The sequence below is a fragment of the Agriterribacter sp. genome, from assembly GCF_035445465.1.
Classification (GTDB): Bacteria; Bacteroidota; Bacteroidia; order Chitinophagales; family Chitinophagaceae; genus Agriterribacter.
Genome location: NZ_DAOMQT010000024.1, coordinates 1 through 57,671, shown reverse-complemented (window position 1 = coordinate 57,671; position 57,671 = coordinate 1). Strand labels below are relative to the sequence as shown.

General features: G+C 40.0%; 54 protein-coding genes (1 of these 54 running past the window's edge). 30 read left to right on the top strand and 24 right to left on the bottom strand.

Annotation, left to right across the window (positions count from 1 at the left end; all coding sequences use genetic code 11):
- The 3 genes from mobB to mobC form a co-directional block, all read left to right on the top strand.
- Window positions 1–916: the 3' portion of a conjugal transfer protein MobB gene (mobB, locus tag PLE34_RS12975; RefSeq protein ID WP_324557640.1), read on the top strand. The gene continues 401 nt to the left of window position 1, outside the view; only the last 916 of its 1,317 coding nucleotides appear in the window; the start codon falls outside the window, past its left edge; it ends in the stop codon at window positions 914–916.
- Between the two features lie 264 nt (window positions 917–1,180).
- Window positions 1,181–1,612: a hypothetical protein gene (locus tag PLE34_RS12970; protein ID WP_324557639.1), complete on the top strand. Its 432-nt coding sequence runs from the start codon at window positions 1,181–1,183 to the stop codon at window positions 1,610–1,612.
- Between the two features lie 186 nt (window positions 1,613–1,798).
- Window positions 1,799–3,799 carry a conjugal transfer protein MobC gene (gene mobC / locus PLE34_RS12965; protein ID WP_502875876.1) on the top strand — a complete coding sequence of 667 codons (2,001 nt, stop codon included), beginning with the start codon at window positions 1,799–1,801 and terminating at the stop codon, window positions 3,797–3,799.
- 83 nt (window positions 3,800–3,882) lie between these two features.
- Here mobC and PLE34_RS12960 read toward each other — a convergent pair whose 3' ends face one another.
- The 5 genes from PLE34_RS12960 to PLE34_RS12940 are packed head-to-tail and all read right to left on the bottom strand — an operon-like array spanning window position 3,883 to window position 6,867.
- Entirely contained in the window at window positions 3,883–4,554 is a 672-nt protein-coding gene (locus tag PLE34_RS12960; protein ID WP_324557638.1) for a hypothetical protein, read from the bottom strand.
- Window positions 4,523–5,548, bottom strand: coding sequence for an adenylate/guanylate cyclase domain-containing protein (locus tag PLE34_RS12955; RefSeq protein WP_324557636.1), 1,026 nt, complete (start codon window positions 5,546–5,548; stop codon window positions 4,523–4,525). The genes PLE34_RS12960 and PLE34_RS12955 overlap by 32 nt, the downstream gene beginning before the upstream one ends.
- 4 nt (window positions 5,549–5,552) lie before the next feature.
- Window positions 5,553–6,083 (bottom strand): Pycsar system effector family protein, encoded by a 531-nt coding sequence (locus tag PLE34_RS12950; RefSeq protein ID WP_324557634.1) that lies wholly within the window; start codon window positions 6,081–6,083, stop codon window positions 5,553–5,555.
- A 9-nt stretch (window positions 6,084–6,092) separates the two neighbouring features.
- Complete coding sequence (locus tag PLE34_RS12945; protein ID WP_324557632.1) at window positions 6,093–6,509, bottom strand: lecithin retinol acyltransferase family protein; 417 nt, start codon at window positions 6,507–6,509, stop codon at window positions 6,093–6,095.
- Between the two features lie 31 nt (window positions 6,510–6,540).
- The gene (locus PLE34_RS12940; RefSeq protein ID WP_324557631.1) at window positions 6,541–6,867 is read right to left on the bottom strand and encodes a YegP family protein; all 327 of its coding nucleotides are present in this window, start codon (window positions 6,865–6,867) and stop codon (window positions 6,541–6,543) included.
- 246 nt (window positions 6,868–7,113) lie between these two features.
- Between PLE34_RS12940 and PLE34_RS12935 the strand changes: the two genes are divergently transcribed.
- Window positions 7,114–8,178, top strand: coding sequence for an ImmA/IrrE family metallo-endopeptidase (locus PLE34_RS12935; protein ID WP_324557629.1), 1,065 nt, complete (start codon window positions 7,114–7,116; stop codon window positions 8,176–8,178).
- Between the two features lie 36 nt (window positions 8,179–8,214).
- Window positions 8,215–8,727 carry a PIN domain-containing protein gene (locus PLE34_RS12930; RefSeq protein ID WP_324557627.1) on the top strand — a complete coding sequence of 171 codons (513 nt, stop codon included), beginning with the start codon at window positions 8,215–8,217 and terminating at the stop codon, window positions 8,725–8,727.
- Between the two features lie 41 nt (window positions 8,728–8,768).
- Here PLE34_RS12930 and PLE34_RS12925 read toward each other — a convergent pair whose 3' ends face one another.
- The 7 genes from PLE34_RS12925 to PLE34_RS12895 all read right to left on the bottom strand — a co-directional run bounded on the left by PLE34_RS12925 (window position 8,769) and on the right by PLE34_RS12895 (window position 20,739).
- Window positions 8,769–14,171, bottom strand: coding sequence for a helicase-like domain-containing protein (locus tag PLE34_RS12925; protein WP_324557625.1), 5,403 nt, complete (start codon window positions 14,169–14,171; stop codon window positions 8,769–8,771).
- Entirely contained in the window at window positions 14,161–14,592 is a 432-nt protein-coding gene (locus PLE34_RS12920; RefSeq protein ID WP_324557624.1) for a DUF1896 domain-containing protein, read from the bottom strand. The genes PLE34_RS12925 and PLE34_RS12920 overlap by 11 nt, the downstream gene beginning before the upstream one ends.
- 64 nt (window positions 14,593–14,656) lie before the next feature.
- Window positions 14,657–15,535 (bottom strand): ORF6N domain-containing protein, encoded by an 879-nt coding sequence (locus tag PLE34_RS12915; RefSeq protein WP_324557623.1) that lies wholly within the window; start codon window positions 15,533–15,535, stop codon window positions 14,657–14,659.
- The gene (locus tag PLE34_RS12910; RefSeq protein ID WP_324557621.1) at window positions 15,535–17,616 is read right to left on the bottom strand and encodes a type IA DNA topoisomerase; all 2,082 of its coding nucleotides are present in this window, start codon (window positions 17,614–17,616) and stop codon (window positions 15,535–15,537) included. The genes PLE34_RS12915 and PLE34_RS12910 overlap by 1 nt, the downstream gene beginning before the upstream one ends.
- An 18-nt stretch (window positions 17,617–17,634) precedes the next feature.
- Window positions 17,635–19,089, bottom strand: coding sequence for a DUF3945 domain-containing protein (locus PLE34_RS12905; RefSeq protein WP_324557620.1), 1,455 nt, complete (start codon window positions 19,087–19,089; stop codon window positions 17,635–17,637).
- Between the two features lie 81 nt (window positions 19,090–19,170).
- Window positions 19,171–19,479 carry a helix-turn-helix domain-containing protein gene (locus PLE34_RS12900; protein ID WP_324556691.1) on the bottom strand — a complete coding sequence of 103 codons (309 nt, stop codon included), beginning with the start codon at window positions 19,477–19,479 and terminating at the stop codon, window positions 19,171–19,173.
- 414 nt (window positions 19,480–19,893) lie between these two features.
- Entirely contained in the window at window positions 19,894–20,739 is an 846-nt protein-coding gene (locus tag PLE34_RS12895; protein ID WP_324557618.1) for an RteC domain-containing protein, read from the bottom strand.
- Between the two features lie 254 nt (window positions 20,740–20,993).
- On the opposite strand from PLE34_RS12895, the gene PLE34_RS12890 reads away from it, so the two are divergent.
- The 3 genes from PLE34_RS12890 to PLE34_RS12880 all read left to right on the top strand — a co-directional run bounded on the left by PLE34_RS12890 (window position 20,994) and on the right by PLE34_RS12880 (window position 22,961).
- Window positions 20,994–21,923, top strand: coding sequence for a helix-turn-helix transcriptional regulator (locus PLE34_RS12890; protein ID WP_324557617.1), 930 nt, complete (start codon window positions 20,994–20,996; stop codon window positions 21,921–21,923).
- Between the two features lie 185 nt (window positions 21,924–22,108).
- On the top strand, window positions 22,109–22,552 hold the full coding sequence (locus PLE34_RS12885; protein ID WP_324557616.1) for a MauE/DoxX family redox-associated membrane protein: 444 nt from the start codon (window positions 22,109–22,111) through the stop codon (window positions 22,550–22,552).
- Between the two features lie 82 nt (window positions 22,553–22,634).
- Entirely contained in the window at window positions 22,635–22,961 is a 327-nt protein-coding gene (locus tag PLE34_RS12880) for a hypothetical protein (RefSeq protein WP_324557614.1), read from the top strand.
- A gap of 33 nt (window positions 22,962–22,994) precedes the next feature.
- Here the strand turns inward: PLE34_RS12880 and PLE34_RS12875 are convergent, their stop codons facing one another.
- The 5 genes from PLE34_RS12875 to PLE34_RS12855 all read right to left on the bottom strand — a co-directional run bounded on the left by PLE34_RS12875 (window position 22,995) and on the right by PLE34_RS12855 (window position 31,328).
- The gene (locus PLE34_RS12875; protein ID WP_324557613.1) at window positions 22,995–24,323 is read right to left on the bottom strand and encodes a TlpA family protein disulfide reductase; all 1,329 of its coding nucleotides are present in this window, start codon (window positions 24,321–24,323) and stop codon (window positions 22,995–22,997) included.
- Window positions 24,324–24,344: 21 nt separating this feature from the next.
- Window positions 24,345–25,739, bottom strand: a complete 1,395-nt coding sequence (locus PLE34_RS12870; RefSeq protein WP_324557611.1) for a RagB/SusD family nutrient uptake outer membrane protein — start codon at window positions 25,737–25,739, stop codon at window positions 24,345–24,347.
- A gap of 10 nt (window positions 25,740–25,749) precedes the next feature.
- Window positions 25,750–29,067, bottom strand: coding sequence for a SusC/RagA family TonB-linked outer membrane protein (locus tag PLE34_RS12865; protein WP_324557609.1), 3,318 nt, complete (start codon window positions 29,065–29,067; stop codon window positions 25,750–25,752).
- 228 nt (window positions 29,068–29,295) lie between these two features.
- Window positions 29,296–30,558 carry a FecR family protein gene (locus PLE34_RS12860; RefSeq protein ID WP_324557608.1) on the bottom strand — a complete coding sequence of 421 codons (1,263 nt, stop codon included), beginning with the start codon at window positions 30,556–30,558 and terminating at the stop codon, window positions 29,296–29,298.
- Window positions 30,559–30,740: 182 nt separating this feature from the next.
- Window positions 30,741–31,328, bottom strand: coding sequence for an RNA polymerase sigma factor (locus PLE34_RS12855; RefSeq protein ID WP_324557607.1), 588 nt, complete (start codon window positions 31,326–31,328; stop codon window positions 30,741–30,743).
- 104 nt (window positions 31,329–31,432) lie between these two features.
- On the opposite strand from PLE34_RS12855, the gene PLE34_RS12850 reads away from it, so the two are divergent.
- From PLE34_RS12850 to PLE34_RS12810, 10 genes are all read left to right on the top strand, one after another.
- Window positions 31,433–31,837 carry a helix-turn-helix domain-containing protein gene (locus tag PLE34_RS12850; RefSeq protein WP_324557606.1) on the top strand — a complete coding sequence of 135 codons (405 nt, stop codon included), beginning with the start codon at window positions 31,433–31,435 and terminating at the stop codon, window positions 31,835–31,837.
- A gap of 30 nt (window positions 31,838–31,867) precedes the next feature.
- Window positions 31,868–32,266, top strand: a complete 399-nt coding sequence (locus tag PLE34_RS12845; protein ID WP_324557605.1) for a helix-turn-helix domain-containing protein — start codon at window positions 31,868–31,870, stop codon at window positions 32,264–32,266.
- A gap of 64 nt (window positions 32,267–32,330) precedes the next feature.
- Complete coding sequence (locus tag PLE34_RS12840; protein WP_324557603.1) at window positions 32,331–32,516, top strand: helix-turn-helix transcriptional regulator; 186 nt, start codon at window positions 32,331–32,333, stop codon at window positions 32,514–32,516.
- A 104-nt stretch (window positions 32,517–32,620) separates the two neighbouring features.
- Entirely contained in the window at window positions 32,621–32,785 is a 165-nt protein-coding gene (locus tag PLE34_RS12835) for a hypothetical protein (RefSeq protein WP_324557601.1), read from the top strand.
- 303 nt (window positions 32,786–33,088) lie between these two features.
- Complete coding sequence (locus tag PLE34_RS21880; RefSeq protein ID WP_502875877.1) at window positions 33,089–33,223, top strand: helix-turn-helix domain-containing protein; 135 nt, start codon at window positions 33,089–33,091, stop codon at window positions 33,221–33,223.
- A gap of 126 nt (window positions 33,224–33,349) precedes the next feature.
- Complete coding sequence (locus tag PLE34_RS12830; protein WP_324557662.1) at window positions 33,350–33,772, top strand: DoxX family protein; 423 nt, start codon at window positions 33,350–33,352, stop codon at window positions 33,770–33,772.
- On the top strand, window positions 33,744–34,475 hold the full coding sequence (locus PLE34_RS12825) for a hemerythrin domain-containing protein (RefSeq protein WP_324557600.1): 732 nt from the start codon (window positions 33,744–33,746) through the stop codon (window positions 34,473–34,475). The genes PLE34_RS12830 and PLE34_RS12825 overlap by 29 nt, the downstream gene beginning before the upstream one ends.
- 42 nt (window positions 34,476–34,517) lie before the next feature.
- On the top strand, window positions 34,518–34,730 hold the full coding sequence (locus PLE34_RS12820; protein ID WP_324557598.1) for a hypothetical protein: 213 nt from the start codon (window positions 34,518–34,520) through the stop codon (window positions 34,728–34,730).
- Window positions 34,731–34,735: 5 nt separating this feature from the next.
- Window positions 34,736–35,863, top strand: coding sequence for a chromate efflux transporter (chrA, locus tag PLE34_RS12815; protein WP_324557596.1), 1,128 nt, complete (start codon window positions 34,736–34,738; stop codon window positions 35,861–35,863).
- 368 nt (window positions 35,864–36,231) lie between these two features.
- Window positions 36,232–36,702, top strand: a complete 471-nt coding sequence (locus PLE34_RS12810; protein ID WP_324557595.1) for a JAB domain-containing protein — start codon at window positions 36,232–36,234, stop codon at window positions 36,700–36,702.
- A gap of 45 nt (window positions 36,703–36,747) precedes the next feature.
- Here PLE34_RS12810 and PLE34_RS12805 read toward each other — a convergent pair whose 3' ends face one another.
- Genes PLE34_RS12805 through PLE34_RS12790 form a run of 4 tightly spaced genes read right to left on the bottom strand, consistent with a single transcriptional unit; the run spans window position 36,748 to window position 38,441 of the window.
- A complete protein-coding gene (locus tag PLE34_RS12805) occupies window positions 36,748–37,161 on the bottom strand; it encodes a bleomycin resistance protein (protein ID WP_324557594.1) in 414 nt (137 codons plus the stop codon).
- Window position 37,162: 1 nt separating this feature from the next.
- Window positions 37,163–37,378, bottom strand: coding sequence for a GDCCVxC domain-containing (seleno)protein (locus PLE34_RS12800; protein WP_324557592.1), 216 nt, complete (start codon window positions 37,376–37,378; stop codon window positions 37,163–37,165).
- Between the two features lie 56 nt (window positions 37,379–37,434).
- The gene (merTP, locus tag PLE34_RS12795; RefSeq protein ID WP_324557591.1) at window positions 37,435–38,067 is read right to left on the bottom strand and encodes a mercuric transport protein MerTP; all 633 of its coding nucleotides are present in this window, start codon (window positions 38,065–38,067) and stop codon (window positions 37,435–37,437) included.
- On the bottom strand, window positions 38,064–38,441 hold the full coding sequence (locus tag PLE34_RS12790; RefSeq protein ID WP_324557589.1) for an ArsR/SmtB family transcription factor: 378 nt from the start codon (window positions 38,439–38,441) through the stop codon (window positions 38,064–38,066). Before PLE34_RS12790 ends, merTP begins: the two co-directional genes overlap by 4 nt.
- Window positions 38,442–38,572: 131 nt before the next feature.
- Between PLE34_RS12790 and PLE34_RS12785 the strand changes: the two genes are divergently transcribed.
- On the top strand, window positions 38,573–39,061 hold the full coding sequence (locus PLE34_RS12785) for an FAD-dependent oxidoreductase (protein ID WP_324557588.1): 489 nt from the start codon (window positions 38,573–38,575) through the stop codon (window positions 39,059–39,061).
- A gap of 321 nt (window positions 39,062–39,382) precedes the next feature.
- Here PLE34_RS12785 and PLE34_RS12780 read toward each other — a convergent pair whose 3' ends face one another.
- Window positions 39,383–41,539 (bottom strand): TonB-dependent receptor, encoded by a 2,157-nt coding sequence (locus PLE34_RS12780; RefSeq protein WP_324557586.1) that lies wholly within the window; start codon window positions 41,537–41,539, stop codon window positions 39,383–39,385.
- 48 nt (window positions 41,540–41,587) lie between these two features.
- The gene (locus PLE34_RS21875) at window positions 41,588–41,893 is read right to left on the bottom strand and encodes a DUF6660 family protein (protein ID WP_502875875.1); all 306 of its coding nucleotides are present in this window, start codon (window positions 41,891–41,893) and stop codon (window positions 41,588–41,590) included.
- Between the two features lie 241 nt (window positions 41,894–42,134).
- On the opposite strand from PLE34_RS21875, the gene PLE34_RS21870 reads away from it, so the two are divergent.
- From PLE34_RS21870 to PLE34_RS12755, 6 genes are all read left to right on the top strand, one after another.
- The gene (locus PLE34_RS21870; protein ID WP_502875874.1) at window positions 42,135–42,455 is read left to right on the top strand and encodes a DUF6660 family protein; all 321 of its coding nucleotides are present in this window, start codon (window positions 42,135–42,137) and stop codon (window positions 42,453–42,455) included.
- 259 nt (window positions 42,456–42,714) lie between these two features.
- Entirely contained in the window at window positions 42,715–47,046 is a 4,332-nt protein-coding gene (locus PLE34_RS12775; protein ID WP_324557584.1) for a CusA/CzcA family heavy metal efflux RND transporter, read from the top strand.
- Window positions 47,047–47,060: 14 nt separating this feature from the next.
- A complete protein-coding gene (locus tag PLE34_RS12770; RefSeq protein WP_324557583.1) occupies window positions 47,061–48,332 on the top strand; it encodes an efflux RND transporter periplasmic adaptor subunit in 1,272 nt (423 codons plus the stop codon).
- 11 nt (window positions 48,333–48,343) lie between these two features.
- The gene (locus PLE34_RS12765) at window positions 48,344–48,946 is read left to right on the top strand and encodes a methyltransferase family protein (protein ID WP_324557581.1); all 603 of its coding nucleotides are present in this window, start codon (window positions 48,344–48,346) and stop codon (window positions 48,944–48,946) included.
- The gene (locus tag PLE34_RS12760) at window positions 48,943–49,557 is read left to right on the top strand and encodes an MntP/YtaF family protein (protein WP_324557579.1); all 615 of its coding nucleotides are present in this window, start codon (window positions 48,943–48,945) and stop codon (window positions 49,555–49,557) included. The genes PLE34_RS12765 and PLE34_RS12760 overlap by 4 nt, the downstream gene beginning before the upstream one ends.
- Before the next feature lie 6 nt (window positions 49,558–49,563).
- A complete protein-coding gene (locus tag PLE34_RS12755) occupies window positions 49,564–52,011 on the top strand; it encodes a heavy metal translocating P-type ATPase (RefSeq protein ID WP_324557577.1) in 2,448 nt (815 codons plus the stop codon).
- A gap of 17 nt (window positions 52,012–52,028) precedes the next feature.
- Here the strand turns inward: PLE34_RS12755 and PLE34_RS12750 are convergent, their stop codons facing one another.
- Window positions 52,029–52,703 carry a metal-dependent transcriptional regulator gene (locus tag PLE34_RS12750; RefSeq protein WP_324557576.1) on the bottom strand — a complete coding sequence of 225 codons (675 nt, stop codon included), beginning with the start codon at window positions 52,701–52,703 and terminating at the stop codon, window positions 52,029–52,031.
- Window positions 52,704–52,808: 105 nt separating this feature from the next.
- Here PLE34_RS12750 and PLE34_RS12745 point away from each other — a divergent pair, with 105 nt between their 5' ends.
- The 5 genes from PLE34_RS12745 to PLE34_RS12725 form a co-directional block, all read left to right on the top strand.
- Window positions 52,809–54,011 (top strand): di-heme oxidoredictase family protein, encoded by a 1,203-nt coding sequence (locus PLE34_RS12745; RefSeq protein WP_324557574.1) that lies wholly within the window; start codon window positions 52,809–52,811, stop codon window positions 54,009–54,011.
- Between the two features lie 14 nt (window positions 54,012–54,025).
- The gene (locus PLE34_RS12740; RefSeq protein ID WP_324557572.1) at window positions 54,026–54,475 is read left to right on the top strand and encodes a Rieske (2Fe-2S) protein; all 450 of its coding nucleotides are present in this window, start codon (window positions 54,026–54,028) and stop codon (window positions 54,473–54,475) included.
- Window positions 54,472–55,698: a hypothetical protein gene (locus PLE34_RS12735; RefSeq protein WP_324557571.1), complete on the top strand. Its 1,227-nt coding sequence runs from the start codon at window positions 54,472–54,474 to the stop codon at window positions 55,696–55,698. The genes PLE34_RS12740 and PLE34_RS12735 overlap by 4 nt, the downstream gene beginning before the upstream one ends.
- A 238-nt stretch (window positions 55,699–55,936) precedes the next feature.
- Window positions 55,937–56,995, top strand: a complete 1,059-nt coding sequence (locus tag PLE34_RS12730; protein ID WP_324557569.1) for a hypothetical protein — start codon at window positions 55,937–55,939, stop codon at window positions 56,993–56,995.
- A gap of 426 nt (window positions 56,996–57,421) precedes the next feature.
- A partial coding sequence (locus tag PLE34_RS12725; protein ID WP_324557567.1) for a heavy-metal-associated domain-containing protein occupies window positions 57,422–57,671 on the top strand: 250 nt, incomplete at its 3' end.

Below are 57,671 nucleotides of genomic sequence, written 5' to 3'. Positions count from 1 at the left end.
GCGAAAGCGATCAATGAATGTATGCCGCTCATTGGAACAACAGCATAATCTTATAGCGGCCACAGAAAAGACCCGTGAAAATGATAACCGGATATTTCAGCCGGTGAATTATAAAACAGGCGATATTAAAAGCCAGATGGCCGCCGTGGTCAGATACCTGCCCAAATACTACCAGTTTCAAACTCTTGGGGCATATAACGCCTTACTTTCCTTGTTCAACATTACCGCCGAAGAAGTTAAAGGCGAGCTGAACGGGCAACCTAAACATGGTTTAGTTTATATTGCTTTGAATGAACAGGGAGAAAAGGCAAGTAACCCGTTTAAGTCTTCACTATTTGGAAATTCTGCTGGTATAGTCTGGCTCCAAAAGCATTTTGAAAACGCTAAGGAGCAGATGAAGGTGGCCCCGGTAAAAGCTACACTTAAAAACAGCATTGAGATGGCAATACACATGACTACAAACGAAGCCGATTTTAAGAAGCAACTGATTGAGCAGGGTATCAATACCGTTATCAGGCGTAGCAATGAAGGGCGAATTTTCGGTATGACTTTCATAGATCATGAAAGCCACACTGTTTGGAATGGCTCACACTTGGATAAAAGTCTTTCAGCTAATGTTTTTAATGAACGTTGGCAACAAGAAATTGTAGAAAACGATAAAAATGGATTATCGAATAATATCGCGTGTACAAACGTGCCGAATAAAGTAAAAGATAATGACCCGAGCGAAGATGTTCATGAGCTTTTCGATTTTCTGTACAAAGAGCAACCCAGCAGTTCCAATGTAGAATATGGATTAATCGAAAGTCTCGGCGGACTTTTGCCGCAGGCGCACAGTGAGGATTATGAAGAACTGGCATTTGAAAATAGAATGAAGAAAGGGAAAAGAAAAACTAATAAAAAAACACAACGTTAACAGTGATAAGTTGTGTCTGTCTCCAGGCAAACGCTGATTACTAAATGACGGAGTTTATTCGTATCTTAAGTAATGAAACCAAAGATCAGTGGCAGACAAGTCGGAACTGGAAATGTATTTCCAAAATAATACAGTTTCTTTTGCTCTTCCCGTCTATTTCTTATATGTTTTTTACAATAAAAACAGCTACAATGGATAACCTGGCGGTGAAGGTGATTCAATACATAAAAAAGCAGAAATAATAGCTTTAAAAATGCTCAGGGAATGGAAATTGACCTCACTCCTGAAAATAAGTTGTGGACTTGCCTTCATTCATCCAGCATGTTGACTGAATCAATGGCTACCAGTATAAGCACCGAAGAAGATGCTATTAGTGATTTTACACGTTTATTCAACCTGAGGTCCGTGGAAGATATCGAAGAACTTGGGTACAATCAAGCCTGGATTCGATATCTTAACGGGAGTGCCAGCATTGATGTGGTGCCATTAGAACTGGACGGAGCAACGATTACATTTCGGATATATAAAAGCAAAACGATTGTATACAGCACAGACCTATATTACTACGATGAAGTCTATAAGCATCTAACCCTACCTGAAGATCTTGACGAATACGTTACAAAATATGCGAATAGACTTTTAATAGCCTGGGAGACCAGCTTAAAAATAGTCATTGATAAAATGGGGCTTGCTTAAAGAAGATAAATGTGCGACAAATAAAGCCCGGGATCATGCACTCATTACTTGATCACTTTCACGCTTCACTTTCTATGTCTATTATAGATCCATAGAGCTTAGCCACTCCACTCCAACTGAAGCCAACTAACGCCATGTACGGGAGGCCGCTTGATGTAGTGAATAATTTTCCCAAAACAATTGATTGTGCAGGGAGAAGACGATTTGAGAGGGCTGGCCAAGATCATGGCCTTCATGCGTGCCGTAAGCATCATCATGGTGCTGATGCACTTCTATTGGTTCTGTTACGGGTTCTTTGCCCAGCGTGGCTGGACCCTGGAGGTTATCAATAAAGTGTTGGGCAACTTCCACAGAACAGCAGGACTTTTTTCAAATACACTTTACACTAAAATATTTGCATTGGTACTACTGGCATTAAGCTGTCTCGGTACTAAAGGGGTTAAGAATGAGAAGATAACCTGGCCGAGGATTTATTCAACCTTAGCCATCGGGTTTATATTGTTCTTTTTCAGCACAACGCTATTAAAATTATCGGCTAGCATAGCAGCATCTTCATACATCCTCACGACCTCAACTGGGTACATCGCTTTAATGGTTGCAGGAATATGGATGAGCCGCCTGTTACGTAACAACCTAATGAGCGATGTATTCAATAATGAGAATGAAAGCTTCCAGCAGGAAACCAAACTCATGAGTAATGAGTACTCTGTAAACCTTCCCACTAAATTTTATTACAAAAGCAAATGGAATCAGGGATGGATTAACGTAGTAAACCCATTCAGAGCAACAATAGTGTTGGGTACGCCTGGTTCAGGTAAAAGCTATGCCATCATAAATAATTATATCAAACAGCATATTGAAAAGGGATTTTCAATGTACATCTACGATTTTAAGTTTGATGATCTTTCTACTATTGCTTACAATCATTTACTGAAACACACCGGTAAGTACAGCGTAAAACCAAAATTCTATGTGATCAACTTTGATGATCCGCGAAGAAGCCACCGCTGCAATCCGCTTAATCCTGAATTTATGACCGATATTTCCGATGCTTATGAAGCAGCTTATACCATCATGCTGAACCTGAACAGAACCTGGATACAGAAACAGGGCGACTTCTTTGTAGAAAGCCCGATCATTCTTCTGGCAGCTATCATCTGGTTTTTGAAAATTTATGATAACGGCAGGCACTGCACTTTTCCTCATGCCATTGAGCTATTGAACAAAAAGTATGCAGATGTATTTACCATCCTTACTTCATACCCAGAACTGGAAAACTATTTATCTCCTTTCATGGATGCCTGGCAGAGCGGAGCGCAAGACCAGCTACAGGGACAAATTGCATCGGCTAAAATTCCGCTTTCCAGAATGATCTCTCCGCAACTCTATTGGGTAATGACCGGCGATGATTTTTCTTTGGATATTAATAATCCGAAAGCGCCTAAAATACTTTGTGTAGGCAATAATCCTGACCGTCAAAACATTTATTCCGCAGCTTTAGGTTTATACAATTCAAGGATTGTAAAACTCATTAATAAGAAGGGACAATTGAAAAGTTCTGTGATCATTGATGAGTTCCCAACCATTTACTTCAGGGGCCTGGACAATCTCATTGCAACCGCCCGTAGTAATAAAGTAGCTGTTTGCCTGGGCTTCCAGGATTTTTCTCAATTAACCCGTGATTATGGCGACAAGGAAAGCAAGGTGATTCAAAATACAGTGGGTAATATTTTCAGTGGTCAGGTAGTTGGCGAAACTGCTAAACACTTATCCGACCGCTTTGGTAAAGTGTTACAAAAAAGACAGAGTTTAACGATCAACCGCAATGATAAATCCACCTCCATATCTACTCAAATGGATATATTGATACCAGCTTCCAAAATTTCTACGCTTACTCAGGGTATGTTTGTGGGTGCCGTATCAGATAATTTTGATGAACGCATTGAGCAGAAAATATTTCACGGCGAGATTGTAGTGGACAATGACAAGGTTACTTCGGAGACAAAAGAATATCAGAAAATCCCTCAGATATTATCTTTTGATGAAGCGGGAGAAGATAAAATGAAACAGGAAATTGAAGCAAATTACCGGCAGATCAAGCAGGATATTATTGGCATCGTTGAAACCGAAATGGAGCGGATAAAAAATGACCCTGAATTGCAGTATTTGGTGCAGAAGGAGAAATAGTATAAATAATAAGGTGGAATGCGATAAGATAATCTAAATTGCACAGTCGGATTTTGAAGAAAAGAAAACGGTTCTTGGATGTTCTAACTAAACAGCGCTATATCTTTTTCGATAATCTTTTTGGAAGTTGATTTGAGAAAAAGAGCCGCTTCCCGGTGACACTGCTTTAGTTTCCTGCCATTACCACAATAGCACTTATCATTCCTCCTGATTTTTACAGCACTAAGATAACGTTCTAAAAATTGTTTAATCATCCCCTTATCTGAAGTGTCCAATAAAGTTTCATAGACTTGGATTGTGCCTTTATCCCGATGTCCCCATTCCTGCAAATTCTCTGTTATTCCGTTTTGTTTTAATAAAACCCAGGAAAAATATCTTGGCAGGTAGTAGTTGATAAAGTCATATAAACGTAAACTCGCATTTGCTAATTTATTCGCAACATAAGTGTGTTCCACACAAATTTCCCCGTCCTTACTGATATGGAACTCATCTGTTTTTTCAATTTTATTATTTACAGAAACCACGACAGGAAAAGCATTGGGATACATCTTCGGGATAAGGATTATAATTCCAAAACTTTCTATCAGTTCTCCGTTCGGGTTGGTGAGGTAAAAATTGCCGCTAAACCTCGAGATCTTGTCTATTTTCCCATCATACCTCAATCCGGGGTTAGCCTCAAGGGTGGCAGCTTTATCCTCCTGAAAATTTCTTATCTTAAATCGCCTATTTGAGATAAGGTTTATATCCGGTAACATTTTGCTGTAAGTAATTAATATTTTGTTGAACACCTATGTTCGGAATGATGGAAGGTCCGATAAAAACCAGATTCCCTTCTTCATCCTCCTGGATCTGAGGATGATTTTTCAAGTATTTTTCCCAACTGAAATCGTGTTGTTTGTACCGGAAACCCTCGTCAGGTATTTCATATACATATGGCTGTTCGTCACCGTTCTTCTTATACTTCTTGTAGACGAAGTAATCCTTGTGGGTTGATTTATAGGATAAAATATTATCTCCAACAACTACCCCATTACTTTCCGCCTGTGCCTGCATTTTGCAAGCTAAACTCGTATGTAAACTGGTCGTAGTGACTTCACTGCATTCCCCAATTCCTGCATTGTGCCAAAGGGTGTCTTTGTCGTCACCAAAATCTATTCCTATTCTTGTATAAATCCGGTTCACGCCCTGTTCCTCAAACAGGTTCCTTAAGTCGTTTTTTACAAAGTAACTAATGAACGATGCTGCCATCAGCGCATTATCAACGGCTTTTTGTTTCGTTGTGCCTTTGCCACCGAAGTACACCATCAGTCCATCTCCTTGTAAACGATGCACATACCCGTCAAAGTACCAACAGGTATGAATTGCCGCAAGCTGAATGGTTCTGCAGATATTTGCTACCACGTCCGGATCATACTTTTTGAATAGACCGGTAGAGTTCCTAACATCTGCGAACATCGAAACGATGTAATGGTATTCACTGCCATTGGTGGTTTTTAAATGGCTGAAGCCTGGATGCGCGCCGAGCTTTTCTTCATACTTTGCATTGAGACCGGTTACGGTATTCAAAGCACCGAGACTCCTGAAATTTGCCTCGTTTTTGGTTTTATCTGACCAAAGCATTTTAGGATGCGATGCCAGTTTCTCATTGAGTTGTCCATACCCAAATCCTTTTTCGAGGTTATCTTTTTTACCCTGCCTTAAATAATGGGCAATGTCGTCCACGTAATTCTTGTAAAGTTTTTCTTTCATATTTCTATATTAAAATTTTAATCCCAATGATAATAATGCAAACGAAACACGCAGCCAATAAATAGGTAGCCGTTTTTAATCTGCTGAATTTCCTTTGAAGCCCCTGAGCCAGTAAGTACACTTGCTGAACGTAGTCTTCGTATCTTTTTTCATCTGTAGCATTTGCATACATGTTTTTAAAGCTTTCAAGTGGGATATTTGATACGTTGCCAAAATTGATAACGGATCCATTCACGCTATTAGCCTGTTTGTTCAGATAAGGTAATATTGCCCATAAAGTAAATCCCAGACTTAATAAGCAGGAGATTAAAGCAATCCATACAAAAAATGTCACAACGCAGCCGTCTGAAATGGTGTCTTTAATGCTGTAATAACCTGTGATTATTCCACCTAGTAAAAAGGTATTCAGTGTTAAGAATAGGTTCCCTTTGTTATTAATACTGTCGTAGTAATGATCATACCTGTCCATCGTGTGTTTCAATGTGTCAATCTTGTCTGGCAAAGATGTAGTGCCTAAAGTATTTGTTCCGTCCATATGTAACTTTTATCTGGTAAAACCGATACTTAACACCAAGGCGATAAGACCTGCAACCAGCCCAATATTTACCTGTTTGCTATAGCTTTTATTGTGCTGTACAGTATTGGCATAATGTTCACAGTTGAAATTGACCAGATCGTACGGTTTCCCGATTAACTGCATTGCCCGCTTTATAGCTTCATTACGTTGAAAAATATCACCCACAAAGGGCTCAATTCTTGTTACGTAGTGCCCGTCTCTGAAAAGGCGCTTTTCGTTTACCAACTGGACCCCTTTGCCTGCAAAATTTTCGATGTACGACCTGTTGCCGTTAGCATCAGTGCCAATGTATATAACGTGATGTTGAATTAAGTCCCATTCACTTTTGGGTAATACCAGCCTGTCTCCGGGTCTCAGGTTGTTTAAATTGAATACATTGTTCATAAGCTTTGTTTTGAAATTTTTTATTTATTAATTAGGTTAGATCTTCAATGGTTGCTGTAGGGGCATTACTTTTAACACTTGCAATTCCGACATCTCTTGTCGTGGTAGAAGAATACATTTCACTGGTTCCTAAAACCTGGTAGTTGTTCGCCACCTGGTTGAAGTAGGGCTGTCCTGCGACCGACGTCTTCTTATCGAAGTTTTTATCCGCAACAGATATTTTGCTGCTTGCTATCCCTGCCAGGCAATTTTGCTTGGTCGTATAGGTTTCACTGGTCAATAGCTTTTCGCCATTAGAAGCTTTTAACGTCCACCGAAACTGTTCATTTCTTGTTCTTGTTATCTGATATTTCCCCATTGCTATAAATTTTAAGTATAAAAATAGTTGGAATGTAAGTTACAAATTGTAGTCCAAAACATAAATATGTCAACCAAATAATGTAAATATGCCAAAATTTTGTTAAAAACGACAAAATGGCTTATTTTGACATGGTTATTGAATATGAATATTTGTCATAGTTACGTTCGATAATATAACGGATGACACTTTTTCACTATTTTGTCAACTGAAATATCATACCTTTGCACCCGAAAGAATTTTACAATGGAAATAAAACAAGTTTTTGCGGAACGATTCAGGTCAGCCCGTTTAATGAATGGTTTTTCATTGCAAGATTTGGCTGACGCGCTGGAGGGCAATTTGTCCCGCCAGGCATTACATCGTTATGAAAAGGGAGAAGTGATCCCGGATGCAGAGAAGATCAATATGCTTGCTAAAGCGCTTAAAGTAAGCCCTGATTATTTCTTCAGAACTACTACCGTTGAATTGAGTAATATTGAATACAGGAAGTTGAGCAAGATGCCTCAAAAGGAAGTGGGCATCATCAATGAAACCACTAAGGAATATCTTTCACGCTATTTAGAGTTAGAAGAAATCATTGGGCTTTCCAATGACTTTGAGAACCCGCTGGAAGATTTTGGTATCGTTACCACTTATGAGCAGGTAAATAAAGCCGCTAAATTATTACGGGAAAAATGGTCATTAGGAACCGGTCCTATATTCAATATTGTAGAGCTTTTGGAAGACAAAAATATAAAAGTTGTAAAGCTGAATGTTGATGAGGATTTTGATGGTTTGCAGACTTATGTAAATGGTAACATTGCGGTTATAGCATATAATGAGCGAAAGGCAAATAAACCCGACAGGATAAGATTTACTTTACTTCACGAACTGGCCCACTTATTATTAAAGTTTGGCGACATCACCGACCGGCAAAAGGAAACCTTATGTCATCAGTTTGCCGGAGCAATGTTATTGTCAGAAGAAGCAATCAAAGCCGAACTGGGAAATCATCGCAATAAACTTTCTACTTTAGAATTGGGTAATATTAAAAAGCAGTACGGTATTTCAATGCAGGCGATTGTAATGAGAGCGAAAGTATGTGGTATCATAAACGACCATTACACCAAGCAATTCTTCTTCCTGATCAAACAATTGAACTGGAAAGTAGATGAGCCTGTGGAATACCAGGGTATTGAAGAAAGTAATCGTTTTGAGCAGCTACTATTCCGAGCATTAATAGAAGACCAGATATCCATGTCCAAAGCAGCGTCATTATCTAATATGTCTTTGGCAGCATTTAAAAAGGAACATCAGCCGATGTATTAACGCTAATTCAAGACATGCAAAATACCTGCCTGGATAATGAAACTAAAAATAGCTGTCACCGATGCTTGTATCTTTATAGACCTGTATGATTTAGGTCTTGTAGCTTCATTTTTCAAACTTGAAATTGAGATACATACCACATCATCCGTTTATTTTGAATTATACGCGGAACAGCAGCAGGTTTTAAAAGCCTACCAGTCCGTTGACAGGCTTATTATTCATAACCTTAAAGAAGAAAATTTTCTTCAAATTCATTCAGCATCTTACCCCAAATCCTTATCCGAAACGGATAAGTCTGTTTTACATATAGCCAATAAACTAGGCGCTTGTGTGTTGAGCAGCGATAAAACCGTTCGTAATTGGGCTAAAAACAAAGACATCGAATATCATGGTATGATCTGGATTTTCGACAGACTTATTGAAGCAGATATTCTTACAAAAAAGGAAGCAGCAACAAAATTGAAAGAGCTTATTGCCACAAATTTCATTTTTCAAAACAATCAATCCCTGGTTACTGAGATTCAAAAGCGGTTGAAACTTTGGACTTAATGTGCCAAGTTAGCAAGAAAAGCCCTGTTGGCATAGTAAGTTCAATATCTCCCGACAGAAGATTTAATGGAAACGCTTTGTTTTATTTCATCGGGCTGAAAATGATCAGTTTGATCGTCTTTATGCTGTTCTGAACTAATAGACAATAGTATTTTCCTGTCCAATCCCGCAAGTTTATTTTTTAAATCTGTGAGTTGGTTTTCTTTCGTCCAGGTTCCGTTTACCACTTCCTGCAAAACAGGCAAATCCTTTTTCATGCCGGCAATTTTCTTTTCTTCCTGTTCCATCAGTCCAGGTAGTTTTTCCAGAGCGTTCAGGAAGTTCATGGAAGCAAGCTTTGGATCGGATGCCACCTGCCCGTTATTGTAGGTGTATTTGATATTACCTTCACCCATTACAAAGAAGCGATTATCCTTTATATCTATTCCATCTTTTTTTGATACTTCAGTTTTTACCAACAGCATAAATCCATACAAACTGCCGATCTCCAGGTATTCTCCTTCGGTTCTGGATTTGGCGGATAGATCATTTAGCTTAGTGCCAATTTGTTTCACATCGGCAGTAAGAGGTAGATCAGTTAACCGTATGGGATTGGCAATTGTACCATCCTGTCTTTTCTGTATGCGTTTTTGAAGATTATCCCAATCTGTTTTCATACGCTCCAAGCGTGAACTTGCAGCTTCCATTGATGCTGTTATATCTTCCAGCTTATATTTAGAACTGAGCTTAGAGCGGTTGAATGCCTGGCGTTCACTCTGCAGACCTGCAATTTGCTTTTCCATTTTTGCTTTTTCCAGTAGCTCGGTGTTGCCTGAAAGTATAGCTACATACTCCGAAAAATTCATTCCGGACTTTTCATCAATACCACCTTCATCAATGGTTCGTTTACCGAGATTATTGCTTTTGAGCTGGTCAATGAAAACCTGTTTGTTGTACAGGAGATTGAACTTATAACTATCCAAAGATTTTTCCACCGCGTAAATAATAACATCCACTGTATTCCCCGCAAAGAATTTTGCAATTTCATTGCCTTTGCGGATAGCCCGGCCATCGCGTTGGGCAAGGTCGCTGGGTCGCCACGGCGTATCTAAGTGATGAATGGCTATAGCCCTCTTTTGACCGTTAACACCTGTTCCAAGCATGTCAGTGGAGCCGAATAACACACGGATTCTACCCTCGTTGAATGCTTTAATTATTTCTTTCCGTTGCTTTTCATTCTTCACTTCCTGGATAAAGCGAATTTCATAGGCCGGTATGCCATAATCTTCTATCAGCTTGCGTTTGATCTCACTATACACATTCCATCCGCCAGGCTTATAGGTTCCCAGGTCAGAAAAGACAAACTGCGTTCCTTTCTGAGCATTGAACCTTTGATAGTATTTGGCAATATTGGCAGCGCAATGAGATGCTTTGTTATCGGGATGGTCGTCATACTTTGAACTTATCATCCGCATATCCAGTGACATCTTACGGGCATAATCAGTAGCAATCAGCATCTTTGCTTTTTCTTCTGACTCAGATAATTTTGATCTTCCAAGCAGGGTAGCATCACCCGTTTTGGCAAACTCCATCAATTTTTTGATAAACACTTCCTGCTGTGGTGTTGGTGGAATATTGTGCAGTATCTCTTTTTTTTCAGGACGATCAATTCCGATATCTTTTGCGGTTCTGTAGTCTGTTATTTCTGAATAGAACTGCGCCAGTTCAGGTACTTTAATAAAAAAACGGAAGCGCTCTTTCTGTACAATATTGTTGGCTACAGAAAATTCATAATCGGTGGTTTTTCTTGCATAAATAGCCGCCCAGGCGTCAAAACAGTTAATACCCTGTTTTTCCAATGCTTTAGGGCGCAGGTATTTGAACAACAGATAAAGCTCTGTCAGTGAGTTACTGATAGTAGTCCCCGAAAGAAAGGTTGCACCTAAATCTTTACCGGTACGTTCCTGAATTGTTCGGATAGCAAAAAGCAGGTTCATTGCCTTTTGGCTACCCTGCATATTACCGAGCCCGGCGACACGCTCATGACGGGTATTGAACATCAGGTTTTTAAAGCGATGGCTTTCATCAACAAACAAATGGTCTATGCCCATCATTTTAAAATCTACTACATCATCCTTGCGGGTACTAATATCGTGCTCCAGTGTTTTGAGCTTCACTTCAAGATTTAGCTTACGGACTATAACACCTTTGAGCATCGCTCTTGAAATCTCTTTGCCCTGTTTTTGTAAAGCGGCAAGATTTTCTTCCACACTATCCAGTTCAATTTGCAGTATCTCCTTTTGCAGCTCCGGTGATTGTGGTATCATGCCGAACTGGTCGTGTGTGAGTATCACGCAATCCCAATTGTTGTTTTTAATCTCGCCGAAAATGCGTAGCCGTTTCTTAGGGGTAAAATCCTCTTTACCAGGGTAAAGAATCCTGGCGTGTGGATAGGCGGTTCGGTAAGCCTCGGCAATTTCGTGGACGTTACTTTTCAAACCAATGATCATCGGTTTGTGGGCTAAGCCCAAACGCTTCATTTCCTGTGCTGCCGTACACATCACTAATGTTTTTCCGGCTCCTACTTCGTGATCACAGATAGCGCCGTTGTTCAGCTTGATCATCCATACCGTATCCTTTTGACTCGAATACAGGTCGTCAATGCCCAGGCCTTTCCTGTTCAGTTCGGGAAACTCCTGGTGGCTTCCATTGTACTGCGGACGAACAAAGCAGTTAAACGTATCGTTGTATTTATCGGTAAGTCTTTTTTTAAACTCATCATTCTGGGCGTGCAGCCATTCGGTAAAAGCAGTACGTATCTGATCAATTTTAGTGCCGGCCATCTGTATGGCTTCCATATCCCGCACCTTCATTTCCTGGTTGCCCACCATAACCTTTTTGGTGATATCGGGCGTAGTGTTTACCAACGCATGTTTTAACAGGGCAATACCATCATAGGTGCGGCTTTCAGATTTTACAGCATACTTGTCCCATATATGTACATTCTTTTTATCGCAATGGATGGAAAAATCATCCGTGTTTTCACTGTAGTGAATCCTCACCTCTGTATCGAACAAAGATGAGGCAAACCGGTTGTAAATACCTTGTGGTATCCATCGTTCACCCAGGTTAAAATCAAGTTCTTCAAATTCAATTCTTGTTGGACGTGCTTGTGTTAATGCCTTCAAACTTTCAACTACTTCTTTATCACCGGGGTTTTCATTTACATAGTTTTGTACATCCGCTGCTTTCTCCACCACATCTCCGCAAATCCATCGCTCTGAAATTTCATATTCCCTGTCAAGTGGATTGTAATAAATCCGGCCATGTAAAGCAGTCTTCAGCTCCTCTGTAGTCATTCCACTGATCCCGGACATAAAATCCAAATCAACTTTACCTGATTTATTAAGGGACGCCGCTAATGCTTCATCAGGATTACCGGCAGCTATTGTGTTTGTAGAAAAACTTACCGGGCGATGGAAGATATCTGCCTTATGTACAACACCGCCCACCACGCGTTCCATGTAGGGTATCTCATTTCCGACGCTATCTGTTTTTATCAGCTTTATATTGTCAGCGCTGTTCAGGTTGCCATACCGTTTTACAAAGCCGTCATACAGCCTGTTAAGTGTTGCCCGTTCTTCATTATGTTCACTTTGTAGTACTGCTTCTTTGTGGTAAAGATCAAGGTAGCTATCACGCACAGCGATATAGGCTTCCGCTCTGACTTTTTGTGAACCACTCAACTGCAAGGGATGAAACATAGCCTGTTGCTTTTCACTGTCCACTTTACGCAGGTAACCCACAAAACCATTATCCGTTACAAGACAATCATCACTATAATAAGAGCAAAAGTTTCCGCTGTAAAGGGAAGGCTCCGGTAAGACTACGGGTTGTGAAACCGATACACTGCTCCCATTTCCATTCAGCCCGGAAAACAGGTCACCTGCTACGCCCTGTGGTTTATTACCATTAAAAGGTTTGCCTTCTCCATTCAACGGTTTGCCATTGACAGGAAGTGGATGTGGTTGTTGATTTACAGCGCTGAATAAATTGGATTGTGCTCTTGCAATGGTCTTTTTTTTAACAGGGGATTGTTTGACGGCAGTGGAGGTGGCGCTTGTTGCAACGGTCTGCTGCGGGCTTGCCAACAAATCAAACAGGCTTAACTGCACATGCCCTGTAGATCTACTATTGGTATTTTGAACAGACGCATGACCAATCTGCTGCTGAATAGTTATTTGTTCCTCGTGGGGGCGTTCGGGCTTTGATTCAGCGGATATTTGATTTAAAGGTTCAACCCTTTTCAATCCCCTGTACAATCCGAGGTCTAAGCGTTCAGTCAGGTCTGATAACAGCATTTTTTTCATGTCCCTTGCTATCCCTTCAACGCCTTCACCGTGTTCATAAATCCAGGCGGGTCGTCCGTACAGATCAGTGTCCTTGTATAAGGAAGTATGAACCACCCGGTTCAGGTTTTCAAACAGCATACTATTGGTAGCATCGTCCGCAGTGGTATGGGTCTTACAAAATCGCTGTTCAATCTCTGAAAGACCCTGCTTTTGGCTGTTCTTTTGAAGTATGATTAAGTCACTACCAACCTGCGTACCGGCATGATCTGTGAAAAGATTGTTAGGCAACCGGATGGCAGAAACTAAGTTATTGTCATGCATCAATGCCTTTCGGATGGGCTCGTTCCTTGCGCTGTTGAGCACAGCTTGCGAAGTAATAAAAGCAAGCAAGCCACCATCGCGGAGCATATCGGTTCCCTTCAGGAAAAAATAATTGTGTATGCTTCTTGCCGCCTGTACCCTGGCTGGATATTTACCACGGCAATAAGAAAGATCAAATACCGAAGTATCCCCGAACGGAATATTACTTGTTACCAGATCATAGCTGTTCTTTTCATTTTCCGGGATTTCTTCAAATCCACTTACGCGGGTATTGACATCCGGATAAATGTGTTTTAATATCTTGGCTGTAAGCAAATCTTTTTCATACGCTGAAATCTCACTGGTAGCACCAAAGGTTTTTTTAAAAGATTCAATAAAAGCACCCGAGCCTGCCGATGGTTCCAGCATCCGGTCTATTGCTATGCTTTTTTCTTTTAGTGCCGCTGCAATGGCATTGATGACAGGCGGCGGCGTATAAAAAGCTGTTAGCACAGAACCGCGCATACTATCTACATAGCTGCGGTACTGCTTTTCATCAGTGGAATTTTCCCTTAATAATTGCAGGAGTTCCTGCGTTTTTGCAAACAGCGGGTGATCTGTCTTTCTCCATTCGTTGATGTCAATAGGATTATCGGCAGGGTTTAAAACGAATTTTAAGCCGCCAAAACCACTGTATTGCATCAGCAGCAGGCGCTCGCTGGCAGTAGCATTACGCTTTTCTTTTTCAAGTTTAAAAGCAATACTAAGGGCATCAATATTGCATTGGAGATGCTGCTGTTTACTAAAGCCCATGTTCCTCAATCCAGGTTGCTATGGTTCCGGTTAATTCAGTGTAGAGCAGGTCAAAATCTGTACTGTATGCGAAGTCACCGGTGAGTTCATACTTTGCAAATACCGATTCACAAACCGGTAGCATTTTCATGGCGAACGGACGTAACTCCTCATCCATCATAATGGTGTCGAACTCGTTGCTTACCACCTGCATTACGGTATCAAACTTTGAGAAATACAACCCGTCAAACAGTACACTGTCGGCAATGGCCTGGCATTGCCCTATGCTGTTCCCTGTTTTAAATGCACTCTCGTAAGTTTCGGCGGCGTATTGGGAGCGTTGCTGGATGAAGACATTATCATGTGCCAGTTCCGGGAAGCTTGTATTTAGTAATTCCTGTAGTCTTAATGAGAAATAGGAAAGTTCATTTTGCTGTTCCATATAGTTTTATTTAGTCTTTAATTGTTTGAAGATGCACCTTTGATAAATAATAGCTAAGCGTTAATTAAGTGTCGTTTAAAAAACCAAGCATCTTGCTTACCTCCCGGTCTATTTTGGAAAATGCAAACCATTTTTTACCCAGATCTTTTAGCGACGCACCGATATGATAAAGCTCCATCCCGTCAAGCAGTATAAACCTATCGTGGGCGTTAGAGAATCGCTGGATTTTGATATTGGGGTACTGGCTGTTGTAGCGTTGTAAATCCAATTGCAAGTGACTGTCAAAATTTTTGGTGTAAATGGTGGCTGATACCCCGGCGCCACGCTTTCCAAGAAGGGTGAGCACTGTGTCATCCACATAGTTGTCAATAAGTATAATGGACCTTTTGGCCGAACGGATAATATCAGCCACAAAACTGTAAGCATCAAATATCTGACCGTCGTAGAATACCCCCTTATCACTTTGCAGTTTGCCGCTGTCTAATGCCTTAAACAACTCTTCAAATTTGAGGTCTGCTTCTGATTGTTTGATCTCGATTTTATCCATCCTTGAAAACAGCGCCGCATTACTTATCAACATTTTCCGCATTTCCACAAATGCGTTCATTATTTCGACGCTAATCTTTACGGCAACATCGCTACGCAACACGGCAGACATCATTGCCACACCTTGTTCTGTAAATGCATAGGGCAAATATCGCCTTCCGCCTCTTCCAATGTTTGAGGTGCCAAATTGGAACCTCAAACGTTCAGCCTCATCTTCGGTAAGCAGAAAGCAAAAGGTAGCAGGAAAACGGTCTTCGTTTCTTTTTACCGCCCTGTTCAGCATTTTTGTTTCTACCTGGTACAGTGTTGCCAAATCATTATCAACTATAACCTGCTTATCCCTGATCGTGTGAATAAGCGGCGCTATTTCTTTCTGGGATATGAAGATATTGCTCATTATCTTTTTGATTTGCCATCTTCAAATTCAAAATGGGTTGCGCATTCCCCGTTCATCACGATGTATGCATCAAATGTTTTCCCAGCCTTGCTTTTCATTCCTTTCAAAAGTGATGTTCTCCCTTTGCTGACAAGTCTTTCGATGTCTTCCACGCTGATCTGAATCCCGCATACACTGCGAAACTGCCTCCAGTTGCAATCCTCATCCGGGCATTTTACAATTTTATCCCTGATAACTACTTGCTGCTTTTTGCATTTGGGGCATGATAATACCGGTAGCTGCTCCATATTTTCAGTAGTATTTAAAAGTTCATGGGTAATGCTGGTCGCATAGACTTCCATTTCCTTTTGAAAGGAATCCGCATCCAATTCGTTATTCTCAATCTTCTGCAGGGCGATTTCCCATTCGGCAGTCATGGCAATATCTGAGATCTTTTTGTCCTTCACTAAATGGTATACCTGTAGTCCTTTTTCAGTAGGAATGAGCGCTTTCTTTTCCCGTAGTATATAGCCGCGCTTAAACAGGGTTTCAATAATCGCGGCTCTTGTAGCGGCCGTTCCGATACCAATACCCTGCAATGCTTTTCGCTCCTCTTCTTTCTCAATTTCCTTTCCGGCATTTTCCATTGCCGATAGTAATCCGGCTTCGGTATAGAGTACAGGCGGTTTGGTTTTCTTTTCAAGCACCATAGCATTTTTTATTTTCAATTCATCCCCTACACTCAGTTCTGGTAGCTCCGCTGCTGCATCAGTTTCGTCATCAGAAAAATCACCTTTGATCGCCCGCCAACCAGGTTCCAGCACTTTGTAGCCTTTCAACATAAAATCATAGTGTGAGGCCTGTAAGGTTATATCAGTAATTTCCTTCAAACATGCCTGGGATATGGCTTCCAGTAAACGCCAGGCGATCATTTCATAAATAAGTCTTTCATTGGCGCCTATTGCTGAAGGGATGATGCCTGTTATGAGTATCCCATGATGGTCGGTTACTTTTACATCGTTCACTATGCGTTTATTAAAACGGCCCCATTGCAGTTTTGAGGTAACGGCTTTGAATTTTGCCACTTCATCCAGCGCTCTAACAAGGCCCGGAATTTCATCCCATATGTCCTGGGTTATATACTTACTGCCCGTACGCGGATAGGTAATGAATTTCTGTTCATAGAGGCTTTGAGCTATGTTTAAGGTAGTCTCAGCAGAAAAACCCAATTTCTGATTAGCTTCTTTTTGTAATGCCGTCAGGTCATATAGCAGGGGGGCTTGCTCCGTAACTACTTTTGTTTGCGTATCTGCTACGGTTGCAATGCCGGCACGTTGTATGGCTTTGAGGGCATCTTCCGCCTTGTTTTTATCATCCCACTTGTTTTTGGAAAGGCTTTTAAAATCTATGAACTCCTTTCGGTGTTCCAGCCCGATTTGATGGTAGCGCTGAACCGTGAAGTTTTTGTTTTCCAGGTAGCGCTTACAAATCAATGCAAGTGTGGGCGATTGCACCCTTCCTAAGGAATAGGTATCGCTACCGCCAGCAATGGTCAGCGCCTGCGAAGCGTTGATGCCCACTAACCAGTCAGCCCGGCTCCTGCATTGCGCTGCATGGTAAAGTCTGTTAAAATCACTTCCGGGTTTTAGGTTCTGAAAACCTTGTTTAATAGCCTTCTCCGTTAGTGAACTGATCCACAAACGCTCAAAAGGTTTTTTACATTTTAGATATTCGTAGATGTATCGGAATATCAATTCACCTTCCCGCCCGGCATCAGTAGCAACAATAATGCTGCCGCATTTTTTAATGAGCTGCTCAATAATTTTCAGTTGTTTTAATGCGCCGCTATCAGGCGTATACCCCTTACCGTTTCTAATCTTGCGAACTGTAAGTATAAAGGGATTGGGAAGTATAGGCAAGTTCTCTCTCCTAAATCCGGTAATTCCATAATCTTCCGGCATTGCCGGTACTATTAAATGGCCAAAAGCCCAGGTTACATAATAGCCGCCACCTGCCAGGAACCCATCTTTTTTTTCGGTGGCTCCCAGCAGGGCGGCTATCTCCCTGGCTACACCTGGCTTTTCTGCAATAACTACCTTCATGTCTTAGCGTATTATTTGCTAAATCTTTCTGCCTTTGGATTTGGCAGGTTTCTGCGTTTGTTTCTCCTGCTGTTTTTTGCTATCCGGCTCTTTTTGCCCTGACTTCAGCGGCTCTTTGATATTTTTAGTAGCCTCGTTGGTTTTGCCTTCGGAGTTTACGGCTGTCTGGGTTTTGTGTTCTTCCGTCGGTTTTACTTTTTCACGCAGCTTGTTGGGGTCGCTGAAAGAGAATTCGGTTTTAGCTGTCTCTTTGTTGAACGTCAGGTAACCTTTGTATTCTTTGCCTTCCTTATCTTTTAAATCAGGAACGTAAATAGTCTGTCCGTCCTTAAACCGCTGGTATTGATTATCATCCAACTCTTTACCCCGTATAAATCTCGGAGCATCCTTGCCCTGGTTTTGCTGTACGTTATCAGACAGGTTATTATTGAACAGGAACTCTACATAACGCTTGTCTGCATTGTACTGTACGGTAGCATTAAAAAGGTCTCCTTTTTTGGAGATCATACCTTCAATATAGAGCGGTTTACCTTCCTGCAAGACCTGCTTTTGCAGTTCATCCAGTTTTACACCTTTAATTTCATCAGGGGCTTTCATCTTATCAGTTCGCAAAGCAATCAGTTCATTGGTTAATCTGTCAACACTGATGATAGATGGTATGATTTCCCCGGTTTTGGGGTTGGTAAGATCAACAACCCGCCCCATATTACCGGTTTTGAGCAGGTTGTCTTTGTCTTCCTTTGTAAACGCATGTCCGAAAAATGGAAATTTCAGTTGTGGCTCTTTTCTTATTCCATGGATAGCTACTACCGCCTGACCATTATCACCGGGTTGCAGTGAAATCCTTGCATCCATGCGGGTAATAGCTGTACCAAGATTCAGGCTGACAGGTACCAGTTCATTGGTTTTATAGCCTTTTAGCAAAGGATCGAGCAGGTTCATTTTTTCGAGCCTTTCCTTACTTAATCCAAGATTGGACATCGTTTCCCAATCTATCTGCTGCGGCGTGTAGCGGTACTCTCCGTTCTGCGGTTTTGTTTGTGTTGTTGTTTCCATGTTGTTTGTATTTTCCTGTTGATGATTTTTCTGCTGTGACTGCTCCTGCTTTAGTTCTGTTTTCACTTCGTATTTTGACAGCAGTTGTTCACCTTCTTTAGTTGGAGTATCAATATGTTTTTGCATTTCTGTGGCAGTATCAACGGCGATGGGTGCAGGCACTTTAAAAAATGAAAACCGGGTTGGGTTCTTTAATTGTCGCAGAAAATTGGAAAAGAAGTTGGAGAATATATCTCCATGCTTATCCACCCGCATGAACTCACTATTGTTTTTCCCGTTGGGTTCTACTGTTTCCAGCCCGCCGTTTTTGTCAATACCTTTTACGGCCTGGATTTTCTTTTTTTCTTTATCCAGAACAAGAAGTATATCTGTTAACTGATCAGGTGATGACTGCTGCTGTACATTTTGTTCGTTCATCGTTATAATATTTTATTGTTTGCTAAAAATAGAGTGGATGCATACAGATTTTAAGAAATTGTCGCCTGTTGGCATCCCTTGTCATTTTATGGCTTTGGCTGGTTGTACAGGTTTATTGAAACTATCGCGGATAAATTGATGGACATCCGATAGTTTATAATACAGTTTACCGCTAATACTATAGTAGGGCAGCCTTCCTGATGAACGATAGCGCTGAAGGGAGCGGTTACTGATCTTCAGCATCTGGAGCAAATCCTGGTTATCCATCAGCTCTTCACCATCAACAACCTGCAACTTCTTTTGTTCAGTGATAAGATGTTCACTGAGAATATCGAAGCGCTCCATGATCCGCTCCATCCATGCAACAAATTCCATCCGGTCTATATTCATACGATTTGCTTTTGCAGCCGCCATTGAAATGCTGGTCTCTGTAACCAGCAATGCGGCCGTATCTGATAGCAAAAGAACAATCCCGATAGCGTCCTGTCAAGTCCAACTTTATGCTGTACCTTTTTGGACCCCTCTGGATTTGAATGGCTGAACGGGGACAAAGGGAGTAGTATGGAAATTCTCCATAAAGGAGATTTGGCAACAACCACATAATCGCTCCAGGTAATCTTATTCAGCATTGTTCTGATTTGTTATGCAAATATGAATACATAAAAAAGCGGTTTTTCAATAGTTGTTCCCGAGTCGGGAGAAATTATTTTTCAAGCATTCACTTACACTTACAATCATATTTAAAAAATACCAGCAGCCTGGGGTGTCGGGTATCTGAACTATATTCTGCCAACGAAGCATGGCTCACCTATCGTCCGCCTCATCCATCCGCTCAATTAATTTCTGGCGTAAAAGGTCAATAAAACACGTCCTGTTTTTTTTGCGCATCCGCATTTCCTGGAAAACATTGTACACATTGCCAAGACTGATATCAAATACCATTTCAAATAGGGATACGATTTGTTTTACATCCGCCAATCCATTTTTAAAGGCTCCGGTACTCTGTAAAGCGTATATCAATTCAATAAGCGAAACCTTAGAGGCGCTCCATTTGAGCGTAACCGGTAATACAGCAGCGCTTATAGGCTCCTGAGCCATGTTATTTAATTGCAGTAGGGCGGTATTTAGATAATCCATCAATAATTCATTGGCAAACAGTTTGGCCGCTTTGTAACTATGAACAGTACAGAAATCATTGTCAAAAAACAGACTCAATGCATCTGGAATTATTGGAGCAGCGCGGCTTCCCCTGGTAAAATAAACGTCATCGAAATGTGTGGCTCCTGTTCTGAAATATTGGTAAAATTCAAGATTGTTATCAAAAAAGAATTGTATACGCTGCATGTAATGCAACAGATATTTTCGCTGGACTTTATCACTTCCAATAGGGCGGTTGGCTTCTATGCTGAAAATCTTGACATGATAAATATACTGGCAATAGAACTTCGGTTGTATCTCTTTGAAAAACTGAATTTCTTCGGACGAGTCTTTGAAATGCACCTGTTTTATATATAATTTAAGTTCACCGATATGCTGCTCGCATACCCTGATACTGCGTCCGGCTTGCTGAATGGGATTAGATGAATCATTATGAATTTCATTTAACAGGTATGCGAGCCTGTCATAAAGTTTAGTGGTGTAGGGTAGCATATAGTAGGTTAAGGATTAATAAACCTTAAAATAATACAAATGGCTCAATTTTATTTACAGAAGACTATTGAGACTCGGACTTTTTGTTTCGCAACCGGGAGCGACCCAGCCTTAAAGCGCCGTTAAGGCAGGCTTAAATGATATATGATAAGAATAAAAGCATGTCACTACTTTTTTTATGCCTATATTGTTTAAACGGCATTAGGGCGCCTGCACTCTTTTGATTGAATTTATTCATCAGCGTTCCGAATATTATGCATATAGAATTGTTCAGGGATGAAAATATTCCATTAGCACTTACGCCTGCTACCGGCAGGAACCTGGATGCACAGCTTAAAGGCGGCAGCCTGCGGTCACACCATAGCGTGTTGGGTTCGCTATTTTTACAGGAATATGAGACCGCTTTCTGCACGGTTCATTATGCGCTTGCCCGGTCATACACCGACCATGAAATATACTCCCGGGAGCCTGCCGGAGGGATCCGGCTAATTGGGGCGATGAAAGAGGCGTTTAGATTTAAAGACGATATAACAACTACTGTCAAACCGGGCCAGTTTATTTTATTGGGAAGTAATGACCAAACTGTTCAGTTGTTTCTGGAGAAAGGAAAAGAATATCGCATGTTCTGTACCTATTACGCTACCGAATTACTTTCAGCACTTGGTATTGAGCCTGCAACACTAAAGCTTAAAGAGAAACCACGCGCCTTTACGCCTCAAATGTCGGACATTGTTTATGACATGTTTACCGCTGATTATCAACCGGAATTGTTGCGCTTTTTTTATGAGAATAAAGTAAGGGAATTGCTGTTTATGGCCCTGGCTTACGAAAAAAACAATCCACCACCCACTTTCAGCAGTGAGGACCTTGATAATATATACGCTATCAACAGCATGATTACTAATAACTATACCGAGCATTTTTCCATCCCTGAGATTTCCAGGCAGTTTGGGATCAATGAGTTTAAGTTGAAAAAGGGTTTCAGGCAAATCATTGGAACTGGTTTATTTGAGAAGCTCCTGGACACCCGCCTGGAAAGAGCAAAACAATTGCTCATTACAACCAATATGCCTGAAAAGGAAATTGCCCGACTTACCGGTTATAGCAGGTTAACCAGTTTCATAACGGCATTCCGCAAACGTACTAAAATAACGCCACGGGATTTTCGGATTGCAAATAAATGAAGGCTGTACCATCAATTTACTTAACTTCATCCCCCTTCCACCTTCGAAACTTTTGCTCCCAATTTCGAATGTTTTTGACAAAAAACAATTCCACATTCTTTGCAGCTTTACATTGTAACAGAAGCGACAGATTGTTTGAGGACTTAGCAGCGGAATTAATTCCTTACTCCATTCAACTCCATTTTATGAGGGCAAAGTTTGGTAACACAGTCTCAGAAATACTTTCCGCGTTATTGATACTGATATGGGTATATGCTGCTATTAGCAAGCTGGCGGCATTTGAAAAATTTACACTGGTACTGAAATCATCTCCATTGATTAGTTCACACGCTCATTTTTTCGCCATCAGCCTACCTGCTATCGAGTTATTGACCGCTCTTTTATTATTCATACCCCAGTATCGGTTATGGGGATTTGCAGCCTCCCTTATTTTAATGTTGCTATTAACCGGCTACCTGGGTTACATGATTCTGTTTGTACCCCATTTACCTTGCTCTTGCGGTGGAATACTGGAAAAAATCAGTTGGACCCAACATCTTTTTTTCAATATCACGCTGACGATTATAGCAGCGGTGGGATTATTGATCCATCAAAGAAACAAATATCTGATTGCAATAAATTCCCGGTAGCTGTGGCCACAGTTATGGGCAGGGGTAGCCGAAAACCTGTAGAAAAGAGTAGGTAGAATTTTAATAATTAAACTTTACAAACATGAAAAAGTATGCATTAGGAATTAGTGCCATTGTTGCAGGGATTGTAATTTCTGCATTTTCAATTCCTCCTTCCCAGCATGAAAAAGAAAATCTTATTAACTATGTTTGGTTCCAGGTAAAAGCAGGAAATGGTTTGGATGAAACCTTAGACGACAGCCAGGTGAATTTTTTGGCTCCTGCAAGTAGTATGCCTCCGGCTGGTAGTTGTACCGGGTCAGGCTATAATTGTGTAGTGGGTTTCGAAACAACACAAATTACAGGTGGAACACATTTGAATGGAACGCAGGATATTAGGGCCGAAGGAAATCCAAGAGGTACTCTGTAATTGAATAAGGAGGGGAATAAGGAATATGCTTCCTTACTCCTCCTTTTTAGTAATAACCAGTATCGGCAGTATCCTGTTTTCTTCAGCAATATCCCACCCATGAGAATTGAGGGATTTTCGCAAATACAGGAGAACCTTCTGGGGATCGCTGGTTTTTACACTAATATTCAACGTTACATTTTCATCTCCTTCTACACCTGATAAAAATACAGGTGAATTGAAATCGCGGGGAAGAAAATTTATCAGTTTTAGGTATAAATCTTTTGAATTACCATTTTGAATTGATAGTCTTCTACCGGATGTATCGCATGCTGGAATTTCTACAGTTTTTCTTGTCGACTTTTTTAAAATCAAGCACTTAACCACTTTGTTTTCTATCTTACTCTGACAATCAAAATAATCGTCCAGATCTTTTCGCATCTTAAGATAAAAATTTCCTTTATCTGGTTTATTGGATTGTGCAGCATAACAATAAGTGTGTTGATAGGCCCAGGAAAAATATTTTGAAAAATCTTCAGGTGGTGTGCTATTCTCAATTATGTTTTCACTTGTCTGTATTCTATTGTCAGGTATTCTTAAATTTCCCATGAGCTGTTTTCGATAAGCCACTTTATATAGTTCTATCATCGTTTTGTTTAAGCACATAATTCCACTAAGTGTACCTTTTGCAGAATCGTAAATTTCTTTACTGGAACTTCCTCCACCAGCTCCGTAATCAATTCTTTTCATTAGCAGTGAATACTCAACGAGACTTTCAGGTTCAGACTCTATCCAACTCCAGGAGTTATCTATTTCTATGGGTTTGTAATTTATCTCATCCAGGCGAACTGGCTTATTTTCAATAAACAGTGCTATATTTTCCTTTGAAGTTGAACTGCTATAAGTGATGTGTTTGAACGTAAAGTCCCTATCTATCCAAACATGTGTTGGTACCCCTTTATGAGGGAATAGTTGGGATATTGATTTATCACCAGCTACTATTGATAGTTGCTTACCTGCTGCAACCCAATTTGGTTTGACCTTCCGCCTTTCGAATATTTCCCAATGTTTTTGAATATCCGCTTCATCATCGGTTGTTACCAGAAGAATCTCCAGTCGTTCTTGAAAAGCTTCTTGAAAATTTAATATTTCAGGCATTTCAGCAAGGCAATCTACGCAATGCTTATTCCAAAATATGATCAAAATCGCTTTGCCTTTAAAGTCGGAAAAATGATGCATTGACTTAAATCCATTTTTTTTTACCTGAAAGTGTATATCTAATGGTATTGTATCTCCTATTTTCAACTGCGTGGATTGGGAGTACGTGATCTTAGCAATTAATAGAATAAGTAAATACCCAATTAATTTTGTATAATATTTCATGATTAGAAAAAGCGTTTATAATTAGTAACCCGGATTTTGAGAAAGATTTGGATTAGATTGCAACTCACCAAATGGGATAGGAAAAGTTGCCGAGGTAGGTTTCCATCCGGGCTTTACTGTTGTTAATATTTCATTTATTAAACCGGTTCTTTTAAGATCAAACCATCGGTGCCCCCATTCAAAACATAACTCCGTTTGCCGTTCATGTTCAATCGCTTTTAGGATTTCATCTTTATTTGATGAATTAAATGCAACCAAGCCTGCGCGTAACCGAATTTTATTAAGGTCATCTAAGGCGCCTCCAGGATTATTTTGCTGTGCCTTTGCTTCAGACCTGATCAGGTAAATTTCAGCAAGCCTGAATACTTTCAGGAATTCTTCAGGAGTCTCAGTTCCGTCATACCCTAACCTATATTTAAAAGGATAGAAATAAAATTGTCCATCAAAATCATTACTATTAAGCCAAAATGTTTTGCGTTTGTCAGTTGGCTCAAAGGCCTTAATCAATTGATCGCTAACAATATAGTTGGGGATAATTGTAGAAACATAAGGTACATATAGAAATCCTTCGGCTGTCTCAAATCCTGTTTGAACAGGTTGCATCTGCCATATAGTTTCTCTGCTGGCAGAAAGAAAAACACGGTCTGGTTCATTCTCAAGTTCGTATTCATTGTTATCAATGAGATTGTCAGCCGCTTGTTCGGCCAATGTCCAGTTTTGTTGATACAAATAAACCCTGGCTAATAGCGCCTCAACTGTAGCCCTATTGGGACGGGCCCTATTTGCTGAAATATAATTGACTGAAATAGTGGACTGTGCTTCCTGGAGATCTTTTATTATTTGTTCATAGATTTTTGTAGAAGGAGTTTTTGGAAGCAGCGCATTTACCGTATAATCAGTTGATAAAACCAAAGGTACTTCATCATAGATATTTATCAGGTAGAAATAAATAAATGCTCGCATAAACTTACATTCTCCCAATAAGTGATTTTGAACCGATGACGCGAGCAGTTGGGTAGCTTCTAACTGTTCAATGCAGGCATTTGTCTGATACAGTAATTGAAAGCCTTGCTGCCAGAGAGAGGCATTGATCGTGTTATTTTCCGGTGAGATGCCATTTGAATACAGTTCCTGTTCGCTTGGATCCTGAGTGGTAGAGTACAATTCATCGGCAGATAATCCACCAAAACAGCCTATTCCTCCATTGCCAAATTTGAACTGGGTAGAATAATTCATCATATTAATGTAGATGCCCACAACTGCGGCCGTTGACAGGGAACTATCTGAAAAAATTTGATCTGGTGTGAGTATGTTAGAAGACGGTTCAATCTTTAAAGCTTTTTTGCATGAAAAGCTTAATAAAAACATTAAGAAAGTGAAAAGTAGAGTTTGAATATTATATTTATGTTGGGTCATATTCCAGCTATTATAAGGTAAACAGAAGTCCTATTACAATGGTGCAGAGTGGCGGTATTCCGTAGAAACTTTGAGTCTCCGGATCATTGCCTTTGAAGCCGGTAATAGTTACCAGATTTTGAGATTGCATATACATTTGTACTTGTTGCATATGGAAACGGCTAAGGATTGTTTTGGGTAATCCATATGAAATTGAAACAGTTTTTAAGCGGATAAATGAAGCGTCGGAATAAGCACCACTCGAATTAGTGAACCTGTTGGCTGCAATTGATGTTGCATTTCCGCTGGACCGGCTGGTAAATTTTTGGATTGATGTAATATCTCCGGGGTTTTGCCATCTTTTCATTACCTCCGACGGTTGATTAATTTGCAATGATCCGGGAGGATAATTATTAATTTGTTGCAGATAATTAGCACCCCATTGTTTTCTGAAATTGATAAATACCTGAATAGAGAAACTCTTATAGCTAATCGAATTGCTCCAGCCACCGAAAAAATCCGGATCGAGGTCACCGATAATGACATCATCTTTATATTTTGTTGGCGTACTTGTTGGTCCATTTTTAGAATCAAATAAATAGATACCAGTGGCGGGATCTACTCCAAGATATTTAAATTTATTCAGGACATTTACAGATTGTCCAATTACATATATTGTGGCATAACTGGAGGATTCCATTCCTGGGAAACGTACCAACCTGTTCTTAGGAAAACTGAGGTTGATAGAAGTGGTCCACTGAAAATTAAGATTCTTCACAGGCGTTGCCTGGAAATCTATTTCCCAACCTTTGTTTTCTACCACTGCGGGAAAGTTTGCAGTCACTCCAGAAAACCCTGTCTGGGATGGCAAATTATAGGTTACTAATTCATTTGAACTCCGGTTTCTGTACCATGCCACAGAACCAATAATTCTATCTTTTAATAATCCAATTTCAACTGCTAATTCAAGTTTTTTATTGGAAGACCAGCTAAAATCCGGGTTGTAGAGATTTCCGGGAATATAGCCGATAATTTGTTCATAGTTATTATATTGATTTCCGGTGTGGAGCCATTGCTGAATATATTGGTAGTCCCCGATATTATCATTACCTGTAATGCCGTAACTCGCCCTCAATTTTCCATAGCTAATTGGTTTAATTTTTTTAATATAAGACTCTTCCGAAAATATCCATCCGGCTCCTGCAGAGCCAAAATTACCAAACTGTCTTCCTGGTCCAAAACGACTTGAGCCATCACGCCGGGCATTTAGATTCAGTATATACTTTTTTTGAAGAATGTAGTTTAGCCTTGCAAATCCAGCCACATATTTATAAGGGGTTTTGTTGTATTGCACAGTTACATTTCCTGCCGCCGAGGGAGATCCTAAAAGAGCGTCATTAGCGTAATCTGAACCGTTTATCTGGGAAAGGGTATTAATAGTATGATGCAGGGTGCCGCCCAATAATGTAATAAGTGTTCCACTCAAAAATCTAATTCTGTATTCAAGCTGAGGTTCTGCTATCCATGAAACGAAATTATTATTTCCAAAACCAGCACTTCCCCTAGGGGTGTATATTGGATTTTGTGAAGCTTTTGGAACCTGAACTATTTCATTACTGTTAATCGTGCTGTAACCAACGTTGGATTTAATTTTTAATCCGGGGGTTATTTGGTATGATGCATTTAAACTGGCAATTAAATTTGAATTCTGAATAGAATACTTTCTTTTTAAATAAGCCAGTTTATTATCAATGACGACTCCATCATAGTCCCATCTCAGTTTATTTTCTGTGTTTAAAAGGTCTGGGTGATTTGGAGGTAAGGTGAATGCCGTGAGCGCGTTTTGAGCATTGGCTGAGTTATTTTTATCTGTTGAATAATTTGCTGAAATTTCGATATTGAATTTTTTATCTTGTGTAGCATGGTTTAAATGCAAATTAAATGAGCCACGTATATGGCTAAAGTCACCTGGCAAAATATAGGATTCCTTGTGAAAGCCTGCCCCAATCAGAAACTGAGTAGAGAGTGATCCTCCCGTTAATTTTGCATTGGCATCAAATGTACTGGCAGTGTTCCCTAAAAAGTAATCCTCCCAATTAGTATAAGCTGTACTGTCAAAAACTTTGATATCAGGAGCGTATCCCCGTGTACCGGGAGTAATGTTAGCAATAATTCCATCATTTTTAAATGCCTCATTTCGCATAGCAAGGTATTGTTCAGTTGTCAACATTTGCATGGTTCGAGTAGCCGAACTCCAGCCTTTATATACATTTCCTGAAAAGTTGGTTTTACCTGCTTTACCCTTTTTGGTTGTGATTAAAATGACACCATTTGAGCCACGCGAACCATAAATCGAAGTGGCATCAGCATCTCGTAAAACTTCGATACTTTCAATATCTGCGGGATTAATACTGTTGAATGCACTTATACCACCATGTGGATTTCCGTATATGGCATTGCCCCCTGGCGAAGCCAATGAATTAAATTGATTAATATTATCATTTTGTGGTGCAAAGGGAACGCCATCTATGATAAATAAAGGGTTGTCTCTTGGTGAAATATTATTAAGCATAGGATTGGGATTAAGGGTGTTTTGCCCCCTGATTTGTATGGACACAGAAGATCCCGGCACTCCACTTGTCTGAGTTACCAATAATCCTGGCACCCTGTCCTGTAAAGCGCTGAGAGGATTTGCTACCGGCTGGGTAGAAATTATGCCTGAACTAACTTTAGTTACACTTCCAACATTATAACGTTTTGTTGTTGTTCCATATCCAATGATAATAGTCTCGTCCAGGTTGTTCACCTTTTGAGCCAAAGTGATGGCTAAATAATTCCCTCCATTGAGGCCAACTTCTCTCGTTTCCACTTCCGCGCCGCTAAATATCAGAATATCAGTTGGTGAAATTCCTTTCAAATTAAATTCCCCGTTCCCGTCTGTAGCGGTTGCAATATCCTTTCCTTTCACTCTTACCGTTATGCCTGCCAGGGGCGTGCCCTCTTTGTTGGTTACACGACCTTTAACGTCATGTAAAACCGGTTGATCTTTTGTTTGCTCCTTTTTGCGGACAATGACCAACCGGTCTTCGATTACGTAGGATAAGGGTTGCCCTTCAAAACATTGGATCAGGGCCGTTTCGAGCCGCACTTGTTTTACGTCCATAGTTACTAACCCGGCTTTTTCGATTTGTTCTTTTACATACACAAACCGGTAATCCGTTTGTTTTTCAATAGCATTCAGGGCTTCCTGCATGGAAACATTCTTAACCGAAAGCGTAATATCTTGGGAATGCAGCGTTGCTGTAAACAGCATGCAAAAAGTAGTAAGCAATAGTGCTATTAATTTCATACGCGATAAGGTTTTACGAATGAATGGCAATAGCGGGCAAAATAATTTGCCATAAGCTGTTAGTTGCATAGCTTTGATTTGTTCGGGTTAAGCAATTAGAGATCCTTCAAAATTTTTAAACGGGTTGATCCGGACACCGGCCAGCAGTGTTCCACCACTACTGGCCAATTTTTTTCTCGGGTCAACCTCCGGTGGTTATTTCACGGGATAAAATATCATAGTGTTCAGTTATTTTTCTTTTTGTGATGTATGGCTTACGATAATTTTACTATCACTTATCTTAAATTGTACATGACCGGTGAGTTGCAGGTAATGCAATAATTTTGATACCGGAACATTCCTCGAAATTGTAGCATTAAAATGGCCGTTGATTCCACCATCATATACTACCGGCACATTGTACCATCTTTCTACCTGCCGCATGATCATCTTAATATCAGTATCCTTAAATTTGAATAATCCTTCTTTCCAGGCTACTACTTCATCGGTGCTTACGTTATTTGAAACGGTTAATGTTCCATCGGGTGTTAAAATGCCCTGCTGTTCCGGCTTTAGCACTTTCGCCTGGTTTCCTTTAGCACCATGCATCCTGACACTGCCTTCTAATAAAGTGGTTTTTATTGATCCTTCGTTTTTATAAGCATTAATATTAAAGTGCGTGCCCAATACTTCAATTTGCGCATTGCCGGTTTTAACAACGAAGGAGCGCTTTTCATTCGTTTTGAGAGCAACGGAGGAGGCAACTTCAAAATATCCCTCCCCCGTAAGTTCCACTACCCGTTGCTTTCCCGTAAATACAACGGGGTACTTTAAGGATGAAGCAGCATTGAGCCACACCGTAGTACCATCTGACAGTACTATTTTAAAAGTGCCGCCATTGGGTATAGTCAGCGTATTGTATTTAGCCGGGATTTCTGTTGTTGTACTGGATGCATATACCAGTTCGCCATCGGCTGATTTATTAATGGTAACCCCAAACTCATTTTTGATCGCGCCGGTGGTGGCGCCCTCCATATCTACAACAGCGCCATCCGAGAGCGTTAGTGTGGCTTTGTTCCCTCCCGGTTCTATGTCCTGCTCTGTAACGGCAATTGCTGGCGCGCTTGAATTATTGGATGGTTGAGATGAAAAATAGTAGGCCGCAATTGATACTGCCAGCACTACAGACGCAGCAACGGCGTATGTCCATAATTTACCGGAGTTTTTTACCTTTTCCGGCGGCAAGCCTAATCTTTGCCGCAGATCCTGGTACGCTGCACCGGGATTTAATTTTTTCATTTTGGAAAGAACAGCCTCAATATTCTTTTCATCTGTAAGCTCTCCAAACAGCCTGTTATTATCATCACTTGCTGCAACCCAGTCGTCTAACTCATCATGTTCTTTTTCGGTGAGCGATTGTTGTATGTATCCCGCAATAAGGTAGGCTACACGATAAGGATCGCCCCGCGGAAATGATTCATCACCAGAATAATTATAGCCGTTTTGCTTCATCCTTCTAATATTTTATTTTTTGGGGTCGGTTGGAAATTCACATTAACATTTCGCATGAAAAGGTTTTTCATACGCTGTTTCATGGTATTAAGTTAACCAATGTACCCGACAATACTAATCCCGAATTCCTTTTCGTAATAAAGAGGTGATACAGGAGATAAACGTCTAAGAAAAGCTGCACTTTATTTTATAAGCCAGCATAAAAGTAGCAGATAGGGAAATATAATTTTTCTGCGGAGGGTATCCAAGCCCAATAGTTTTTGAGTGCGTACAGTGCTTTGCGCCACTTTTAATTGTTCTGCAATTTCGGGGATAGATTTACCTTCTATATAAAGCAACTGAAATATTTTCCTGCATTTGGGTGGAAGAATATTTAATGTTTGGTGCAGGTAACGGGCTACTTCTGTTCTTACAATTATATCAAAAGCATTTTCTTCAACCGCATCCTTGCGCCACTCCTGGCTATTTTGATGGAGCCGGATAATACGGTTTTCTTTTTGATGCCAGCTTGCTGCATCGTGCCGTACAATGGTATACAGGTAGGCTCTGATGGAGCCTGCATTGGTAAACTGGCTGCGTTGCCGCCAGGTTTTCACAAAAGCATCAGAAACAACCTCCTGCGCCGACGCCTCATTATGGGTGTAGTATGCTGCATAAATGCAAAGAGCGGAATAAAATTCATTAAAAAAGAAGGCAAGCGCCTTTTCATCGCCATTTTGAAAGGCGATGGCATACTCATTCCTTGTTGTTCTGTTTTTGTCTGCTTCCATCCCGTAGCAGCAACCTAAGAATTGACGTTAACGAGCCCAAGAAAAACATGTTGACTTTTACACATTTTTGGTTGACCTTTACTACATTTACAAAAAACTATTTTATGGAAACAGAGACAATGGAACAACCAGTTAAAAAACATATTGGTCAGAATCTTCAACGAGTTCGTGTTTACTTGGGCGTAAAACAGGATGCCTTAGCTTCTGACTTAAACATGAGCCAACAAACAATTTCAAAAATCGAACAACAAGAAGATATTGAAGACGGCTTGTTGAAACAAATTGCCGATGCATTAGGTGTTTCACCGGAATTAATAAGAAGCTTCGACTTGGAAAGATCTGTTTATAATATCAATCATCATAATTATCGGGAGGCAACAATATCTGAAGGAGCAACTACTTACGCTATTTCACAACAGGTTAATCCAGTTGATAAAATTATTGAGTTATACGAACGGCTATTACAAAGTGAAAGGGAGAAGATAGATATCTTAAAAGAGGGAAAATAATTTTTTTCATTCGTTTAATATTCGCAGGCAATGGAAACAAAAGACTATGCTAATATTGTTCACATGGGCAGAAAGATTGAGAGAGTTCGTCGGCTCCGTGGAATGACGCAAACTGAACTAGGTGAGGCATTGCATATATCCAAACAGGCTGTATCAAAAATGGAACAAACCGAACAAATTGATGATCAGAGATTGGACGGTATAGCAGCAGCATTGGGTGTGACATTGGATGGGTTGAAAAGATTCAATGAAGAAACCGTTTTATATAATACTATTAACTTCTATGAAAACTGCGGTGTTAAAACAAGTGCTGTAAGTAATAATCACACGTTTAATAATTTCCCAATTGAACAAGCAATAGAAATGTTCGAAAAGCTTTTGCAGAAAGAAAGAGAGAAGTACGAGGAGGTGAAGAAAACAAAGAAATAGAAGGGACGTCAATTTATCTGTATAGGAAGCCCTACTAATTTCTTTCCATTCCTTGCAAATTATAATGAGAAAGAGTAATAAAAAAAGTAAAATTGATCATTTTGTAATTTCTCAGGTTAAAAAATTGAGAGACAGGGATGGCCTGACCCAGGAAGATATAGCTATTCATCTAAATTTATCAACTGGATTTATTGGGCATATTGAAAGTCCGAATTTTAGAGCAAAATTACAATGCCCAGCACATAAATGAATTAGCTAAATTGTTTAAATGTTCTCCTAAAGATTTTATGCCGGATAAACCATTATAACATTACCGATCGAAATTATAAGTCCCGGACAAGAATGCCCGGGGCTTTGAACTTAGCTCACAATATTATAACAGGAAAGAAAACTGTTGAAGAAGCCTGCACAGCTTACGGCGATATTGTAAAAGAGAAGATGAATGGTGGAAACCCGGAATATATGCAAAAACTTACTTTCTCATCACAGGAAAACGCCGCTGATCCTGACAAAATATAGCAGGGCTGACCAAAGAGGATGTAATAAAGGGTATGAAAAAATAAGAGAAAAATAAGATGACCAATAAATAGGTGTTCGTTTTAAAAATCCTCCAAAATAAGTTGTCGGAAAAACATAAACTTTTCCGGCAATTTTAAATTTCACACGCAGGCAAATTTTGGTGAGAGGAGCGTCATTGCAATACCATGAGGATGAAAACCATGAAAGCGAATATTTTGACGCAATTTAGCATTGAAAGACTGTAATTTTAGACATGCAAAGTGATCAAAATCCAGTCGCTACCTGGACTATGGATTATTTTAACTGCACATATACACTGATAAAACTGTTCCAGAAATTTCCTTCACACTTGATTTTTCAGATCCATCCTATTTTGTCAAATATTTTAAAAAACTGGTAGGATTTACCCCGCAATCCTTTAGACTGACAAATGCCTGATACCATACTATTTTCATTTTTACCATGATTTACAAAACTTATTGCATCAATTTTGCTAAAGTCTTAGTACAGTCATAATACTGTCGCAGCATGAACAGGATAATATGAACGGCCGATACTCCAACAATCCTTTGCAGGTTAGCCGTAGGTTTAATATTTCTTTCTGAAGGATTGCAAAAGTATATAACGCCTGAGACAACCGGCACTGGACGTTTCGAAAAAATCGGGCTCACTAATCCTTCTTTCTGGGCTTATTTCACCGGTACATTTGAAATCATTTGCGGCATCTTATTATTAATTGGATTGCTAACCCGCTTTGCTGCTATCCCGCTGCTAATAATAATGGTAGTAGCCTTTATCTCTACTAAAATACCTATTCTTACAAATAAGGGATTTTGGTCAATGGCCCATGAATACAGGACTGATTTTGTTATGACGATCCTGTTGGTTTACCTTCTTATTTACGGCGGCGGCAATTACTCAATAGATAAAAAGATTGCACATCTTCAAAATAAACGATATGAAACAGGAAGCAAATCAGCAAAATGAAAGTTCTTCCACGCACAGGCGAACCTTTGTAAAGAGAGGATTGATCGTAACTTTTTCTGGCATCACCGGGATAAGTTTGCTACCAGGTTGTAGAGACCAAGAGGAAGAAGAAGGTGAAGGGCAGGAAGTTTCACCACCTGAAGATTTAATGCAGGAACACGGCTTATTGAATAGGATATTGCTTATTTATGATACCTGCAAAGTGCATCTTGCCAATAAAGAGTCCTTCCCGAAGGAAACCTTAGCCAATGCCGCTGGCATCATCCGAACATTTGTAGAGGATTATCACGAAAAACAGGAAGAAAATTATTTGTTTCCCCGCTTTCAAAAGGCCAACCAGTTAACCGGTTTGGTGCAGGTGCTTTTGCAACAGCACCAGGCAGGCAGAAGATTAACTGATCAGATCATACAACTTACCAAATCAACCACCGCCAGTGAAACCGAAAATCAAGAATTGGCGCAATGCCTTACCAGTTTTAATGCCATGTACCGTCCTCATGAAGCAAGAGAGGACATGGTTCTGTTTCCGGCATTCAGAAAAATCGTTTCAAAACATGAGTATGATAGCCTGGGTGAAGAATTTGAAAAAAATGAACACAGGCTCTTTGGCGAAAATGGCTTTGAAACAATGGTGGAAAAAGTAGCTGCCATAGAAAAGTCTTTAAACATTTACGAGCTGGCTCAATTTACCCCACAGGCGTAGTTTATTTTGATCATGAAATATTTAATCTTTAAAAGAGAAATTATGAAAAATGAAAACACAAGCAATCCGCTGGAGCATACATCTAATGTGAAGAAAGAATTTGACACACTTATAGATCATTTGCGCAGGGATGTTGAGAAAATGGATGATCCATCGGGTAAGGCGCTTTTTGAAGTCTGCGCAGAAGTGATTACCGGGCTTAAGAAAGCATTTACAGATTACGAACAAAAAAATGAACCTGCCTGGAAAAACTAAACAAGGTGAAAACGGAAGGGAGTTCACTGGCGGAAATAGCAAAATTATTTCTAAAATTAGGTACGATTGGCTTTGGTGGCCCCGCTGTGCATATTGCTATGATGGAAGAAGAAGTGGTAAGGAAAAAGGGTTGGATGACCGAAGATCATTTTTTAGATTTAGTAGGCGCAACCAATTTAATACCCGGCCCCAATTCTACTGAAATGACCATGCACATTGGCCATGAAAGAGCAGGATGGAAAGGTTTGATTGTTGCCGGTTGCTGTTTTATCATACCCGCGGTATTAATTACAGCAGCCTTTGCATGGGCTTACCAAAGCTATGGTCAACTGCCCCAGGTAAAACCCTTTCTGTATGGTATTCAGCCAGCCATCATAGCTGTAATAGTTTCCCTCATGATCAGGTTGGGCCGAAAAGCTTTAAAAAGTATAGAATTAGGCGTCATTGGATTATTGGCGGCAGTTGCGGTACTGGCAGGATTCAATGAAATATATGCGCTCTTTGGCGGTGGATTGGCAGGCATCTTACTACATCTTTTTAAGTCGCCCGGGAAATCTGTTAATGGTGTCTTTCCTTTTGTTCTATTGCAAATTTCGAATGCACCTGTTCATTCAACAGACTTCAGATTATTTTGGATTTTTCTAAAGATAGGTTCCCTTCTTTATGGCAGTGGTTATGTACTCTTTGCGTTTTTGGATGCTGAGTTCGTTGCTAAAGGAATACTTAGCAAGCAACAATTGATAGATGCTATTGCAGTTGGTCAGTTTACACCAGGTCCGGTTTTTTCGTCAGCTACTTTCATTGGTTGGCAAATCAACGGAATAAACGGTGCTATTGCAGCAACTGCAGGTATTTTTGCCCCCTCTTTTTTATTGGTTGCTTTTCTCAATCCATTAATACCTAAACTAAGGAAGTCCGCATTGATGTCAGCATTCCTGGATACCATCAACATCGTCTCCATAGCTATTATTTTATCAGTAATCATTGAAATGGGCAGAGCAACTCTGTTGGACTGGAGAACAATTTTGATAGCAATGATCAGTTTTTTTATTACCAGTTATTTCAAAAAGATGAATACTGCTTTCATTGTTTCAGGCGGTGCATTGCTTGGATATTTGCTAACACTGCTTTAAATAACCTATTTATAGATTTGTCAGTCGCATGTTGCAGTAAATAAAGCAACCGCAGATTCGCAATAGTAGTATAAACTCACGGCATAAGGCAAGCTGCCTTTACTGTTCTTAAAATGCTGCCTTTTTTTTAACTTCTAACCTTTCCTTTTTAGAACATGCGCTATTGAGTGTTTTAAGCATCATGAAGTTATTGCATCAATTATTTCACAAAGTTCGGTCCTTGCCTGGGATATGCTGGCAAGGAACTACGCCATAAACACTGATCCTTTCGCACAAGGCCTTCATTTATTGCGTTCCTCTTTGCGCAAATCCGGCGCGGGCCGGTAGTGCTTTCCTAATTTATTTCAATCACTTTAAAACAATGAATTATGGAAAGTACAAACACTCAATTAGCATGGACACAGGTAGCCGAAGTAGAACTTGTTTATAAAACAAAGGTGAAGCTGTCTGAACGCCCTAAAGTGCAAAGTTCATCTGACATGTATGAACTCTTTTTGCAATTATGGAACAAGGAACTGATAGAATTGCAGGAAGAATTTAAGGTGTTGCTTCTTAACAGAAGTAATAAGGTATTGGGAATCTACCCCGTTTCCAGCGGCGGAATAACCGGCACTGTCGCTGATCCCCGTCTCATTCTGATAGCTGCTTTGAAGGCGGGTGCCTGTGCCCTTGTTCTAAGCCATAATCATCCGTCAGGCAGTATAAAGCCAAGCAGGGCGGATGTAGAACTGACTTATAAAATTAAAGAAGCGGCGAGGTATCTTGAAATTCATTTGATTGATCATATCATCGTCAGCGTAGAAAACTATTACTCCTTTGCTGACGAAGGGCTGCTGTAAAGCACCCTTTTTTTATGCAACTATAAAAGGGCATACCTGGTGCGACTACTCAGTACGTTCATAAAATGTGAGCAAGTTGCGGTGATGGTCCAATGCCGGAAACTCCCTTGTTCCCCAGGGTTGAGTTTCAACAACCGTATCAGGATTATAAATGACACCTTGCTTTTTATATTCTTCAAACAACTCATTGATACCTTGTACTTCAATACGGCAACTGGCGGTACCGGCTAAGAAACTTTCAGCACCGCTGCAAATAGGCTCTGCAGCCAAAGCCGCTCCCTTGGTTTTCCAGGTTTCATCTCCTGACTTCCATAAATGTATTTCGACTTCATCACGAACAGCTATGACGAAGCCATCATCATGATGACGAATTGTAAAGCCCAGCTTAGTTGTATAGAATTCCATTGATTGTTTTATATCCTGAACAGGAAGGGCAGGAATGGTCTTTATCATTTTCATATTATGTACAACATGATTTATTCAACTGTATTGGTGGACAAGCCACATTTCCATAACTGCAAAATACACAGCAATCTCCCTGCTTTGGTTTTAGGATAGTTTCACAATTTGTACACTTATAAAAATATTGACAAGCATCTACAGGCATTGTTTCTTCTTTCTGAAAACCGCAATGTGGGCAGGTGATTGTTGATTGGAGTATTACAGTCGTTTCCATAATCTATTGTTTTTCGAAGCAGGATTTGCCGTTTTTACAAACTGCACTATAAGCATTTATTGAGCCGGGGGTTTTACAAGGACATAACTTTTTACTTTGTAACCTGTTTTATTAATTGCAGTTTCAATAGCAGATTCATTAACTTTTGATCTATCAAAATCTACTAAGCTGCTCCGTGTGGCATAAGAAGTTTTGTAACTTACTACACCTGTTACTTTTGACAACTCATTATTTACATGCTCTTCGCAAGCCTCACAGGTCATGCCTTGTATGGTGAATTTTGCCTGTTGTTTGTTATCAACGGCTACAACTGTTGCTGCCTGCACTTTTGGTTTTGGATAAAACACTTTTGCATACAATGGGAAAGTCATCATTAGAATAGCAAAAACAGTTACTATCACCAAAAAGGTTTTGGATTGAAGGAATGAAACCTTCTTTGTTGTTTCGCAATTACAATCCACATCATTTGTTTTAGCTGGTTTTAATTTAAGATACCAGGCAAATGCTAATACAGCAATTGATAATCCTATTAAATAAGGTCTTGCTGGTTCAAGCCAGGAAAAATTAGCGGCTACACTGCTGCTCCCGGCTAATAATGCAATAACCGGTGTTATACAACAAAGCGAAGCTGCTATAGCAGATAGAACACCTGCACCTGTAAATGTGTCAAGTGATTTTATCCTTGTCATACCGTTTGACTCTTTAAATTTTGCTGATTGATATATTTGAAAAATGGCTTCAGAACCTTCAGGTGTTCTTCTTTAAGCGAGTAATAAATAGTCTGACCTTCCCGTCTTGATTCAATAATATTTCCATCTTTTAATTTGCGCAAATGCTGAGATACAGCCGGAATAGACATACCTAAAATATCGCTGATATCACAAGGACAAAGCTCAGTTTCTTCTTCCAACAGATATAGTATTTTCAGACGAACTTCGTTGCCTGCCAGTTCAAGGACTTTGCTCAATTGGGAAAATGAAAGCGCATTTGCCTTTAGCTTGTTTTTGCATTCGCTGATCTGTGCCTGATCAGCAAATACCCTGATACATTTTGTTGGTTCCATAAAGCAATTATGAAACAAAGAAAAGCTTTTTTTCGCATTTAAGCAAATGCTTAAATACATGACTCTATTCAGTTTTACCATGCAGAAATATGGCTCCCAAGAGATTATGGCATAACTTTCTGATAATTAAAATGAATAATCCTACGGTATTAATCTCTGGTGCAGGGCCGTCAGGCTTAATGATGGCAGCCCAACTGGCAATGTTCCAGGTGCCGTTTCGCATTATTGATAAAAATGAAGATCACACTACACAGTCAAGAGCATTAGTCATACATGCACGTTCATTGGAGATATTTGATCAAATGGGAATAGCCAATGAAGCGATTAAACAGGGAGAAAAAGCAAGGGCGGTTAATTTAATTGCAAATGGAAAAAGAAAATTGCGGTTTAATCTTGAAGGCGTAGGTTGCATGGTGGATAGTTGCCGTGAGTGCAAATACTGCAAAGATGGATTAGAACAATATTGTGCAAAGGAAAATATCCAAACCTATATCGGAGCAAATAAACATTTGGGCAAACAAACTTTCGGCGGTTATTCGGAACGGATCATTGCAGATGAAGATTTTGTTTTGCATGTACCCGAAAACTTGGATATACCACGGAACCCAGGTAATTCCTAAAGCCATATTTGAGGGAACCGAAGGTGTCAGAACATTTATCAATAACATCCCCACACAAACAGAAATAATCAGCTTTGAACTGCAGCAATTTATTTGCGATGGGAAAATGGTTGTTGTTTTAGGCCTGGAACACCAAAAGGCAAAAAGATCGGGAAAGGAACTCAAAGCTAAGTGAGGTGGAGGATGATGAAAATCAAGCCCGTGAATCACGGGCCTGATTTAGCATTTATTATGCCTGAAGACTAAACCAAAATAAAGGTATACTTTTAAACAAAGAGCCTGGTAAAAACAGGGGCAATTTTTGAGGCTTCCTCTCTTTTATCAAAGTCTAATCTTTATGCCGCCATTTACTACAAAGCCATCCACAGGTGCATATATATCCTTGAAAATGGGATTGTTTATACTCCCGGTATAAATAGAATCAAATCTCGTTTGTCTTGTATCGAAAATATTCTCGAAGTTGATAAACACGGAAAACTTTTCCCAAAGCTTTTCAGCCATTAGCCCGCTTATCCAATAGGATTTGCCCACTGTACCGTCACCTAATTTCTGCGGGCTGAAATAATAGGCTTCCAAACCGATCTTTAATTTGTCCTCGATTTCATACATCAGCACATTGTTCAGCCTGTGTCTTGCCGTTAGCGGAAACCAGCTTTTATTGCCACTGAAATGAGTGTTCACATCTGCATACGTATAGCCAATGAATAATTTAAAATCACTATAACTAAAACGTAGATTTGTCTCCATTCCTTTTGTATCTATAAATCCCGGCGTATTCACAAACTCAAAGTTGCCACCGGTTGCAGGTCTTAAAACCAAGGGCTTGCTAAGGCGTGTATAAAAGAAAAGCTGGTTTATGGCGATACCTACTTCGCCAACCCTTGTACGGTAATTAAAATCAAGATTACCACCAACAGACTTTTCGTTATTGGCGATCTGCTGATTGATTGGTAAAATATTCTGGAATTGAATTTTCTCTGCATCTTCATTGAATACCGTAGGTGTTTTATAACCTAAACCACCGCCCAGCCTGATAGTGAGTTTTTGCGAAGCCTTTAGCATAGCAGATATGCGTGGCAATAGTGCAAAGCCATATTGTTTCACATAGTCTCCCCTCAAACCGGTTTCCAATGAAAAATCAGGTACTGGTGTCCAGGTGTTCTGTACAAAGACACCATAGGTGGTATAAGAGTAATTTCTAAGTGCAGTTGGATTGTGTTTCTTTTCCTTAAAATCATCCGTGAGGAAATTAACACCTGCTATCCAGAAAGCTTTTTCTCTTTTATGCGTAAAGTTCAGTTCTGAATACGAGGATTGCTGTGTTCCTTCAAATGTGTAAGTTGGCACCGTAATAAGCCTGTTGAAATTGGAGAAGCTGCTTTTAAAATTCAGGTTGCTGCTCTCACTTAATTTGTGTTGCACATCCACCTGTGTAGTAAACCGGTCAGTCTTGTTTTGTTCAAAATAACCGGATGTGCCGTTCTTAATATAGTCCATGCTACCTCCTGTTCTCTTCTCTTTAATATAACTGAATCCTACATTAGCATTAGTTTTCACTCCATAGATAAACAATCTTGGGTTAATCGTATATCGTTCGAACTCTGGTATAGCAGTCAGTCCAATATCCGCAGGGTCATAAGCGCTGCCCGTATTACGGGAACCAAAAACCGTTAAACCTACGCTTTTAAATTTCTGACTATAGAACCCACTTAGATCTAAACCCTTTGCAGATGTGGCATTGGCCAAAAAGCTGATTTCCCTTTTTGCTGTTGGCGTTTTTGATACCAGGTTTACAAGTCCTGCGATTGCACCACCACCGTACAAGGTGGATGAAGACCCTTTAATTACCTCTACTTGTTTTAAATCCAGGGGCGCTATCTGCATAAGGCTTAATCCGCCGGAAAATCCTGCGTATAGCGGAAAGCCATCTTTTAGTATTTGTGTGTACCGTCCGTCCAATCCCTGTATCCGGATAGATGAGTTATAAGAAGTAGCAGAGGTTTGCTGTGTTTGAATACCGGTGCTTTCATTTAACAACATTCGTATATCACCCGGCTTCATGTTACCTTTCTCTGTTAACTCTTCTCCTGAAATAGTTTCAACTCTTGTCGGGATATCGCTTATCGAACGACTTGTTCTTGTTGCAGAAACAATGATTTCTTCTTCATGCTCGTCTCCTTCTTCTAACAGAACTTCCGCAACTGCATTGTCCGTTTGTGGCACCGGCACAGTTACTTCCATGTCTTCCATATCTGTATAAGATACTTTGATAACATATGTACCTGTTGGAATATTTGTAAAAGTTATAATACCTGTGGTGTCTGCAGCAGCCGCTTTATTTAGCGAGGTTATAGTTGCAGTTGCGCCGGCAAGAGGCGTTTTATCACTGCTGTTCTTCACAGATAATTTTATGGTATGCTGCGAATAAGTATTGATAGCGCAGAAAGCCGCTAAAAATACAAAGAGTATTTTTTTCATTGATTGTAAAGAATAAAGTAAATAATTAATTCAGTCTGTTCTGATTTATCAGATGCTGCGGGGTGGCTGGAACAGGCTGGAGTAATATTCTGAAGTGAAAGAGAAATAAAAACTACTATAGCTGACCTGGATATAAAATCCACTTGGTTCAATCAATGGGTCATTATTTGTTACGGTAAATCCATTTGCTACCGAGCAAATAGAGAACGGTGAACAACCTTTGCAATTATTGTGTTCCCCAGGCTCTGCCGACCCGGCCGTATGCTCTTCCTGTTCGCAATTATCAAAAACGAAGCAGGGAAAAACTGCACAGAAAAGGATATAAAAGGAGAATATAAAGGCAATTATTTTCACAGGTGGCAAAACTAACTTAATTTTTGATAGGCTTTGCTTATTATATCAGCAGCCTGCTGCCATTAAAATAAGCAGCACATAACTTCCCCGGGAATACCGCCTTTTGTTTTACCTACGTACCAAAAATTAATTCATTGTGATAATAATTTTGTCTCGCTAACAGACGCTTTTTGCAACTTCATTACTAATTTTATCTTCTTTTTTATATAAAATTGAATCGTAACACGCTATTTTTGCAACAATGAAATTTTTATTCTCCTTTTTAGGTTTTTTTATGATCTACTTGTCATGCCTCCCATGCAGCGACAGTAAGGAGTGTAATGTAAGAGCTGAAGTAAAAATTTCAACTTCTAATAATCATCAGCAACACAATCATACTAAGGAAGCCTGTACTCCTTTTTGTACATGCTCTTGTTGCGCCGTTTCAGCATTTTATTCTCCATCATCTAAAATACAGGTTACAAAAGTTATTTTTCAATCAGAAAGGTATCTCATCTATAACATAGCTTTCAATACTGAAACATATTATTCTATCTGGCAGCCTCCTAAGTTAGCTGTATAATATCTAATCTTCAGTGCATTTGTCTATGCACTTTCTACATTTAATTTGTCACCTTTTCAACGAATTGAGGTTATGGCTAAATCGAAGTCATCAACCCGTAAAAAACCTGTTTACAGCAAAATAAAAGATCCTGTAAAACCAAAGTGGATGCGGGTTACAAAATTAATAACAATGATACTGCTTGGTATTATTATGTTGATGGCCATTGCTGGCATCATGATCAGGTACTATCGTCTTGTATCAACTCATAAATAAAATTATGCTCAATACAATCATTCGTTTCAGTATAAAAAATAAGCTGATTATCGGATTAATGACGCTGGCCCTTATCATCTGGGGGGTATGGAGCGCATCCAAACTTCCGCTTGATGCCGTGCCGGACATTACCAATAACCAGGTACAGATTATTACACTTACCCCAACTTTGGCCGCGCAGGAAACAGAACAATTGGTTACCTATCCTATTGAACAAAGCCTTGCCAACCTTCCCGACCTCGAAGAAATGCGTTCCATATCAAGGTTTGGTTTATCGGTTATCACCGTGGTTTTTCATGATGACATTAACATTTATTTTGCCCGTCAGTTAATTAATGAAAAACTGAAAGAAGCTGAAGAAAAAATTCCAAAGGGAATTGGCACACCGGAGTTAGCACCTGTTAGCACCGGCCTGGGTGAAATTTACCAATATGTTATTCATCCCAAAAAAGGTTCGGAAGATAAATACTCGGCCATGGATTTGCGTACCATGCAGGACTGGATTGTAGCACGGCAATTATATGGCACGGCAGGTGTAGCGGAAGTAAACAGTTTTGGCGGTTTGCTGAAACAGTACGAAGTAGCGGTAAACCCTAACCGCCTGAAGGCTATGAATACAACCATTGCCGAAATATTCTCCGCCCTGGAAAAGAATAATGAAAATACCGGCGGTGCTTACATTGATAAAAAACCAAACGCCTATTTTATCCGTGGTATCGGTTTAATTGGTTCAATGGATGATATAAAAAATATTGTTGTTAAAAAAGTAAATAATATTCCTGTTCTGGTAAAGGATGTGGCAGAAGTACAATTGGGTAATGCTGTTCGTTATGGGTCTGTTACCTACAATGGTGAAAAAGAAGTAGTAGGCGGTATTGTAATGATGCTTAAGGGGGCAAATAGTGCGGCCGTAGTGGAAAGGGTTAAGGCCAAAATGGAAATCATTAAAAAAGCAATGCCGGATGATGTGGAGATAGAAGCTTATGTGGATAGGACAAGTTTGGTAAACCGCGCCGTAAATACCGTGAAAACAAATTTAATTGAAGGGGCGTTGATTGTATTGCTGGTGCTGGTATTATTCCTGGGCAATCTTCGGGCGGGTTTGATTGTAGCTTCTGCCATTCCGCTTTCCATGCTGTTTGCATTGGGTATGATGAATATATTTGGTGTTAGCGCCAACCTCATGAGTTTGGGAGCCATAGATTTTGGTTTGATTGTAGATGGTGCGGTTATCATTGTAGAAGCAACACTGCATTTTTTAGTGGCTAAAAAAATAACGGGCAAGCTATCCCAGCAGCAAATGGATGAAGCCGTGGAAGGGAGTGCGAAAAAAATGATGAGTTCGGCGGCCTTCGGGCAAATTATTATTTTAATCGTTTACCTACCCATTCTTTCTTTACAGGGCATTGAGGGCAAAATGTTCCGGCCAATGGCACAGACCGTAAGCTTTGCTATTCTGGGAGCATTGATACTTTCTCTTACCTACATACCTATGGCATCGGCCCTGTTCCTGTCTAAAAATATATCGCACAGGAAAACGATTGCCGACAAGCTGATGAATTTCTTTCAACGCGGATATTCACCGCTAATACGTTGGGCCATCAAAATGAAATACACCGTGGTGAGTGGCGCTGTAGCATTACTGGCAATTGCATTGGTCATCTTTGGCAGGATGGGGGGCGAATTTATCCCTCAATTGCAGGAAGGTGACTATGCATTCCACTGCATACTACCGCAGGGTACCTCACTTACCCAAAGTGTGGAAACTTCCATGCAGGCCAGCCGCATCATCAAATCATTTCCCGAAGTGGAAATGGTGGTAGGTAAAACAGGAAGCGCCGAAGTACCCACTGACCCTATGCCACCGGAAGCTTCAGATCTTATCATTACGCTGAAACCAAAAAGCGAATGGACAACTACCAACGATTATAATGAATTGGCCGCAATGATGATGAAAAAATTGGAAATCATTCCCGGTGTTTTCTTTGAAGCGTCGCAACCCATTCAAATGCGGTTTAATGAATTAATGACAGGTGTAAGGCAGGATGTAGCTATTAAAATATTTGGAGAAAACATTGATACGCTGGCTGTACTTGCACCCAAAGTGGCCGCAATAGTGCAATCGGTAAAAGGAACAACAGATCCACAGGTGGAAAGAACCACCGGCCTGCCGCAGATAACTATTCAATACGACAGGGCGAAGATTGCCGGTTATGGTTTGAATATTGAAGACATTAATCACACGATCAGTACAGCGTTTGCGGGTGAGGCGGCCGGAGTGGTTTTTGAAAACGAAAGAAAATTTGATTTGGTAGTGAGGTTGGATAGTGCCAGTCGTACTTCTATTGATGATGTAAGCAATTTATATGTAGCAACCCCCGATGGCAGTCAAATTCCATTATCACAGGTGGCAACGGTTTCCTTTAAAGAGGGTCCGGCACAGATAAGTCGTGAAGACGGCAAGCGAAGAATAGTAGTTGGGTTTAATGTAAAAGACCGTGATGTGGCCAGTGTGGTAGCAGAGATACAGGAAAAACTGAACGCTGCTAAAATGTTGCCCACCGCCTATTATTATACTTATGGCGGCACATTTGAAAACCTGCAGGAAGCATCGGCAAGGTTACGAATCGCGGTGCCTGTGGCCCTTGCTTTGATTTTCCTGTTGCTCTATTTCGCCTTTGGCTCTATGAAAGAAGCTTTGTTGATTTTTACAGCCATTCCCATGAGTGCTATAGGTGGTGTGTTTGCATTGCTGTTAAGAGGAATGCCTTTTAGTATTTCAGCAGGTGTGGGTTTCATCGCCTTGTTTGGAGTGGCGGTATTAAACGGCATCGTCCTGATAAGCACATTCAATCAATTGGAAAAAGATGGAATAAAGGACATTATACAAAGGGTGCTTGAAGGAACAAAAATTCGTTTGCGACCTGTATTGATGACGGCAACTGTTGCTTCATTAGGGTTCATTCCAATGGCATTGTCCACTGGTGCAGGGGCAGAGGTACAAAAGCCATTAGCTACTGTTGTAATTGGTGGATTGATTACCGCTACATTTCTTACACTGGTAGTGCTGCCACTACTCTATATCATTTTTTCAACAAAAAGAAAAAAGAAAATGCCTGCCCGCCCTGGAGGGAAAATAGTTTTGCCTGCTATTGCAATAATTGCATTGTTAACCTTTTCTGGCAGTGTACAGGCACAACAGCCAAAAAGAATTGATATTAATGAAGCTATAACTTCAGCAAAAAGCAACCTGCAATACGAAATAAATAACCAGCAGATAAATAAAGGGAAAGCACAAATACGAACCGCAACCGCATTGCCCAAAACCGGTGTATTTGCCGAAAATGAAGACATGCGACCAAGTGATAACAAAGGCGTCTTAAAAATTGGCCTGTCACAAAATATTGCATGGCCCGGTTTGTACAGGTCACAAAAAAACCTGTACACACAACAATTGAAATATTACCAGGCGGGTACCGCCGCTATTGACGCCGATATTAAAAGAGATGTGCGAACAGTATATTACCAGCTTTGGTATTTACAGGATAAACAACAATTGTTTCATCGCTTAGACAGTATTTATAAATCCCTGAATGAAGCGGCAATATTAAAAGTGCAAACAGGCGATAGCCCCGGGTTGGACAGCATTGCAGCAAGTGTACGGATGAAAGAATTGCAGGCGCTGTTACAACAAATAAGTAATGATATACAAATTCAGCAACAGTCGTTGATGCAATTACTTAATACAAATGAACAGCTATTGCCTATGCAGGAGCCGTTGGAAAAACTAACAATGCATGGCGCCGCCAATGATAGTATGCATCCGGCGCTGGCTTTGCAAACACAAAATATAAATATTGCCAATGCCGGAATTGCTGTAATAAAAAATGAAAATAAGCCTGAGTTCTCAGGGCGTTTCTTCAGTCAGCGGTTGTATGGAGCTAAAGATCCATTTACCGGCTTTTCGGTAACAGCGGCATTTCCTTTGCTTGGTGGAGACGCTTATCGCAATAAAGTAAAGGTTGCACGGGCAAATATGGCGGTGCAACAAAAGCAATTTGAATATGGCAAACAGGTGTTCGCCACTCAGCAGGCGCAGGTACAAAATGAAGTGGAAAAGAATAACAGCCTTTTATTTTTTTATGAAACAACAGGATTGAAGCAAGCTGAGGAAATCATAAAAGCCGCATCGCTGGCATACCGGTCAGGAGAAATAAGTTTTGCGGAATTGTCTCAATTCTTAACCCAGTCAATAGATATTCAAAAGAATTATTTGGAAGTGTTGAATGCCTACAACCATTCAGTTATTCAATACAATTACTACATCAATCAATAAAAAAGTATTTAAAGATGAAAAAGTATTTAATTATAGTTATAACAGCTTTTGTGATTGCTCCGAGCTTTATTTCTTGCAGTGGCAAAGGCAATGCAGAAGCTGCAAGCGCCGAAGAACTCAAAAAAACAGGGGAAGGAGAGCATGAAGATGAACACGAAAATACCAACACCACCTCACTTAGCGATGCACAGTTAAAAAGCATTGGTATTGAATTGGGTGGTATTGAAGAAAAACAACTAACCGCTTCGCTAAAAGCAAACGGGGTGCTCAAAGTGCCCAATCAAAACAAAGCAAGTGTAAACTCTGTTTATAATGGTGTCATAAAATCATTGCTGGTGCAGCCCGGCAGCAGGGTCTCCAAAGGCCAGGTGATTGCCACCGTTACCAACCCGGAATTTGTACAAGTACAGAGCGATTACCTGAATGTAAGTGCAAAGATTGGTTTGGCAGAACTGGAAGTAAAGCGGCAGAAAGAATTGAATGCGGGCAATGCCGGAGCGTTAAAAAACCTGCAGGCTGCTGAAACGGAACTAAGCACATTGCGGACGGCCAAATCAACTTATGAACAGCAAATCCTGCTAATGGGTATCAATCCTGCTAATCTTTCAAATGGTAAATTGATTTCCGTGCTGTCCATCAAAAGTCCCATAAGCGGTGAGGTAAGCGATGTAAAAGTGGAAATGGGCAGTTACGTAGATTTTAGTACAGCCGTTGCCAGAATAGTGGACAACAGCCAGTTGCATTTGGATTTATTTGTGTACGAAAAAGATATACCAAAGCTAAAAAATAATCAACTTATCCATTTTACGCTCACCAATAATCCGGGCAAAGAATACGATGCACAAATATATTCGCTGGGCTCCTCTTTTGAAGGAGAAAGCAAAGCCGTAACCGTACATGCAAAAGTGCAGGGCGATAAAACAGGACTCATTGACGGTATGACTATTACCGCTGCCATAAGTTTGAACAGGAAAAGCAAACCGGCCGTCCCAACAGATGCCATTGTAACCGTTGCGGGACAGGATTATATTTTTATGGTAACGGATGAACATGCCGAACCTGCCTTGCCGGCAGGCGGGGAAGAACATCATGAAGAAGGAAATCATAAAGAAGAAAAAGGGCTGACCTTTGAAAAAATACCCGTAGTTAAAGGCACAACAGATGTGGGCTATACGGAAATCACTTTGCTGAAAGCAATTCCGAAAGACGCTAAGATTGTAGTGAAAGGGGCGTTTTTTGTATTAGCCAAGATGACCAATGCAGGCGAAGGAGAACATGGTCATTAAAACATTGTACTATGGATAGTTTTTTAAAAATATATCTGCCCCTTTATTTAGTTGTCTATATAACAGCTATTTTCATCTGGCCAAGCTACAGAACCTTTAAACAAACGGGCATTAACCCTATCACTTTTGGCAAGAGTGACAATGCGCATGATTATATAGGATTTATCATGAAAATTCTCATTGCCCTGTTATTCATTACGGTTATATGTTTTTCTGTTTTGGGTGAACATTACAAATACCTGTTGCCAATTTGGTATCTTGAAAAATATGGAAACCAATTATCAGGTTTGATTTTAATTCATATTGCATTAGTTTGGATTTTTCTTGCTCAAAGGAAAATGAATAATAGCTGGCGAATTGGTATTGATAAAAAAAACAAAACGGATTTAGTCACGGATGGTGTTTTTAGAATCAGTCGCAACCCAATCTTCTTTGGCATGATGATCAGCGTGATGGGCCTGTTTCTTATTTTACCAAATATGATGACATTCTTTTTGTTTTTTACTACCTGCATAATTATTCAGATTCAGATAAGGCTTGAAGAAGAATTTTTAGAAAAGCAGCATGGCCAAACTTATTTAGAGTATAAAAGAACAGTAAGACGGCTTATATGACATCCATTATAATTGGAAGCTTTTTAATCAGCCTGCTTCATGCAGTAATTCCCAGTCACTGGCTTCCTGTGCTTACAATTGGAAAGAAAGAACAATGGAGTTTGAAGGAAACTGAGCGGGTAACTTTTATCGCTGGTCTTGCCCATGTTCTCAGCACCATTATAATTGGCGTATTGCTTGGTGTGATCGGAATTGGGTTGAATGAACAAATTGATCACTTTACTCACCTTATTGCACCTTCCATTTTAATATTGATCGGGCTATATTTTGTAAGACAGCATTATGTCCACCACCATTTTCATCTGCAAAAACAGAAACTATCCGGTAAACCCAAAAGCAAGATCATTGGTGCCTTGATCATTGCCATGTTTCTTTCGCCCTGCCTTGAGATTGAGGCGTACTTTTTATTGGCCGGGGCAAAAGGATGGTGGTTATTAGTATCTATTGCCTTAATGTATGCTGTTGTCTCCATTTCGGGAATGCTTTTATGGATACGATTTGCCTATAAAGGCCTGCTGAAAATTAACTGGCATAAATGGGAGCATAATGCAGGTTTAATATCGGGGGGTGTTTTAATAGTAACAGGTATCTTGTCATTTTTTATCTATTAGTATAACATGGAAAAAATACAAATTAACTTGAATCTCTTATTGCCGGAAATCCCGGATGAACGGGATGCATGTGTGCAACGGATTATTTCTTTATTAAGAGGAAAAGAAGGCGTTGAGAAGGTACATCTGATTAATGAAGAAAAGAAAGATGAAGCCCAACTTTGTTTTCACTATGATCCGGCTATTATTTCGCTTGACAGGGTGCAACAGTTGGCGAAAAGTGCCGGTGCAAAAATGACAGAACGTTACGGTCATCTTTTGATCCAGGCAAGTGGCGTAAGACAACCACGTCATGCACGAATTTTAGAGGCGAAACTAAAAGGCATTAAAGGTGTACTAATGGCTGCTGTTGCAGGAACAGGTGCAATACAAATAGAGTTTGACCAAAAAGAAATAAAACAAGAAACAGTATTAAAAGAAATTACTAATTCCGGGCTGACTATTCAAAACCTTGAAGATTTTCATGTTCATGAAAAGGAGCATGATCATGAAAGGCATGAACATGAACAACGTCATGGAGGTATATTCGGTGAGAAAACAGAATTGATCTCCAGTATAATTTGCGGCACTTTATTAGGCATTGGTTTTGGACTTTCGTTTATGGATTCAATTCCGGCAGCCGTTCCTCTATCTTTTTATATTGGAGCTTATTTTTTTGGTGGATTTTTTACAGCAAAGGAAGCAATACAAACTATTGTAAAGGGTGGATTTGAAATAGATTTTTTAATGCTGGTTGCGGCCATAGGCGCAGCTATTCTGGGCGAATGGGCAGAAGGTGCATTGTTGCTTTTTTTGTTTAGCCTGGGACATGCATTGGAACATTTCGCTATGGAAAAAGCCCGAAAATCCATTGCTGCACTTGCAGGATTAGCTCCCAAAACAGCTTTGCTAAAAACAGATAATGAATTAAAAGAAGTGACAATAACGGACCTGAAGGAAGCTGATGTGATTGTTGTAAAACCAAATACCAAAATTGGAGCGGATGGTATTGTGATAAATGGAAATGGAAGTGTTAACCAGGCTCCTATTACTGGTGAAAGCATTCCTGTTGATAAGGTTCCTGTTGAAGATGCCGGAATCTCTATTGCCGAAGCAAATAAATTAGATGCTAAATACAGGGTGTTTGCAGGAACAATAAACGGTAATGAATCCCTGGAAATAAAAGTAACCCGGCTGGCGGCAGATTCAACAATATCCCGGATCGTAAAAATGGTAAATGAAGCGCAAACACAAAAATCCCCTACACAACGTTTTACCGACAAATTTGAAAAGTATTTTGTTCCTGCTATACTTGTACTGGTAGCCTTACTATGTTTTTCATTTGTAATTATAGATGAGCCTTTCAGCAAAAGCTTCTATCGTGCAATGAGCGTATTGGTAGCAGCAAGCCCTTGTGCATTGGCTATTTCAACGCCCAGTGCCGTATTAAGTGGCGTAGCAAGGGCTGCAAGAGGAGGCGTATTAATTAAGGGCGGTAAACCTTTAGAAGACCTAGGAAGCTTAACAGCAATAGCATTTGATAAGACAGGGACTTTAACAGAAGGAAAGCCAAAACTGACACAAGTAATACCCTGTGCAGGGATGGACGAGGATGATCTGCTAAAAATTGCAGTAGCCGTTGAAGCGCTGAGCGATCACCCCATTGCAAAAGCCATAGTAAAAAATGGTAAAGACAAATTAAAGGACCGGGATATTCCGCAGGCAAAAGACCTGGAAGCAGTGCTGGGTAAAGGTATTAAAGCAAGGTTAGGAAGCGATACGATCTACATAGGCAATCTTGCTTTATTTGAAAAACTTGATGAAAATAAACCCGGCGATCAGATAATCAATGACGTTAAAAATTTAGAAGCGTCCGGCAGTACAACTATGATGGTGAGAAGAAACAATGATTATATTGGAATACTTTCCGTAATGGATACACCAAGGCAAGAGGCAAAGAATGCGCTGGATCAATTGAAGCAATTGGGTATTCGCCGTATGATCATGCTTTCCGGAGATAATCAACAGGTAGCAGAAGCTATAGCAAAGCAAACAGGTATCACCGATGCATGGGGAGGTCTTTTGCCCGAACAAAAAGTTGAGGCCATTAAAAAATTAAAACAGGAAGAAGGTAAGGTCGCTATGGTGGGCGATGGTGTGAATGATGCCCCCGCCATGGCAAACAGCACCGTAGGAATTGCGATGGGAGCGGCAGGCAGCGATGTAGCATTGGAAACTGCTGATATTGCTTTGATGGGTGATAAACTTTCACTCCTTCCATTCGCTATTGGTTTAAGCAGGAAAGCAAGTGGCATTATCAAACAGAACCTGGTCATTAGTCTGGGGATGGTAGCCTTGCTTATACCTTTAACCATTTTGGGTATCGCAACAATTGGACCTGCAGTTATTGCACACGAAGGCTCTACCCTGATTGTTGTGTTTAATGCATTGCGGTTGCTGGCATATAAAAAATAAATAGCAGAGAAGAAACGCTAACAGGTTACGAGTACATTATCGCAGAATTTTTTTGATACCGATAATTGATGATCCTTTTTTAGCATAATCTTTAAAGAGCCGTCAAAAGGAATTTTTTCGATCACTTTTATTTTTGTTCCAATACCTACGTTTATTTGTTGAAGGTATTGCAGGAAAAGAGTTGAACTATCCTTTACTCCAACAACCTGGCAGGCTTTACCTTCTTGAACTTCTGAAAGGATGGTTCTTTTTATCTCGTTTAATTCCCCGCTGGCTGAAGGGATAGGATCGCCATGCGGATCATATTGAGGAAATCCCAGGTATTTTTCCAGTCGCAGTATCAATTGTTCCGATTGAATATGCTCCAATTGCTCAGCTACCTCATGCACTTCATCCCATGCGAATTCCAGCTTATCATGGAGAAACACTTCCCAAAGACGGTGCTTTCGAATGATAAGAATAGCTACTTGCTTTCCTGCTTTGGTTAATTGAATCCTCTTATATTTTTCGTAAGAAATCAATTTTTTTTCAGTGAGCTTGCGAAGCATATCGGTAACCGTTGGTGGCTTTGTTTTGATTTTATCAGCAATCTCGCTTGTTGAAGTATCGAACGATTCATTTCTTTCAGAGAGCGAAAAAATAGCCTTAAGATAATTTTCTTCTGTAAAGCTTAACTGTACGACAGGTTTCATCTGTTAAAGGTATAGATATTGGGGAAACTTGTTATTTAGACTAATCTAACTTTATTATTCGATTAATAAAAACTTGTATTATATTTGCTGCAAAGTCCATAACATATGGGGAAGAAACAGTTGCTGGGGATACTTGTTCTTTCGGTGTTAATTACCGGCATCATTTCCTGTGGTAAATTAATGCCTGAGGCTCCGGCGGATGACGAGATACTTGATGGACCAATGGAGGGATTAACACCCGAACAGAGAAGGATTTTTTTGCGTGGAGATGTGGCTTTTAATGATGAAATATTCTCTGTAAATAATGGTCTCGGCCCCAGGTTTGTCGCTACTTCCTGCGGTTCCTGTCATGCAGGCGATGGTAAAGGACATCCTTTCACAACACTTACCCGGTTTGGGCAAAGTGATACATTAGCTAACGGGTTCCTTCATTTAGGAGGACCACAACTGCAGCAACGGGCTCTTCTGGGTTTTCAACCTGAACAAATTCCGGCAGATGCTACCTTTTCTAAATTTACTCCACCCGCCAACACCGGGTTAGGATTACTGGAAGCAATTACAGACGCCACTATACTTGCTTTGGCGGATGAAAAGGATGCAGATGCTGATGGAATATCAGGGCGGCCCAATTGGATAAATATACCTTCATATAGCCTGCTACGCCCAGGCACAGTTGAACGTAATGGAAAATACATCGGGCGCTTTGGGAAAAAAGCAGCCGTATATGACCTTCTTCAGCAAACTGCCAATGCGTATAATCAGGACATGGGAATTAATTCTACTTACGAGCCGTACAATACGTATGACGGACTGGAGGTTGATCCCGAAATTTCAAATCAAACTGTATTGGATGTAGTCTTCTATCTCCAGACACTCAAAGCCCCCATTCAAAGAAATCAAAATGACGCGGATGTTATTGCAGGAAAACAGCTTTTCATGAATATTTCATGCGGTAAATGCCATACACCTCAACTTCAAACCGGACTGTCTTCCATTGCAGCTTTATCAAATAAAACCATCTTTCCATATACCGATTTGCTATTGCATGATATGGGCCCGGATTTGAATGATGGTTATACTGAAGGAACAGCGTTACCAGCCGAATGGAGAACTCCGCCCTTGTGGGGATTGGGCTTGTCGAAGAATTCTCAGGGAGGACAACTTTTTTTAATGCATGATGGACGGGCCAAAAGTATTGAAGAAGCTATTCTGTTGCACGGCGGTGAGGCATCACAGAGTAAAATCAATTTTCAAGGGCTTTCTTCAGCAGACAAAATTAGCATTATCAGGTTTCTTGAATCCTTATAACTTTAAAATATAGCATGACCAGAAAAGATTTTATTGTAAATGCCTGCACTGCCTGTATGTCTGCAACAGCAATTTCCTCTTTACTTCCTTCCTGCACTTTCACCAGGTATACTTCCGGCAATCTGGCAAAAGATGGGTTAACAGTGAACAAAGATGAATTTATGATAAGGCAAAAAGGAAATACAGCTTACAGATCATTTATCATTGTACGAAATGATGCACTGCAATATCCTATATGCGTATACAGGTTCAACGAACAGGAGTACTCAGCTTTATGGATGAAGTGTACCCACCAGGGAACTGAACTACAGGCATCCGGGGATTTTCTGCAATGCCCGGCACATGGCAGTGAATTCAATAATAAAGGCCAGGTTACCAATGGCCCTGCCGATAATGGTCTGAGAACATTTCCTGTGATAATTACCAATAACGAATTATTCATAGACCTGAGAAAACAATTATGAAAAAGCTTTTCTTACTGCTTTCATTCGTTTTAGCATTGCGTGTTGCTTTTGGGCAGATCGATCCTGAATTATTGAGAAAGCCTTTAAAAGACACATCCGGTTTACAATTGAATATGGATGCCGTATATAACCGTCCATTTATCCAGCTTGGAAAGTTACCAGTGGCTTTGGGAGGTTATGTTGAAGCCAATTATCAATATTTAAGTGAGGATGGCGTGAGCGAAGGTCATCAGTTCCAGATGCGCAGATTAACACTATTTATTTCCTCGTCCATTGCAAAAAGAATAAAATTTTTATCTGAAATCGAATTTGAAGATGGTACAAAAGAAATAAATATAGAATTTGCTTCTGTTGATTTTGAATTCGCTCCCTTACTGAACTTTAGAGGTGGCGTTGTGATGAACCCGATCGGGGGATTCAATCAAAACCATGACGGACCCAAATGGGAATTTGTTGATCGCCCCATTTCTGCAACGCAAATGTTGCCTGCAACCTGGAGTAATGTTGGTTTTGGCATATTTGGAAAAAAATACAAAAAAAATTGGGTATACGCTTATGAAGCCTACCTGACCAATGGCTTTGATGAAAGTATCATTTCAAATTCGGAGAATAAAACATTTCTGCCTGCTGCCAAAGAAAATGGCGACCGCTTTGAAGAAAGTTTCAACGGAAGCCCTTTGCTGACAGGAAAAATTGCAGTAAAAAACAGTAAAATCGGGGAGCTCGGATTATCCTATATGGGTGGGGTGTACAATAAGTTTAAAGATGATGGACTAATCTTAGACAAGAAACGTCGGCTAAATGTGTTTGCTGTTGATTTTAATACCACCATTTCAAAAACCAACACTTTTATTAACGGTGAATGGGCATGGGTAAATGTAGATATTGCCGACACATACACAGAACAATTTGGCCGAAAACAACAAGGAGGCTTCATAGATATTGTTCAACCCATTATCAAAAAACCTATGTTTGGATTTGACAAGGCAGTTCTAAATGCAGCAGTACGATTTGAATATGTGGATTGGAATAAAGGGTCTTTTAAATCAACCGGGCATAATATAGCCGACCATATTATTTCCGTAGTGCCGGCAATAAGTTGGCGTCCGGCAGGCCAAACAGTAATACGATTCAATTACAGGTATAACTGGCAAACTGATCTGCTGGGAAACCCTCCATCAAAGCTGGCAGGCTTTCAGTTTGGATTTTCAACGTATTTCTAGATCACTCAGATTTTCTCAATCTTTTCATTATTTACTTTCATAAATGAACATAAAATTCTGAAAGATCAACTAATACCCTTTCAAGTTAAAAATAACACAGCTTTTTTAAAAACTACTCCATCTTTCAAGAACAAAAATCATACAAAGCAGGAAACCTTAACTTGCATAGTCTATAAAGTAATATAGCGATTTGAAACTTTTCAAAGTTTAAATGCTATTAAAATCAAAATCCTGTTATATGAAATTCAGTTTATTAGTCATTACAACAATTATTGGTGCATCACTTACAAGCTGTAAAGATGGAAGACCACAAGATATCACTTCCGAAGTAATAATAGGGAATGGTCAAATGCCAAACGCAACAAATGATAATACTGGTAATTTTCATATCGTTTTTGGTAGTGGTGACAGTATCATGTATGCTGCGTCAACAGATCACGGCAAATCGTTTTCTGCTCCAGCCTTAGTTTCGGTTTTACCAGGGCTTGCCGCTTCACATATGCGCGGGCCGCAAATTGCTACCACATCAAATGGATTAACTATCATCGCCTGCAATAAGGAAGGTGATATTTTTTCATATAACATGACAGATTCAGGTAACTGGATAAAATCTGCCAGGGTAAATGATACAGATACAGTAGCAAAAGAACAATTGATGGCGCTAAGTGGTAATCAGGGAAATCTTTATGCTGTATGGCTCGACCTGCGGGATAAGCATAATAAAATAGTTGGTGCAGGATCAAATGATGGCGGCAAAACCTGGTCAAAAAACGTAATGATCTATGCTTCTCCGGATACAACAGTATGTGAATGTTGCAAGCCTTCCGTGGTTATAGAAGGAAATAATGTTTATGTTATGTTTCGTAACTGGTTAAATGGAAACAGGGATTTATATTTAATTCAATCAAATAATAGAGGGCTTACTTTTAGCAATGCTCAAAAATTAGGGACGGGAAGCTGGGCTTTAAATGGTTGTCCTATGGACGGCGGCAGTCTGGTAGTACAGAATAACAAAGCACAAACGGTCTGGAACAGGAAAGGAAAAATATATGCCTGTGAGCCCGGGAAGCCTGAGCAGCAAATCGGGGAAGGAAGGAATTGCACTTTGGAAATAGCAGATGGAAAAAATGTATACGCCTGGATAGAAAAAGGAGCCGTTATATGCTTGTTACCTCAAGGGGAGAAAAAAATATTGGGCAAAGGCACTACTCCGGTTCTCAAAGCCATTGGGAATGAGCAAATTTTGTGTGTTTGGGAAAATGAAAATCAAATACATTCAAGAATATTAAGCTTGTAGGTTCAATAAAGATGTATCGCTATATTAAAAAACATGGTTTGTAAACGCTGTGTAATGGTAGTAAAACAGGAACTGGAAAATCCTCAGCTTTTTGTATGAACTTCCGGGAAAAAGGAATGGACAGTTATTATAAACAAACACTGGAAACAACACCTGGCATCGGAATATGATGAAAAGACGAAATAGTAAGGATTAAATAAAAGCCAAAGAAAAATTCACTTACAGAAAGACTGCAATATTTTATTACCGCCGGAAAAAATAATAACGGAACAATCGCCATGACTTGGGAAAAACTGAGGATTGAATTCGCCTTTAGCGTTTTATAGATCATGTTTTAATCCTAAAAAATGTAACTTTTTCCCATAATTATATAACAGCAGCAGCCTTTCAGGACAGTAGTTTTGCTATTATTAAAATTGAAAGGATATGTCAAAAGATAATAACAATTCTATTTATATGCCACTGGAAGGAGTGGACAGCGAACATTGCGCCCTGATTGTTGATAAAGGATTAAGTAAAGTAAAAGGCATCACTGCTCACAAAGTAGAACTCAATAATAACAGGGCTGTCATTGATGCGGATGACGCCGTTGATGTAGTGCCAAAAGCCGTGAAAGCAATCCGGGATTTAGGCTATGATGTAGCTACTGTAAAGAAATCTTTCCCGGTATTAAACA

Bases quoted from the DNA above. Each gene is read 5' to 3' on its own strand.
- PLE34_RS12870 (WP_324557611.1), bottom strand. From the start codon at position 25,739: ATGACCCAACATAAATATAATATTCAAACTCTACTTTTCACTTTCTTA.
- PLE34_RS12740 (WP_324557572.1), top strand. From the start codon at position 54,026: ATGACCAGAAAAGATTTTATTGTAAATGCCTGCACTGCCTGTATGTCT.
- PLE34_RS12970 (WP_324557639.1), top strand. From the start codon at position 1,181: ATGGAAATTGACCTCACTCCTGAAAATAAGTTGTGGACTTGCCTTCAT.
- PLE34_RS12915 (WP_324557623.1), bottom strand. From the start codon at position 15,535: ATGAGCAATATCTTCATATCCCAGAAAGAAATAGCGCCGCTTATTCAC.
- PLE34_RS12785 (WP_324557588.1), top strand. From the start codon at position 38,573: ATGAATAATCCTACGGTATTAATCTCTGGTGCAGGGCCGTCAGGCTTA.
- PLE34_RS12755 (WP_324557577.1), top strand. From the start codon at position 49,564: ATGGAAAAAATACAAATTAACTTGAATCTCTTATTGCCGGAAATCCCG.
- PLE34_RS12935 (WP_324557629.1), top strand. From the start codon at position 7,114: ATGGAAATAAAACAAGTTTTTGCGGAACGATTCAGGTCAGCCCGTTTA.
- PLE34_RS12820 (WP_324557598.1), top strand. From the start codon at position 34,518: ATGAAAAATGAAAACACAAGCAATCCGCTGGAGCATACATCTAATGTG.
- PLE34_RS12790 (WP_324557589.1), bottom strand. From the start codon at position 38,441: ATGGAACCAACAAAATGTATCAGGGTATTTGCTGATCAGGCACAGATC.
- PLE34_RS12780 (WP_324557586.1), bottom strand. From the start codon at position 41,539: ATGAAAAAAATACTCTTTGTATTTTTAGCGGCTTTCTGCGCTATCAAT.
- PLE34_RS12925 (WP_324557625.1), bottom strand. From the start codon at position 14,171: ATGGGCTTTAGTAAACAGCAGCATCTCCAATGCAATATTGATGCCCTT.
- PLE34_RS12920 (WP_324557624.1), bottom strand. From the start codon at position 14,592: ATGGAACAGCAAAATGAACTTTCCTATTTCTCATTAAGACTACAGGAA.
- PLE34_RS12825 (WP_324557600.1), top strand. From the start codon at position 33,744: ATGAAACAGGAAGCAAATCAGCAAAATGAAAGTTCTTCCACGCACAGG.
- PLE34_RS12865 (WP_324557609.1), bottom strand. From the start codon at position 29,067: ATGAAATTAATAGCACTATTGCTTACTACTTTTTGCATGCTGTTTACA.
- PLE34_RS12895 (WP_324557618.1), bottom strand. From the start codon at position 20,739: ATGCTACCCTACACCACTAAACTTTATGACAGGCTCGCATACCTGTTA.
- PLE34_RS12860 (WP_324557608.1), bottom strand. From the start codon at position 30,558: ATGAAGCAAAACGGCTATAATTATTCTGGTGATGAATCATTTCCGCGG.
- PLE34_RS12845 (WP_324557605.1), top strand. From the start codon at position 31,868: ATGGAAACAAAAGACTATGCTAATATTGTTCACATGGGCAGAAAGATT.
- PLE34_RS12900 (WP_324556691.1), bottom strand. From the start codon at position 19,479: ATGAATATAGACCGGATGGAATTTGTTGCATGGATGGAGCGGATCATG.
- PLE34_RS12890 (WP_324557617.1), top strand. From the start codon at position 20,994: ATGCATATAGAATTGTTCAGGGATGAAAATATTCCATTAGCACTTACG.
- PLE34_RS12905 (WP_324557620.1), bottom strand. From the start codon at position 19,089: ATGAACGAACAAAATGTACAGCAGCAGTCATCACCTGATCAGTTAACA.
- PLE34_RS12760 (WP_324557579.1), top strand. From the start codon at position 48,943: ATGACATCCATTATAATTGGAAGCTTTTTAATCAGCCTGCTTCATGCA.
- PLE34_RS12800 (WP_324557592.1), bottom strand. From the start codon at position 37,378: ATGGAAACGACTGTAATACTCCAATCAACAATCACCTGCCCACATTGC.
- PLE34_RS12945 (WP_324557632.1), bottom strand. From the start codon at position 6,509: ATGAACAATGTATTCAATTTAAACAACCTGAGACCCGGAGACAGGCTG.
- PLE34_RS12960 (WP_324557638.1), bottom strand. From the start codon at position 4,554: ATGTTACCGGATATAAACCTTATCTCAAATAGGCGATTTAAGATAAGA.
- PLE34_RS12880 (WP_324557614.1), top strand. From the start codon at position 22,635: ATGAAAAAGTATGCATTAGGAATTAGTGCCATTGTTGCAGGGATTGTA.
- PLE34_RS12885 (WP_324557616.1), top strand. From the start codon at position 22,109: ATGAGGGCAAAGTTTGGTAACACAGTCTCAGAAATACTTTCCGCGTTA.
- PLE34_RS12735 (WP_324557571.1), top strand. From the start codon at position 54,472: ATGAAAAAGCTTTTCTTACTGCTTTCATTCGTTTTAGCATTGCGTGTT.
- PLE34_RS12910 (WP_324557621.1), bottom strand. From the start codon at position 17,616: ATGAAGGTAGTTATTGCAGAAAAGCCAGGTGTAGCCAGGGAGATAGCC.
- merTP (WP_324557591.1), bottom strand. From the start codon at position 38,067: ATGACAAGGATAAAATCACTTGACACATTTACAGGTGCAGGTGTTCTA.
- PLE34_RS12805 (WP_324557594.1), bottom strand. From the start codon at position 37,161: ATGAAAATGATAAAGACCATTCCTGCCCTTCCTGTTCAGGATATAAAA.
- PLE34_RS12765 (WP_324557581.1), top strand. From the start codon at position 48,344: ATGGATAGTTTTTTAAAAATATATCTGCCCCTTTATTTAGTTGTCTAT.
- PLE34_RS12745 (WP_324557574.1), top strand. From the start codon at position 52,809: ATGGGGAAGAAACAGTTGCTGGGGATACTTGTTCTTTCGGTGTTAATT.
- PLE34_RS12810 (WP_324557595.1), top strand. From the start codon at position 36,232: ATGGAAAGTACAAACACTCAATTAGCATGGACACAGGTAGCCGAAGTA.
- PLE34_RS12855 (WP_324557607.1), bottom strand. From the start codon at position 31,328: ATGGAAGCAGACAAAAACAGAACAACAAGGAATGAGTATGCCATCGCC.
- PLE34_RS12955 (WP_324557636.1), bottom strand. From the start codon at position 5,548: ATGAAAGAAAAACTTTACAAGAATTACGTGGACGACATTGCCCATTAT.
- PLE34_RS12950 (WP_324557634.1), bottom strand. From the start codon at position 6,083: ATGGACGGAACAAATACTTTAGGCACTACATCTTTGCCAGACAAGATT.
- PLE34_RS12770 (WP_324557583.1), top strand. From the start codon at position 47,061: ATGAAAAAGTATTTAATTATAGTTATAACAGCTTTTGTGATTGCTCCG.
- PLE34_RS12850 (WP_324557606.1), top strand. From the start codon at position 31,433: ATGGAAACAGAGACAATGGAACAACCAGTTAAAAAACATATTGGTCAG.
- PLE34_RS21870 (WP_502875874.1), top strand. From the start codon at position 42,135: ATGAAATTTTTATTCTCCTTTTTAGGTTTTTTTATGATCTACTTGTCA.
- PLE34_RS12840 (WP_324557603.1), top strand. From the start codon at position 32,331: ATGAGAAAGAGTAATAAAAAAAGTAAAATTGATCATTTTGTAATTTCT.
- PLE34_RS12730 (WP_324557569.1), top strand. From the start codon at position 55,937: ATGAAATTCAGTTTATTAGTCATTACAACAATTATTGGTGCATCACTT.
- PLE34_RS12775 (WP_324557584.1), top strand. From the start codon at position 42,715: ATGCTCAATACAATCATTCGTTTCAGTATAAAAAATAAGCTGATTATC.
- PLE34_RS12930 (WP_324557627.1), top strand. From the start codon at position 8,215: ATGAAACTAAAAATAGCTGTCACCGATGCTTGTATCTTTATAGACCTG.
- PLE34_RS12750 (WP_324557576.1), bottom strand. From the start codon at position 52,703: ATGAAACCTGTCGTACAGTTAAGCTTTACAGAAGAAAATTATCTTAAG.
- PLE34_RS12875 (WP_324557613.1), bottom strand. From the start codon at position 24,323: ATGAAATATTATACAAAATTAATTGGGTATTTACTTATTCTATTAATT.
- PLE34_RS12940 (WP_324557631.1), bottom strand. From the start codon at position 6,867: ATGGGGAAATATCAGATAACAAGAACAAGAAATGAACAGTTTCGGTGG.